The sequence below is a fragment of the Brevibacterium sp. FAM 27836 genome, assembly GCF_051351055.1.
Classification (GTDB): domain Bacteria; phylum Actinomycetota; class Actinomycetes; order Actinomycetales; family Brevibacteriaceae; genus Brevibacterium.
In genome coordinates, this window is record NZ_CP195711.1 from 1829600 (window position 1) to 1887270 (window position 57671).

The window sequence follows — 57671 nt, forward strand, 5'->3', positions numbered from 1 at the left end:
GGAGAACCGAAGTTGCCCTGGCCGGCAACGAGCGGGTAGCGCATCGTCCACGGCTGCACGAGGCGGACCATGGCATCGTAGATCGCCGTGTCACCGTGCGGGTGGTACTGACCCATGACGTCGCCGACGACACGGGAGCACTTGGAGAAGTTGCGGTCGGGGCGGTAGCCGCCGTCGAACATCGCGTAGAGCACACGACGGTGGACCGGTTTGAGTCCGTCGCGGACGTCGGGCAGGGCACGACCGACGATCACGCTCATTGCATAATCGAGGTACGACCTCTGCATCTCGAGGTTGAGATCGACCTGCTCGACCCGGTTGATTTCTGTTCCGATATCGTTCTCGTCAGCCAATGTGGGTTCTTCCCTTGTGTCTTAACCGTATGCGACGGCAGTAGGTGAGTTCGTCAGAGTCTGTCTCCGCCGTCTCCGGCGGTGCTGATCAGATGTCGAGGAAGCGGACGTCCTTCGCGTTCTCCTGGATGAAGCGGCGGCGGGAGTCGACGTCATCGCCCATGAGGACCGTGAAGATCTCATCGGCGACGATCGCATCGTCGAGGGAGACCTGCTTGAGCAGACGATGGTCCGGATCCATCGTCGTCTCCCACAGCTCCTCATAGTTCATCTCGCCCAGACCCTTGTAGCGCTGGATGGCGAGGTCCTTGGGCAGTCGCTTGCCTTCGGCCCGTCCGGTCTCGAGCAGACCGTCGCGCTCTTTGTCCGTGTACGCGAACTGGTGAGGCGCGTTCGACCACTTGAGCCGGTAGAGCGGCGGGGTGGCCAGATACACGTAGCCGTGTTCGATGAGAGGCTTCATGTACCGGAAGATCAGGGTCAGCAGCAGGGTCGTGATGTGCTGACCGTCGACATCGGCGTCGGCCATGAGGACGATCTTGTGGTAGCGCAGCTTGTCGAGGTCGAATTCCTCACCGATGCCGGTGCCGAAGGCGGTGATCATCGCCTGGACCTCGTTGTTGCCCAGGGCCCGGTCGAGGCGGGCCTTCTCGACGTTGAGGATCTTACCGCGCAGCGGCAGGATCGCCTGCGTATTCGGGTTGCGTCCCTGGGTCGCGGAGCCGCCGGCGGAGTCACCCTCGACGATGAAGACTTCGGAGATCGTCGGGTCCTTCGACTGGCAGTCCTTGAGCTTGCCGGGCATGCCCGAGGACTCGAGGAGTCCCTTGCGTCGGGTGGCCTCACGGGCCTTGCGGGCGGCGAGACGAGCCTGCGAGGCCTGCAGCGCCTTGCGCACGACATCCTTGCCCTGAGCCGGATTCGACTCGAACCAGTGCCCGAGCTCATCGCGGACCACCCGCTGGACGAAGCCCTTGATCTCGGAGTTGCCCAACTTCGTCTTCGTCTGTCCCTCGAACTGCGGATCGGCGAGCTTGACGGAGATGACGGCGGTCAGCCCCTCGCGGATGTCGTCGCCGGTGAGGTTGGGATCCTTCTCGCGGATCAGCTTCTGCTCCCGGGCGTAGTTGTTGACCAGGGAGGTCAGTGCGGTGCGGAAGCCCTCTTCGTGGGTGCCGCCCTCATGGGTGTTGATGACATTGGCGTAGGTGTGGACGGATTCGTTGTAGGCCGTCGTCCACTGCATCGCGATCTCGAGCGAGAGGGTCTGTTCGCCCTCCTCGGCTTCGAAGACGATGACATCGGGGTTGACGAGGTCGACCTTCTTCGACGAGTTGAGGTACTGGACGTAGTCGAGCAGACCGTGCTCGTAGTTGTACGTCACCGAGCGCGGCTTCCACTCGTCGGCCTCGTCTTCGTCGATCTGGACATCCGAGTCGTCGACCTCGTTGTGGCGCTCATCGGTGAGGCTGATCTTCAGCCCCTTGTTGAGGAAGGCCATCTGCTGGAACCGCGCGCGCAGATACTCATAGGAGAAGTCCGTGGTCTCGAAGATCGAGGCATCCGGCCAGAAGGTCACGGTCGTCCCGGTCTCCTCCGTCTCCTCACCGCGCCGCAGCTCACCGGTGGGCACACCGCGGACGAAGTCCATCGACCACGTGTAGCCATCGCGCTTGACCTCGACGGCCAGGCGTTCGGAGAGGGCGTTGACGACCGTCGATCCCACACCGTGGAGACCGCCGGCCACGGCGTAGCCGCCTCCGCCGAACTTGCCGCCGGCGTGGAGGACCGTGAGGATCACCTCGACGGTGGGCTTGTTCTCCGTGGGGTGCATCGCCACCGGCATTCCGCGCCCGTCGTCGGTGACCTGGACGCCGCCGTCAGCGAGGATCGTCACCTCGATATGGTCGCAGTAGCCGGCCATCGCCTCGTCGACCGAGTTGTCGACGATCTCCTGAACGAGGTGGTGGAGACCACGTTCCGAGGTCGAACCGATGTACATGCCGGGTCGTTTCCGGACTGCCTCGAGACCCTCGAGTACCGTGATGTCGCCGGCATCATAATGAGGCTGATCCTCGGTCGTCATGTGACTCCTTGTTCGGATGGTCGCTATCAGCTCCCCATTCTACCGCGCTGTGGGCTGAAATGCCCGTAAGCGGCCTGAGAAGGCGGATTTCCCGAATTTTCGGACCGCAGATGTACCCCCGGACACCTACGGGACCGGCTGTGGCCGTTTAAGGCCCTCTGAGTTCTTCCCAGAAACTGAGCGCCGGCACCGAGTTCCGACGGTCCCGCACAGGAGATCGCCCCGCACAGGAGATCGCCGAGGCGGCTGCGTCCTTTCACCCGAATGTGTCCCGCGGGCCGCGGCCGGCCACCGACCGCCGACCCCGTTTGAAGCTGCGTCCCTGCGGACCCTTGATCTCGATCTCCGTGATCGTGGCCGAACCCAGCCCCTCTTCGAGGCGGCGCAGGATCGTCGGTTTGAGCACGCGCAGCTGAGTCGCCCACGTCGTCGAGTCAGCGGCGATGACGAGCAGCGGCGGTGAGAAGTCGACAGGAGTCGCATGTTGGGCCACCTGCTGGCCGACGAGATCGGGCCACCGCCCCAGGACCTTGCCGATGTCGAGGGAAGAGGACCAGCCGCGGTCGGAGATCAGGGAACCGAGCACGGACGACACCGACTTCGGGTCGCGTCCGTCCTTGCCCGATCCCGAGTACACGACTTCCCCGCGCAGGCGGGATCGGCGCCGGCTGCGGACGAACTTCGCTTCTGTGACCTCCATGCGGCGAACCCGATCGAGCGCTTCGAGGGCAGCGACAGGAGTGGAGAAGTCCCGGACGATTCCGCTCATGAGGCGCTCCGGGTCGAGCTCTCGCTCTCTGCCTGGTGCTCACTCGCCGGCGGATTCGCACTCGCCGGCCCGTCGGCGCCGGCGAACAGTCCGGCCTGGTCGATCCGGGTACCTTCGAGTCCTTCGGGCAGATCCGAATCGACGGCGGCGGTGATGAAGACCTGTTCGGCGGCCGTGACTCGCGAGGCCAGGCGGTTGCGCCGGCCCGTGTCGAGCTCGGCAAAGACGTCGTCGAGGACGAGGATCGGCTGTTCGGCGGCGGAGCCGGCATCGGCAGAGAGCAGGTCCCATCCGGCCAGCTGCATGGCCAGGGCCAGCGACCAGGTCTCCCCGTGAGAGGCGTAGCCCTTCGCCGGATGCGAACCGATGCGCAGCGAGAGGTCGTCACGTCCCGGGCCGTGCAGCGTGAGTCCGCGTTCGATCTCCGTGGTGCGGCGCCGGTCGAGTGCCTCCAGCAGCAGCTCTCTGCACTCGGCGGCGGAGCCGGCCTGAGAATAGTCGATGCGCGAATCGTAGGAGATGTGCGCACCTTGGCGTTCGAGCCGCGCGTCGGCGGCGATGTAGGCGAAGTTCTCCTGCAGAGGGGCCACGATGTCGGACAGGATCCGCTGCCGGCCGAAGATGAGCTCGGACGCGGAATCGGCGTAGGCCATGTTCCAGATGTCCAGAGTCGCCTCGAGGCCGGGATCACGATCTTCGCGCAGTCGCTTCAACAGCGCATTGCGCTGTTTGAGAGCGCGTTCGAAGTCCGTGATGATCGAGGCGAAACGCGGATTGCGCGCCACGACGAGGGTGTCGATCCATGAGCGACGCTCCGCCGGTTCGCCGCGGACCAGGCTGAGGTCCTCGGGGGCGAAGATGACACAGGAGACGAGGCCGAGGATGTCCTTGAGCTTGACCGCGTTCCGATTGACCCGGGCTCGGTTGGCCCCTTTGGCCTGAATGGTGACTTCGACGGTGGCATGCCGCTGTTCCCGTCTGACCAGTGCCGAGACCGTCGCGGCCGGGCGGTCCTCGTGCACCAGTGGGGCGTCGAAGGCCACTCGGTGGGAGCGCTGATGGGCGAGGTACCCGATCGCCTCGACGATATTGGTCTTGCCTGTCCCGTTGTCCGCCACGAAAGTGGTGACTCCGGGAGAGAACTCGAGGTCGAGTTCCGGATACGACCGAAAGTCACGCAGGGAGAGTCGGGATATCCACATTCAGATCCGCGTGGGCATGAGCAGGTAGCGATACGACTCGTCGGCGGGGCCGTCGAGTTCCTTCTGCCCGGAGATGATGACCGGCTTCATCGGCTGGGTGAAGGAGAAGTTCACATAGGGGCTCTCGACCGCTGCGAGCCCCTCGGCGATGTAGTGCGGGTTGAAGCCGACCGTGATCTCCTCGCCCTGGAGAGTCGCTTCGACGGCTTCCGAGGCCTGCGCGTCGTCACCGGTGCCGGCATGGAGGGTGAGCATTCCGTCGGTGACTTCGAATCGCAGCGGGGTGTTGCGCTCAGCCACGAGAGAGACACGACGGACGGCTTCGCGCAGCACAGCGGTCTCGACGATGGCGTGGATCGGCACCGAGTCCGGGAACAGTGACCGGACCTTCGGGTATTCGCCCTCGACGAGCAGTGATGTCGTGACTCGCCCGGCCGAGGTGAACGAGATGAGGTCCTTGCCCGCATCGGTGCTCAGACCGATGGTGACATCGCCGCCGAGGGATTTCGAGACATCGGATAGTGTGCGCCCGCGCAGCAGTGCCACGGCGGAGACATCGGGGCGACCGGGGTGCCAGGTGAACTCGCGGACAGCCAGACGGTACCGGTCGGTGGCGAGCAGAGTGACCTTCTCGCCCTCGATCTCAACGCGGACGCTGGTGAGGATCGGCAGGGTGTCGTCCTTCGAGGTCGCGATCGTGACCTGGGAGACGGCGTTCTGGAACTCGCCTGCGGACACGGTTCCGGAGTCTTCGGGAACCTGCGGCAGTGCCGGGTATTCGGCCACGGGCATGGTCATCAGCGAGAAGCGCGAGGAGCCGCAGGTGACGTCGACCTTCGCATCGATCTGTTCGAGGGTGACCTCTTGATTCGGCAGAGCCTTGGAGATGTCGGCGAGCAGTCGTCCGGATACGAGCACGGTTCCGGCGGAGGCGACATCGGCGGCGATCTCGACACGGGAGGAGACTTCGTAGTCGAAGACGGCCAGACGGACGGTGCCACCGGCTTCGGCAGTGATGAGGATGCCTGTGAGGACCGGAGCGGAAGGACGGTTGGGCAGAGTCTTGGTCGCCCAGGTCACCGCGTCGGCGAGTACATCGCGATTGACTTTGAACTTCAAGGGGGATGCTTCCGCGTTCACTTTACTCCTTCGGGGTGGCCACCCGACCTGCTCAGGGCATCTGGCACAAGACTCTGGGTTGCACGGCACAGGCTCGATACTGCTCGGAAAACTTTACACAGCCTATCGGATGAATGACCACCTCAGCAGAGGCGATCAGGAGGGCTGCAGCGAAAGTGCACGTGGGAGTGCCGAAAAGGGCTCAGAAGAGGGTGAATCTCGGATCCGAGAACTGGCTGAGATCCTGTGTTCGAATATTCTCCGGCTCGTCATCCCGTTGAACCCGAGCTCCGGAGCTCGGTGCTCACCGAGCGAAGCAGTCGGTGGCGGTCGCCCTCTTAAGAGTTGAATTCACTTGGTAGAAGTATCAGCACCTGTGGAGACTGTGGACAAGTGCTGCTTACCCCCGAGTAGTCAAGGGAACGAGCCGCTTATGGACCTGTGGATGCCTTGTGCACCGCGACGAGGGCGTCGGTGGGCGCTTGGGTAAACACAAGCATGTAGTTCACATCTTTCCACTCAGGCAGCTGGTCTGTCCACCGGTCTGTCCCCAGCTGTGAGCAATTGTCCCCAGGGTTATCCACAGATGTGCATACCGCGTTCTATAGGCGGTGCTGTTGTTTAATGCGGTTTGTGAGTTCAGTGACCTGCGTGTAGACGGCTCGTCTTTCGGCCATCTGAGTTCGAATCTTCTTGTTCGCGTGCATAACGGTGGTGTGGTCGCGTCCGCCGAAGGCCTGACCGATCTTCGGCAGGGACAGATCGGTGAGCTCCCGGCACAGGTACATCGCGATCTGTCGGGCCGTGGTCAGGGTGCGGGAACGCGAAGTGCCGCACAGGTCGTCGAGCGTGAGGCTGAAGTAGGCAGCGGTCTGACCCATGATGTCGGCGGCAGTCACCGCAGGAGTGTCGTCCTGGGTGATGAAGTCCTTGAGGACGGTCGCGGCCAGGGAGACATCGATCTGCTGGTCGTTGAGGTTCGCGAACGCGGTGACGCGGATGAGTGCCCCTTCGAGTTCGCGGATGTTCGAGGACACACGGGAGGCGATGTATTCGAGGACATCGTCGGGGACATCGAGGTGTTCGGCGGCGGCTTTGCGCCGTAGAATCGCGAACCGGGTCTCCATATCCGGCGGCTGCACGTCGGTGAGCAGGCCCCATTCGAAGCGGGAGCGCAGCCGCTCCTCGAACCCTTTGAGCATCTTCGGCGGCTGGTCGGAGGTGATGACGACCTGCTTGGCCTCATTGTGCAGAGCATTGAAGGTATGGAAGAACTCTTCGACCGTCGCATCCTTGCCCTGCAGGAACTGGATGTCGTCGATCATGAGGATGTCGACTTCGCGATACCGACGCTGGAAGGCCGGGCGCAGCGCGTTCGAGGTCTTCGACGAACCGATCGTGTTGATGAAGTCGTTGACGAACTCTTCGCTCGAGACGTACTTGACGCGGATCTCAGGGAAGAGCTGAGTCGCGTAGTAGCCGATCGCGTGGAGCAGGTGGGTCTTGCCGAGTCCCGAATCCCCATAGATGAACAGAGGATTGTAGGCCTTGGCAGGAGCTTCGGCGACGGCGAAGGCCGCAGCATGGGCGAAGCGGTTCGAAGCACCGATGACGAAGGTGTCGAAGGTGTACTTCGGGTTGAGCTGGGCGACGCCGGGAGCATCGACGGGCGGGACCATGGGGGCGGCGGTCGCCTCGGCGATCTTGAGTTCGCGCTCGGTCATCCCCTGCGTCGACCGTGCCTGGTGTGTCTGCGGCATCTGCGGTGCGGCAGGTGCCTGGTGGCCGGTCGGGTGACCGAAATCCTGCCCGGCGGGTGCCGGCGCCAGGGAGGGGGCAGCCTCGGTGCGCGGTGATTCCGGATTCGGCTGCTGAGCCTCGGGCATCGGCCGCTGGTCCTGGACCGGGGCGGGAGCTCCCGTCGCCGAGGTGGAGGTGACCGGATCGATGGGAACCTGAGGTCCCGGGGTCGGTTCCCCGATGAGATCTTCGAAGCGGATCGGCACGTCGAGTTCGGGATCGACGACGAAGCCGAAAGTCACGTCGAAGCCGAGAACCTTGGAGAACTCCCTGGTCAGAGGACCGAGAAGTCGAGTCTCGATGGTGCGGCGGGTGTGTTCGTCGCGCACGGCGAGGAGAACGAGCGCATTGTCCACGAGGGCTTTGGGCACAGCGAGGGAGAGGAATCCCTTCTGATGCGCCGTGAGTTCCGGGTCCTGATCCAGGGTTGAGACCACCGTGCGCCAGCGGCTGATGAGCTCATTCTTGGAGTTCGACACCGTCAATCTTCCTCAACTTTCAAAATATTCGTTCTCGGCGTGATCCACACCTGTGCATGACTTCCACATAGTTTTCCACAGATTGTGGACTCGTGCTGGCTCAGGCCAGTGAATCTCCACACTCGTGGATAAGCTTGTGGAAAACTACATGGGTGTGACTTGTGGACGAGGTCGGATGGCGCGGATGTGAACCGTGATGAATTTTCGCCGAGCGTGATGTGAAACATGGGAGCCGCGTTTGACCGTCTGGTTGCGGCCTCGCTAAGATGGAGTGTCCTGTGTACCGGGCTTCATCCGATTATCCTGATCATCTTTTGGCTCTTATGCACAGGAGTGCTCGGCGGTCGAGACTCTCACCGCCGTTTTTTGTGAGAACGCACCGGCGTTCACCCGCAACCTAGAATCGGAGACTGAAGTGAGCAAGCGTACATTCCAGCCCAATAACCGTAAGCGCGCCAAGAAGCACGGCTTCCGTCTGCGCATGCGTACCCGTGCAGGCCGTTCGATCCTGGCCGCACGTCGTCGCAAGGGACGTTCCGAACTTTCGGCCTGAGTGTGCTTGACGCGGCGCACCGGATCCGCAGCGGCGAGGACTTCAGACGAGTCTTCAGAGCCGGTGTCCGGGTGCGCTCAGAGCATCTCATGGCGCACTGCCTGAGAGGCACCGATGATACCCACGCTCCTCGCGTGGGTTTCATCGTATCCAAGGCCGTCGGCAACGCCGTGGTGCGCAACCGCACGAAGCGGCGTCTGCGCGAGATCATGCGCCCGCGTCTGGGCGAACTGAGAGCCGGAGAGCTGTTCGTGCTCCGGGCGCTGCCGCACGCGGCCGACGCGGAGTTCTCGGTCCTCGAGGCCGAGGTCGATCAGCTGTTGGCCAAGGCACAGAAGAAGCTGGAACATCGTGGACGCCGAGCATGATCTGAAACATGTCTCCGAGGTGCCCGGCCGTCCGTCCGGCTTCTGGCCGACGGTGGGGTGGATCGTCCGGATCGGGCCGCGCATGCCGTTCGTCTGGTTCATCCGGGCCTATCGGATCGTGGTCTCACCTCTGTACGGCCAAGTATGCCGCTACTATCCCAGCTGTTCCATGTACGGCCTCGAGGCCTTCGAGATACACGGAGTTCTCAAGGGACTGGTGTTAACTGGATGGCGCATACTGCGATGCAACCCGTGGTCCCACGGCGGAGTCGACCACGTGCCGGGTTCGGCGCGGGAGGCCAGATCGAAGACCATTCACGGCGGCGAGGCCCGCAGCTGAAGAACACAGACCACATAGGTCCCCGCAAACACGCGGATCGGCGGACTGGCTCGGGGCGCGTCGAGCGTGTCGCGCCAACCGATGAACAATGGCAAAATGAACGATCGTGACGAATCGTTGTAACGAGGAGAACTGAATGGGATGGATCGACAACCTGCTCTACCCGCTGCAGTGGGTAGTGGCATGGATCCTTGCGATCTTTCATGAGATCTTTACTGCTGTCGGCCTGCCCGCAGACAACGGCTGGACCTGGGTGCTGTCGATCGCCGGACTGACCGTGGTCATCCGCGCTCTGCTCATCCCTCTCTTCGTCTACCAGATCAAGTCGCAGCGCAAGATGCAGCTCCTGCAGCCGGAGATCCAGCGCCTCCAGGCGAAGTACAAGGGCAAGAAGGACCAGTACTCGCGTCAGGCCATGGCCGAAGAGCAGATGGCGCTGTTCCGCGACAACAAGACCAGCCCATGGGCGTCATGTCTGCCGCTTCTCGTGCAGATGCCGATCTTCTTCTCGCTCTTCCGCGTCATCCGCAACATGCCGCAGGTCGCGAACGGGTCGATGGACGCTATCGGCGGTTTCACACGGGATCTCGCGGTTCAGGCCGAGAGCTCCTCGGTCTTCGGCATTCACCTCTCCGCTGTGTTCACCGATCCGGGAGTCTCGGTCAAGCTCCTCACCGGTGTCCTCATCGTCATCATGGCCGGCACGATGTTCATCACGCAGAAGCAGATGATGGCGAAGAACATGTCGGAGTCCGCTATGGCGAACCCGATGATGCAGTCGCAGAAGATGCTTCTCTACGTCATGCCGCTGGTCTTCGGCTTCGGCGGTATCTACTTCCCGCTCGGTGTTCTCATCTACTGGCTGGTCTCGAACTCCTGGACGATGGCCCAGCAGCACATGGTCATCCGCAATATGCCCGCACCCGGTTCGAAAGCCGAGAAGGAGATGCTTGAGCGCAAGGCTCGCAAGGGCAAGACTGTGAAGCAGGAAGAGATCCAGGGCCAGACCGCCACCGAGGAGGCCGCGAAGAAGAGTGGCCAACGGCAGCAGCCCGTGAGCAAGAACCGCAAGAAGAACAAGAAGCGCTGAGGACACGAACATGACCGAAGAGAAGATCGACGAGACCTCCGAGCAGACAGCTGAGGAGACCTCGACCAAGCCGAGCCGTGCCGAGCTCCTCGAAGAAGAGGGTGAGATCGCCGCGGACTACCTCGAAGAGCTTCTGGATCTTGCCGATATCGACGGAGATATCGATATCGATGTCGCCGACGGTCGTGCACAGCTGTCGATCGTCTGCGAGGACGACGAGGATTCGAACCTGAAGACCCTCGTGGGCAAGGAAGGGCGCACCCTCGGAGCTCTGCAGGAGCTGTCCCGACTGACCGTGCAGACGCAGACCGGTCAGCGGTCTTGGCTGATGCTCGACATCGACGGCTACCGCAACAGCAGGCGCGATGAGCTCATCAAGAAGGCGAATCGTGCCTTCGACGAGGTCAAGGACGGCGGCGAGGAGTTCGCCTTCAAACCGATGAACAGCTTCGAACGCAAGATCATTCACGACCAGGCGGCACGTGCCGGTCTGGTGTCGGAATCCGAGGGCGAAGGCGACGGTCGTCATGTCGTCGTCCGGCTCGCCGATGACTGATCTGCCTGAGACCGGCAGCGAACTGCCCGAGATCGAAACGCCGCCTGTCGGCACCGAGGAGTACTTCGGTGCGGCATTCCCCGCGGCTCAGCGCTACGTCGAACATCTGGCGACCACCGGCATCGAATGGGGTCTCATCGGACCCCGTGAGGTCGACCGACTGTGGACTCGTCACATCCTCAACTGCGCCGTCGTCGCCGAATACGTCGGTGAGAGCGACGTCGTCGGTGATGTCGGCAGCGGAGCCGGCCTGCCCGGGATCCCGATTGCACTGCTGCGTCCCGACGCGAAGATCGTCCTCATCGAACCGATGGAACGACGCGTCGAATGGCTGAGCATGGTCGTCGATGATCTGGGTCTGGAGAATGTCCGGATCGTCCGCGCCCGTGTCGAGGAGCTCGTGGACGAGGAGATGTTCACCGTCGTCACAGCACGAGCGGTCAAGGCGATGACGACTCTCATCGAATGGACGCGTGAAGTGATCAGCCCTGGAGGCCGTATCCTGGCGCTCAAGGGAGCCTCGGTCGAGGACGAGCTGGTCAAAGCGAAGAAACTGATCAAGCGATATCGGCTCTCGCAGCCGAAGATCCACGTCGTCGATGGCGGCGGCATTCTCGAGGTCCCGAGTCGTGTCGTCGAGATCGTGAAGAAATAGTACGAAGTAGAGTTGGTCTAGGCTGGATGAGAGCCTTGTGAAACCGATGGATGATGGAGTGCGCCCTATGCCGATCATGGATGAGTCGTCTCCCATTGGTGCCGCGATTGCACGGGACAACCGGCGTGCGGATCGACTGTCGCAGACAACCTTTCCACGGCCGGATGACACCCGCATCTTCACGATCGCGAACCAGAAGGGCGGGGTCGGGAAGACCACGACGGCGGTGAACATCGCAGCGGCGCTGGCCAACCAGGGCCTCAACGTCCTGCTCATCGACATCGATCCGCAGGGCAATGCGAGTACGGCTCTGGGAATCGATCATTATTCCGAGGTCACGAGCATCTACGACGTACTCATCGACGATGTCCCGATGCGTCAGGCCGTGGCTCAGTGCCCGGATTTCGACACACTCACATGCGTGCCTGCCACCATCGATCTCGCCGGAGCCGAGATCGAGTTGGTCTCATTGGTCGCTCGCGAGCAGCGACTGCAGCGGTCTCTGGGCATCTATCTCAGCGAAGAGGAAGCCGCCGGGAACCGGGTCGATTACGTCATCATCGATTGCCCGCCGAGCCTCGGTCTGCTCACTGTCAACGCCTTTGTTGCCGCTCGCGAGGTTCTCATCCCGATTCAGTGCGAATACTACGCACTCGAGGGCCTGAGCCAGCTGCTGAAGAACATCCAGCTCATCCAGAAGCACCTCAATCCGGCGTTGGCGATCTCAACGATTCTGCTCACGATGTATGACGGGCGGACGAACCTCAGTGCACAGGTCGCCGAGGATGTCCGCACTCACTTCCCGGAACAGGTTCTCGGTACGGCGATTCCGCGTTCAGTGCGGATCTCGGAGGCTCCGAGCTACGGGCAGACCGTGATCTCATATGATCCACATTCGAGCGGTGCACTCTCGTACCGAGAGGCCGCAGAAGAAATCGCGAATCGAGGAGTAAGTCGTGGCTGAACGCAAGAAGAGGGGCCTGGGACGCGGCCTCGGAGCACTGATCCCCGACGCGAACTCCAGTGATCGTCCAGTCGATGTCTTCTTCTCCGGCGGGAATGGCGAAGACGGCAAGAGTGAGGGTGAACACAAGACCTCCCGGACCGCTCGTACCGATCCTGCTGCTTCGATGCAGTCCTCACGCCGTCGCAAACCCAAGGCCGGATCTGCAGTGAAGACGGAGAACGAAGCGAAGTCGTCGGACTCGGACTCGTCGAAGTCGTCGACAGCGAAGACAGCGAAATCATCGACCGCGAGTACCTCTCCGAAGACGGCAGCGAAGACGACCACGAAGACGGCAGCGAAGACGACGGCGTCCAAGAGTGCTGGTGCGACTGGCTCATCGTCGAAAACAGCTGCAGGTAAGACGTCCAGTGGAAAGCCAGCGCGCTCGAGCTCGACGACGAAGTCGACCGGCGGCACGAAATCGACGAAGACCGCTGCGGGGGCGACCAAGTCGGCATCCGGTACTCGAAGTACGACGTCGCCTTCCACAACCGCTGCTGCGTCTTCCAACGCCGTTTCCGGGTCTTCCAACGCCGCTTCTGTACCAAAGACAACTACTGCAGCGGACAAGGATGATACTCCAGCGGGGAAGGCCAATACTGCCGCAGACAAGTCCACAGCGTCGTCAAAGAAGGACGTGGGCTCCAAAACCGTCGAGCCTCAGAAGACCGCAGGTTCCCCAGCCTCCGATCAATCGACTCAGATTGCTGAATCATCCCCGAATGCCGTCGCGGATACCCAGGCAGAGAATCCGGATTCTGTCTCTTCAACCGCTGAGTCATCATCGGACGTCCGTGAAACGCATCCCGGTGTCTACACATCATCCGGCTATGACCCGGCCGACAGCAAGGCTGATCAGGACGAAGGCAACGAAGACACCGATAACGTATCAACTACAACAGTAGTGGATACTGCTGATAGTGACGCCTCGGGCGATGAGGTCGCGGCTTCTTCCGACGCAGCGAGTGCAGACGACGAGTCTTCAACCTCAGAAGACTCCGCTGCCGCCGGTGATGAAGAAGCAGATCCGCACGATGGCGTCGAATCGATCCCGGACACGGAGTTCGGTGAGATCGACGTCGACCTCATCGATGCGAACCCCCGTCAGCCCCGAACGGTCTTCGATGAGGATCTCCTGGCCGAGCTGGTTCACAGTATTCGGGAGATCGGAGTCCTGCAGCCGGTTGTCGTCCGGCAGAAGCCCAGTGATCGGTCGCGCTTCGAACTCATCATGGGTGAGCGTCGTCTGCGAGCGACGAAGGACGCTGGGCTCCCGACGATTCCTGCGATCATTCGATATGTCGAAGACACGGATTTACTCCGAGACGCACTTCTCGAGAACCTGCATCGGGCGGAACTGAATCCGCTGGAAGAAGCGGCCGCCTATGGTCAGCTGCTCGAAGACTTCGGATGCACGCAGGAAGAACTGTCCGAACGCATCGGTCGTTCCCGTCCACAGATCTCGAATACTCTGCGTCTGCTGCGTCTTCCGCCGCTTGTTCAGCGCCGGGTTGCGGCGGGCGTGATTTCGGCCGGCCACGCGAGAGCGATCCTGGGACTGCGCGAACCCGAACATATGGAAGTTCTTGCGCAGCGCATTGTCGCGGAGGGACTGTCCGTGCGTGCATCGGAAGAAGCTGTTGTGTTGCTCAACCGCGGTGACTCGGTGAATGTTTCACGTGCAACGACGAAGGTGTCTCCGGAATTCATCGCGGTTGCCGAACGACTCGGCGATCGCTTGGATACGAAGGTGAACATCTCCGTCGGTAAGCGTAAGGGAAAACTGAGCGTAGAGTTCGCTAACCAAGAGGATCTCGATCGCATTCTTGGCCTGTTGGGAATTTCTGGCGAAGAAGACGGCTGAACTCCAGAGGTGAAAAGAGTCAACGCCCGGCGGGTGTCACCGCCGGGCGTTGTGCTATCCACACTGAGACTTGGGTTTTAATGTCCAGCGGTTCGCTTCATGAATGAATGATTCTGCGGCCAAAAGGCTGATTGCCCTTGCTGAGCTCGGCAGCTTCGAATACGGATTGATGCTCGAGCCATTTTTGTAGCTCCAGGCTCCTGTGCCCCTTGGAGGTTGACCGCATCTACCGGTGGCTTTCCGGTCCTCACCGGAGAATATAGTTCTTCCTTTGGCGCTGTGAGATGCTTGCTCCCCGGGTTGCCTACCCGCCCCGGTGTAATAGCAACTTCGCAAAGGTTAACGCGAAGTGCAGTCGCAAGGGTATCTCCTGTGGCTCGTTTGGGGCCGTTCCACGTGAAACAAACGCTGGTGTCGATATACCATGGCGGCCCGGATCTGTTTCTCTCGGTTACCATGATGTTCAGTCGACTACTCCGCGACCGGAACGTATGTTTTGGTCTATCCGGTTTGAATCGGCACAGCTGGGTAGCTTCGAAAGTTTGGAATACGTCCGTGGAATGTTTGGTTAGGCGTTGGCCTGGGTCCGACGTTGGACTGGAACGTCACAGCTCCGATGTTCCACGTGAAATTATCAGGGCCACAGCCATACCTGTGCGACCAATCGGTGGCTTTGTCATAGGCATACTGGACCGGTGGTTTTTGAAATAGACGTGCTCGATGTATGGCGTTCATGTTTCACGTGAAACGGTGGTGGGCGTTATTTCTCCGCCCAATGGAGCTACCATCTTCTAACGAACGCTGTTTTCAAATCGGCCGCGAGATCAGTTCGTGATTGGTCACATTCGCTGTGTATTGGTCCGACGCTCTGCTAGACGTTCCATTGTGACTGCAACAAGGAGACAGCAGCCGGACGATCGCAGACTCTGTTTCACGTGGAACGTATCAATTAGGAATGCCTGTTGCCTAAGAAGATGGTCATTAGCGCTGATACCGACACAGTACTCAATCTAAGCAATGGTGTGTCGCCGATATCGATAGGTCACGTTTCACGTGAAACTAGGGCGTCGCCCACAGTGCGATCTGGTGGGTCAAGGCAATTGTGGCCAACGCATGTATTCGTGAACCTGTATCTACGAGGATTTCGGTGCATTCGCATTTACCGGTACCGTCATGCATTTTCGAAGAACTACTGTCACGTCCCTCTAGCACCAGCACTACCAGGGTAGGTCTGTACTCGCATCGCTTGCTTCAGTACGTGTACTGGCGTATCGGAAGATCGGGGACGATCAAACGGACACGACAGTTTCACGTGGAACGGCTCGAAGGGCGCGCTTTCTAAATCGACCTCGTACCCTATGCGTTGAACTCGTTCTGCGCGATACCACGGTCCAGACGCTGTTAGTCTTGTGGATTGAACAGTCTCATGGCTGGGTGTAGGAAGTTGTCTGTGACAGATGATGTACTCGTTGAGGTCATGCCAGAAGGTGGCGTTAATGGGAGGGCGGGCTGGATGTGTGATCGGCCAATACGGGGGTTCGCAGATTCGTCCACCTTTACGCAACCTTTTTTGGCGCATCGGCATTCGTGTGATTGACGAGTTCTTTTGCGCCTGCTGTTGTCGTAGGTGTTTCACGTGAAACAAGGCGATAAGGCCGAGCTATTGTGAATTGCCGGCCTTGCCTTGATTCGACGGTCAGGCGTGCCTGGACCACAGTCCCCTCTATATCTGGTTGTCGTGTTGTGCTTCCGACGGACTGATGACTGAAGTCGTGAGGAATGCAGCTTCACCGTCGCCCCGATTGATGATGGCGTGCGAATGAGGTCACCGGTGTGTTAAGTCAAAGGCCCGGCTGGTGAGGGCCGGGGATCGTAAAAGTGATTAGGTCCTATTGGAAGAAGCGAACCGATGATCGGCGTTACGACACCATAGTGGGTTCATGGTTGACTTTCGGGCGAGGCTCCATTCGCTGAGCCGCCTTCGTCGTGCTGGCCCGCATCAGGTGTTTCACGTGGAACGGTTAGTTCGATCGTTCGTCGAGCGAATGGCTCCAAAGAGGAGGTGCGTGTTGTCCCTTGCGGCACCGGGGAGATAGTACATCGGTGTCTTGTGACGGCGCCTCCGCTCTTGTTGATCCATTTCCATCCATTGGAAGAAATGCTGCTGAATCATCGGTAGTTCCAAATATCGCCAATACCGCCCATATTGTTGGGTGTAGCTGCGGTTCCGAGGAGGGCCGTGACTGCGACATGGCATGACTGAGGGGGCCCAAAGATGTCTTTGACAAGACCGACTCTTCCCAGATGCGTCCTTGATGCATCACATGCGCCGCCCGCCACTATTGGATCCGGCCAAACTGATGGCAGACACGATTGTGTATCCCGACTACTGAACTCGCATGCTCCGTCCGTGGCGGGCCGGACCTTAAGTAATGTTCATCTTGGGGTAACTGCCGAAGCCCGTTCTCGAGCTTTGCGTGGTCCTATTTAACGATTGGTGCGTTGTTGTGTTTCACGTGAAACAGCGCGGGCGAAAGAAACGGCGTTGGATTGATTGCCGCTGTGCCCTCTCTCCGGGCCCCCGAGAATTTGAAGAATTGTGTGAGCCAGGAGCGGCTGCAGAGCGATGTTTCATGTGAAACGCGGAGCGGCCGGTCGTGGCTTACTGCGGCCGGTCACTGCCTGCAGTTGAGCATTGAGGTCAGCTGAGTGCTTTGATCGCTTCGAGGCTGAGGGTGCCAGTCTGAGGATCGTTGTCTTCTCTTATATAGAGGCGCTGCAACCCGGCTGCGATACCATCCGCGATCGAATCGCGAACATATGGATCTTGGAGGCTCTCGAGATCGTCGGCGTTGGTGAGGTACCCGGTGACGACATGGACCTTCGGAGTCTTGAGTCGCTTGAGTGAATACCAAGTTCGCGCATGAGTCCGGCAGTCGAGCATTCCGGTGCGCGCGACGACCTCCCCCTGGATGAGCTCCGCAAGCTTCTGCCCAGTGGGTGAGTTCAGATCGCTCTGTCGTTCGTGTCCGAAGTAGAAGGTGGCGATTCCATTGGCATCTTTTGACTTGCTGACATCTGCGGTGACAGTGATGACAGCGGATGCGCCAAGCGCATCAGCCCGATTGACCTCGACGGTATCGCCTTCGAGAAGAAGTGCGCCCGCGCCGATGGCCTCAAGCCGTCCGACAAGGCGAGTTGCAATATCGAGAGTGATCTGACGCTCGAGTGCGGACTGCTCTTCCGACATCGGCAGACTCTCGAAATCTACAACTGTAGTTGCAGCCTCGACGACGAACGTCCGTCCGACCAGTGAGGTGCCGGATGCCGCCACTCGCGCACGCTCCTGGAGAGCAAAGAGATTTCCCGTGTCCTGGTTTCGGTTGATGGCATTGAGCCCGCGCAGTGTCTGTGGCCCGGTCACGCCATCGACCTTGGTTCCGAGACTCATCTGCAGTTCCTTGACGGCCGCCTCGGTTCGGGCAGCGTACTCGGCATCGATTCTGCCAGGGTAGAAGCCCAAACCGGCGAGTCTTGTCTGCAGGACGACGACATCATCGCCTGTGAGCACTCTGACGGGGTCAAAGCGAAGCACTCGGTCGCCCAGCTGGTATCTGGCCTGTTCGAGCTCCGAAAACGTCTCAGGGCCCAACACACCGTCGCACAGGATTCCGCGGTCCTGCTGGAATTGTCGCACTGCCAGTTCGAAGGGGCGGTCGAAATCGGCCGATTCGGTATCACCGATGTTGAGTCCCAGGCGCGCCATCTGGCTTTTGATATTCGGCAACATCTCAGAAATGTCACCGCGCGTATAGCGCGGTTGGTTCGTGTTCGTCAATGCGTTGCCAATCTTCTGTGGAGCGGTTGCGGGGTCGGGTTCAATGGTGCAGATACGCCTAAGGCGCCTGTTGATAGTACAACAGGCGCCTTAGAACTCGATCAGATGAATTCGGAGAGCTCATCCTCGAGAGCAGGCTTCGGACGGGCACCGATGATGGTCTTGGCGACTTCACCGTCCTTGAAGACGTACAGAGCGGGGATCGAAGTGATTCCGTAGGTGCTCGCCGTCTCGAGATTCTCATCGGTGTTGACCTTGACCACGTTGAGCTTCTCTCCGTGCTCTTCTGCGATCTGGTCGACGATGGGGCTGACCATGCGGCACGGACCGCACCAAGGTGCCCAGAAATCGACGAGCACAGGCTTGTCGGACTTCAGTACGGTCTCTTCGAATGTTGCATCAGTGACTTCTGTCGACATGGTTGACCTTCCTTCACAACGAGTTTCACTATCGAGAACAGTGGTGCTGGCGGATTCATTCCCGCCTTGGGCCCGGTGCCGCTCCTGAGCGGGATGCAGCTTGATCAGGAAGCGACGGCGGCCTCAGCCGAAACTGGCACCGCAGCGGCGTCAAGATCAGCGAGGTAGTGCTCTGCGTCGAGTGCCGCTGAGCAGCCTGAGCCGGCCGCAGTGATGGCCTGACGGTAGACGGAGTCGATGACGTCGCCGGCGGCGAAGACGCCTTCGACCGATGTCTTGGACGTGCGGCCTTCGACACTGAGATAGCCATCGGGGCGCATGTCGAGCTGGTCGGCGAAGAGACTGGTGCGCGGGTCGGAGCCGATGGCCACGAACATGCCGGTCACCGGAAGCTCGGAAGTCTCACCGGTGACAGTATTGCGAATCGACAGACCCGTGAGGGAATCCTCGCCGTGGACCTCGGCGACTTCGCTGTCGAGAAGGAACTCGAGCTTCTCATCTGCCTGTGCGCGATCTTGCATCGCCTGCGAAGCACGCAGTTCCTGGCGACGGTGGACCAGCGTGACCTTCGAAGCGAAGCGAGTGAGGAACGTGGCCTCCTCCAGGGCGGAGTCCCCTCCACCGATGACGGCGATATGCTGATCGCGGAAGAAGAAGCCGTCGCAGGTGGCACACCAGCTGACGCCGTGTCCCGACAGCTGCTTCTCATTGGGCAGTCCCAGTTCACGGTAGGCCGAGCCGGTCGAGAGGATCACGGCTTTGGCCGTGTAGCGAGCACCAAGGGCGGTCTCGATCTCATGGGCTCCGGGGTTGAGCTTGAGGGTCTCGACATCGTCGTAGATGACCTCGGCACCGAATTTCTCAGCCTGCTCGCGCATGCTCTCCATGAGCTCGGGCCCCTGCACACCGGCGGGGAAACCGGGGAAGTTCTCCACATCGGTGGTGTTCATGAGCTCGCCGCCCGCTGTCACCGAACCTGCGATGACGACCGGCGAGAGGTTGGCGCGAGCCGCATAGACGGCGGCGGTGTAGCCGGCCGGACCCGACCCGATGATCACCAGTTGAGTATCAGTCATGTGAAAAGATCCCTGCTTCTGTTTGCTGTGCCCGACCCGTTATGGCGTGTCGTGCGGAGTGACTATCGTTTCTATAACCGTACGGTGCCGTGGACTATTCCGCACCTGCTGCCGCAGCTGCCTCGCCGCCCGCGGCACCAGCTGCGGAGAGACCATGTCTGTCAGGAGAACTGCACGGAGCTGATCGTGGCCTTGAAACCGCCGTCTGTCTGCGGCAGATCGGTCACCCACAGAATCAGCTTGTCGGTGGTGACCTTCTCATCGAACTTGACGGTGACTCCGCCATCGGCGTCGAAGACACCTTCGCCGATGACCTTCGCGTCCGCCGGATCGTCTCCGTCGCGGATCTCGAACTTACCGCCGGAGCTGCCTGACTTGACCTTGACCTTGCTGACGGTCGACTCGTCTTCGAACTCGAAGAGCAGACCGACTCCCGATTTGAGGTTGCCGAAGCTCGCCGAGTTGTAGCGGTCCGTGTTCCACGAACCCTCGGTGTTCGGAATGACGTTCTCGGTCTCACTGTCATGTTCCGAACCGTCACCCTCGGGATCGAGTGATTCGACCGACTCGATCTTCGGCGGATCAGCCTTCGGAGTCTCCTTCTTGGCCTTCTTCGTCGGTTCCTCGCTCGGAGCGGAGGACTCAGCCACCGGAGCAGATTCGTCATCACCGGAATTGAAGTTGATGACGACGATGCCGATGATGATCGCCGCGACGACGGCGAGACCGAGCACCAACCACAGGAACGGCTTCCGGGTGGCTGCGAGATCGCGATCCTCCGAAGCAGAACCGCCGCCGCTGCCACCGGTCGCTGCACCGGCGGACCCTGCCCCGGCCCCTCCAGCCCCGGTCGTTCCCGCGACTGCGGCCCCTCCTGCGACTGCAGCTCCACCTGCGACTGCAGCTCCGGCCGCGGCCGACTTGGTCGAAGGCGTCTTCGACGATGTCGGCTTCGGTGCGGCGGCCGCAGCGGTGGAATCGCTGTGCTGCTGACGCGGCCGTCCTGCCGCCTTGCGTTCGGCCGGGCGAACGGACGCCGAATCCGCGGTCGGCGATTTCTCGGTCGGCGGGGCCGCCTCGGTGCTGTGATCGTCATCGGTGTCCGGGGACAGCCGACGTATCTCCTTCGGCGGTGCCGCGGCATTGGCTTCCTGCTGCCGCGCGGCCGAGCTCGCTTCGAAAGCGGCAAGACGGCGGCGCGCCTCCTCTTCCTTCGCCTTCGCGATGCGACGTTCCCGCTCGTATTCGCGGCGCTGATGTTCGCGCTGCTGCTCATCGGTTTCGAACATGCCGCCGAGGAACCAGGACCCGTCGTCCTCTTCTTCGTCGTTGTCCATGATCACGCGCGTGTCGTTCTCATCGTCCTCGTCTTCGGGGACGATCTCGAGAGCCTGAGTGTCTGGGTCGGGATCGTCCTCCCGGCTCATGATCGGGGTTGTGAGGTTCTCATCGTATTCGTGAGCGGCGTATTCGGAGTATTCGGAATAGGTCTGCTCCGGCTCCCACTCCTCCCAGTCCTGGGCAGCGCTGTCGAGCTGCTCCTTGGCGATGGGGAAACTCGAGGCCTCCCTCATCTGCATCCGATCCGCGTAGCGTCCCGTAGTGCGTCCGACGACGCCCGCGGCCAGACCACGAGTGCCGGGACGAGTGATGCCCACGCGCACAAGAGCGGCCTGTACCTGATCCTCGCTGGCGCTGGCCGCACCCTCGGGGCCGGGGCCGATGGTCTTCGACCGGGGCGCAGGCAGGCTGGTCGCCTCATCGAAGCTGCGCGGCGAGGTCTCGAACAGCGTCTCGTTCTCAGCTACGGGCGCGCGGTTGACGTAGCGCAGCAGCTCCGGATCCCAGGAGTCGATGTAGCCGAGGATCTCGGCGACCGACCCGGGGCCGGGATCCGAACCGGTGATGATTCCACTGACGAAGTCGTCGAGCTCATCGGAGACATCGGGGTTGAGTGCCTTGACCCGCGCGATGCGCGCATTCTCCTTCTCCGCAGCAGGCAGGCCGTCGAAGGCTTCTTCGCCGGGCCAGTAACCGGTCAGAGCCGCGTAGAAGAGCTGGACGAGGGCCAGCGCGTCCCGACGCGAGGCCTTCGTCGGCGTGTAGTCCGTCTGCTCGACGAGCCCGGTGTCCAGCGCCAATGCCGCATCGATGCCGATGCCGGCGATGATCACCGCACCCTTCGAGGTCAATCCCACGACGCTCGGGCGCAGGAACATGTGGAACAGTCCCCGCCTGGCCGCCGTCACGAGTGCGGTGCCGATCTCGCCGATGAGTGCGCAGGCGGCGTCGACGGGCAGCGGCGACCGCGGGAGGATCTGATTGAACGGCGTCACCGCGATGCGTTTGATGACGATGTAGTCCAGGCCGTTCGAATGCCCGACATCGAGCGTCGGTGCGATGCGCGGGTCACCGAGGATCGACACGCGCCGAGCCGCCTCGAGGACATCGTTGGACCCGTCGGCATCGGCGACGAGGATGAGCACGGGCTCATCGAGGATCGCGTCGAGGCCCGTGCACACGGCACCGACCTCGGGCTTATCGGGAAGCCAACGTCGGTCCACAGTCGATACGACATAGCGACCGGCCACCACCATGCCGGGTTCGATATCGATCAGGACGACCACCTCCGGTGGGGATTCAAGGGCTCAGGCTGCTCTTCTTAGTTTTCCAGCTACCACGTCAATAATCGAATGCAACTCTCTGACTCTGAGCAAATAACAAGCTCCGATGAAGAAAAGGAGCATGACGGTGCCGACGAGGGCGGTCGTGGCGATCGCCGGCAGGCGACCGGCCAGCGCGAAGTCCGGGAAGAAGTACAGCAGTCCGAAACCGGCACCTCCGGCGATGATCGCAGCGAGCAGGAACTTCACGTGCGAGGTGAGGATCTCGCGCAGATCGATCGCACCGAGGCGCTTCTTCAGGACTGCAAACGAGATGACCATCGCGAACAGGTAGCCCAGACTCATGATGAGACCGATGATCGCCACCGTCACCGACTTCGGGAAGATCGAAGCCGAGAGCACCGCCAGGGACTGGAAGACGATCTGCGGCAGCTGGATGAGGAACGGGGTCTTCGCATCCCCGTAGGCGTAGAACACGCGCTGTGCCAGATAGTTCGCGCTGAAGGGAACGAGCCCGAAGACCATCGTGATGATGACCAACCCGATGGCCATGGCCTGCTCGCGACCAGGACCGGCGATGATCATCGCCACCGGCGAGGCGAGGACGACGAGGGCGGCGAGAGCGAAGGTATTGACCATCCCGACCATCCGCACACCCATCGAGAAGTCGCCGACGACCGCCTCGGTGTCGTTTTCGGCGGCGTCCTTGGCCAAAGAGGTGAACAGGGCCGTGGCCAGGGATACTGCGATGAGCGAGTGCGGGAGCATGAACACGAGGTACGCATTCGTATAGGCCGTGTTCGAAGCGTTTCCGTCTCCCGGCACCGAGGATCCGGCGGCGACTCGGGAGATGATGAGGAACCCGATCTGACCGACGAGCATCGCCGCGAACGTCCAGAAGGCGACCTTGCCGGCCGCTCCGAGTCCGACCCCGCGGAAGCCGAAGGTCGGTTTGTACTTGAAGCCGATGCGTTTGAGTGGCCAGAGGAGGATGAGCGCCTGAGCTGCCACGCCGAGGGTGGCGGTGCCGGCGATGAGGGCGATCTTGTCCGGAGTCCAGGTATCCAGTCCGTGCGGGGAGGCGTTGTTCGTTCCAAAGACGATGATGAAGACCGCGAGGCCGGCGATCGCCACGATGTTGTTGAGCGCGGGCGCCCACATATACGGGCCGAACGAGGACTTCGCATTGAGGACTTGGCCCAGCAGCGTATAGAGGCCGTAGAAGAACAGCTGCGGCAGGCACCAGTACGCGAAGGCCGTGGCCAGCGCCAGCTGTTCGTGACTCCACCCGGAGGAATAGAGCCAGACGAGCAGCGGGGCCGCGACGGTCGCGATGATGGTCACTGCGCCGAGGATGAGGAAGGACAGGGTCAGCAGCCGGTTCGTGAAGTCCTTGCCGCCGTCCTTCTGTTTCGAGGCACGCACGATCTGCGGGACGAGCACGGCATTGACCACACCGCCGGCCAGCAGCATGTACAGGGTGTTGGGCACCTTGTTCGCGACGTCGAAGGCGTCGGCCTGGACGAAGGTCACACCGATCGCGGTGGCCAGCATCGAGGCCTTGGCGAAGCCGAGCACCCGCGAAGTCAGGGTGCCTGCGGTCATGATTGCCGAGGACCGTGCCAGGGATGAGAAGCTGGACAAGCGCTACCTCTTTTCGGGGTCGTCGGTCTGGGCGCGGGCCATCGCGTCGGCCAGCTGCTGCTCGGGGATCTTCGGACGCCCGCGCGAGATCGTCTTGATCAAGCCGATCACGAACACCGCGGCCAGGGCCAATCCGGCCACGGCCGTGCCGATGTTCTCCCAATCGGCGCGGACCCGCACAAGCAGCGACTCATCCCTGGGCAGGACGGCCCCATCGTCGGTGACCATCTCGATCGTGGTCGGCACATCGGCATTGGCCAGGCCTTCGACGGGGACGTCGACACGCATCGTCTCCGCAGCCGGAACCTGCACGGTCTCCGTCTCCTGGGTCCGCAGCTGCGGGGTGGAGGATTTCATTCGGATCCGCAGAGTCGCCTCGGCGGGGGAATCATTGACGATCGTGACGGGAATCGTCGTCTTCACGCCGGTGACGAGGAGGACGGACGATCCCTTGCGCAGGTGCAGGCTGTCCATGAGCTTCCGGCTCTGGTCCCGGGCCTTATCCGCGCAGTCGTTCGCCTTCGGATCCAGGGTCCACGCCGCCGAGGTGCAGCTGAGCAGTTCCCGATCCAAGCGGATGTCCGCGCTCTTCCGGTCGCTGAAGACGCTGTTGAAACCCGTCTGGTTCGATCGGGTCTGGGCCAGGGACGTCACCGTGGATTTGCGGATGTGCGCAGCGTCGGAATCGGTGCGGAGCAGCCCGCGGGCCTCCGACGGCGAGTCGAGGAGTTCGTCGGCCCCGGTCGGGGCGATCCACGGCGCGGAGGTGAGTGCCTCGACCGTCTTCTCCCACCCCGCCGAGGCGGCCGTGCGCGGCAAGGGCACCAGGAGGTTGCGCGCGCGATAGGGGGCTTCGGATTGGATCGCGGCCGATTCGGCGACGAGCTCGGACAGCGCCGAGGCGGGATGTTCGGAAGTGATCGCGGCGGTGCCCATGTCCGTGAGGTTCGAATCGGTGATCAGTGTATCGATCGTCGATTCCCCATCGTCGGTGATCGTCGTCTGCGAATGAGCATCGTCGTGGATACCGGTGATCGACGGCTGCTGCTCATCACTGAGGATCGCCGTGGAGTTGCCCGACTTCTTCAGCGCCCGCAGTCCGCTCTTCGTCGCGCTGCCGGCCACGGGCCAGGCGATGTCCGTGCGTGCTTCGGGGAAGACATCCTTGACGATCGCGCGCTGCTTCTGTGCGAAGGAGCCGAGCCGGTCGATCTTGCTGCCGTGGAGTGAGTGGAGATCGGGATCGCCGAAGGGCAGGGCGACGACCGTGTGCTTCTGTGCCTTGGAGACGAAGTCCTCGTACCAGGCGTCGAGGCGTTTGCGGCGCTCCTCTTCGGCTTTGAGTTCGGCGTCACTGGCCCCGGTGCCGTCGTTCTCAGCGACTCCGACCGGTGGGGTCTGGGTCTGCTCACCGTCCTCGTCGCCGGGCTCCTCGGTCTGCTCCGAGTCCTCGCCGTCGGCGGGAGGAGGTTCGGCGATCGCGGCTTCGAAGGAGGTGATGACTCTCGGGTCGACGGCGAGTGCGAGTTCCTTGTGGTCGAGCAGCTTCATGATCGTCGACAGCGAACCGCCGTCTGCGATGGCCTTGTCGAGCTGCTCGGCGGGGATGAGTCCGCCCTCGGAATGTCCGGGCAGAGTGACCGGGGCGAGCAGGCTGAGCTTCGTCTGGTCGAACTTCGGCGTCGGATACCACGTCGTGAAGCCGAGCGCGGAGGCGCGCAGTCCGGTGCCGTCGCCGAGCTGAACGGCGAGACCGCGCGGACCCCAGGAACTCACGGGCGAGGACTTGCTCAGGCCCAGGTCGTCGGCCTCGACAGTGAAGGTGAACTCGGCGGAGGTGCCGGGATCGACGGTGTCCTCGATCGGCGTGTCGAGGGTGATCCCCGAGTCGCTGTCCGCCTCGGGGCTCTTGTCCTTCTCTGCCTTCTTCCGGGCTTTCGGTCCATCGTGTTCGAGGTCGGCGACGGTGCGGTGCTCAGACCCTCCCCGCTTCCAGGCGCTGAGCCGGGACTCCGAATCGAGCTTGCGGGTCGACATCTGCAGACTCAGGGTCGGCTTCTCGATCGCCTTGTCGGTGGGATTCGCGACGATTCCGCGGACCGTGAGCGTGCCCTTCTCATCGACCCAGGGTGTGACCTCGTCGAGGGTGATCGTGGGCTTGTCCGCCTGTGTATCGGACGTCTGCGCCTCCGTGGTGCCCTGAGTATCGGCTGCTGCCGGGGATGCGGACAGAAGCGGAAGCGCGAAAACCGGCCCTGCGAGCAGCATGAGCGTGCTCAGCAGGGCGGTGACGAATCGCAGGCGGCGGATGGGAATGGGTTTCACTGCTCCAGTCGGGACACCATCGGTCGGGCGGCGGCGACGATGCGGCGCTCATTGGCGAAGGAGAGTCGCGAACGCAGGTCGTTGAAGGGCACCCACGCGGCATCGATCGCTTCTTGGTCAGGATCATTATCCACTGTCAGGGTCCCCGATCGTGCACGGAGGAGGAAATGGTGGACGAGTTTGTGGATCCGGATCCCGGTCACGGTGAACCAGTAGTCGACGGTGCCCAGCGGGCAGATGATCTGTCCCGCGATCCCGGTCTCCTCCTCCACCTCACGGCGGGCCGCCTCGGCGGGAGTCTCCGTGCCTTCGAGATGGCCTTTGGGCAGGCACCATTCGATCCGGCCGGCCCGGTTGATGCGCGCGATGACGGCCACGGTCAGCTTCGGATGAGAGAAGTCGACGACGATGCCACCGGCGGAGATCTCCTCCACCGTGGTGCGGCGGGACGCCCTGGGTCCCGGCTTGGGCATCGGTGTGGTCATTCTCCTACCTTAGTAGGCGAATCTTGGAAGTTCCGTGTCACCGGCTCCCGGTAGGCTTATGGGGATCGGAACTTCCGCCTGTGGCCGGGCGGCATGTCTGAGCCGGCAAGAGCAGAAATCTGGAAGAGAAGGAGCTCGGTGGACCCGCAGACCGCGCACGCCCGACTGCACGACAAGCTCGATGAGCTCGAACACATCCTCGGCCCGCTGGGTCAGAGGTTCTCCGCGGCCGGTTTCGAACTCGCCCTCGTCGGCGGGTCCGTCCGTGACGCGCTGCTCGGCCGTCCGATGCCCGACCTCGACTTCACGACCGATGCGCACCCCGATGACATCCTCGGGCTCATCGCCGACTGGGTCGACACGCACTGGGACATCGGTCGGGAATTCGGCACCATCGGAGCCGTGAAGTCCGGTGTGCAGATCGAGATCACGACCTACCGCGCCGAAGCCTATGAGTCCGATTCGCGCAAACCGACCGTGCGCTTCGGCACGGACCTCGACGCCGACCTCGTCCGCCGCGACTTCACCATCGGGGCGATGGCGATCCGCCTGCCGTCGAAGACCTTCGTCGATCCGCACCAGGGCTTCGACGATCTCATCGCCGGGCGCATCCGCACCCCCGGCGCGCCCGCGGACTCCTTCTCCGATGATCCGCTGCGGATGATGCGCGCGGCGCGATTCACCTCTCAGCTCGGGCTCGACCCCGTTTCCGAGGTGGAGCAGGCGATGACCGAGATGGCCGAACGCATCGACATCATCTCCGCCGAACGCATCCAGGTCGAACTCGTCAAACTCATGACCGGCATCGATCCGGCCGCCGGCATCGACCTGCTTGTGCGCACCGGCCTCGCCGACCACGTCCTGCCCGAGGTGGCGGGACTGCAGCTCGAGACCGACGAGCACCACCGGCACAAGGACGTCTACCAGCATTCGCTGACCGTGCTGCGTCAGGCCATCGAACTCGAAGAACGCTATGCCGCGGCCCAGGCGGAAGCCGGCATGGCCGATGATGATCCGCAGCGTCTCAGAGTCCCGGACTTCGTCGTCCGCTTCGCCGCGCTCATGCACGATGTCGGCAAACCGGCCACCCGCCGTTTCCAGCCCGGAGGCGCCGTGACCTTCTACCACCATGATGCGGTGGGAGCGAAGCTCACGGCCAAACGGATGAAGGCGCTGCGCTTCGACAAGGACACGACGAAGGCGGTCGGCCGCCTCGTCGAGCTGCATCTGAGGTTCTACGGCTACGGGGATGCCGGCTGGACGGATTCGGCGGTGCGCCGCTACGTCACCGACGCCGGTCCCATGCTCTCCCGTCTGCACATCCTCACCCGTGCCGACGTCACCACCCGCAACAAGCGCAAAGCCGACCGGCTGGCGTTCGCCTATGACGATCTCGAGGAGCGCATCGACGTCCTCGCCAAGCAGGAGGAACTCGCGTCGATCCGTCCCGACCTCGACGGCCGGCAGATCATGGAGATCCTCGACATCGAACCATCGCCGCTGGTGGGCCGCGCGTACAAGCATCTGCTCGAGCTGCGGATGGAGCACGGACCACTCGGGCCCGAGCGCGCCGAGGCGGAGCTGCGCACATGGTGGGAAGACCACGGTCAGTGACCGACTCCTGCTGATCCGCCTGCGCCGAGTTCTCGACCGACCCCGCTGATCTGCGGACTGATCTGTGCTGATAGCTTCGGAATCGTCTAGATTTGTGCTTGGCGTCACAGACTGTGGCGTGGGCGATAGTGTGAGGAGAGAGCAATGACGGTGACCGACGAGTTCAGAGCAGCCCGAGATCAGCTGATCGAGCTCCGCAGCGACTACGACGCTGCCCGCGAGAAGTTCGAATGGCCGCGTTTCACACACTTCAACTTCGCCCTCGACTGGTTCGACAAGGTCGCGGAGAACAATGACAACCCGGCCCTGTGGATCGTCGAACAGGACGGAACCGAGGGCAAGTGGAGCTTCGCGGAGCTCTCGGCCCGGTCGAACCAGGTGGCCAACCACTTCCGCCGCGCCGGCATCAAGCGTGGTGACCATGTCATGGTCATGCTCAACAACCAGGTCGAACTGTGGGAGACGATGCTCGCCGGCATCAAGCTCGGCGCCGTGCTGCTGCCCGCGACGACGCAGCTGGGGCCCATCGACCTGACCGATCGCGTCGAACGCGGCAAGGCCGAGTTCGTCGTCGCCGGCACCGAGGATGCCGCGAAGTTCGATGATGTCGAATCCGAAGTCGTGCGCATCGTCGTCGGCGGTGAGCCCACCCGCCAGCAGGACTACAGCTACTCCGATGCCGATGAGGAGAGCACCGATTTCGACCCGCAGGGCAGCTCACGAGCTGATGACCTGCTGCTGCTCTACTTCACCTCGGGCACGACATCGAAGGCGAAGATGGTCGCTCACTCGCACGTCTCCTACCCCGTCGGCCACCTCTCGACCATGTACTGGATGGGACTGACCCCGGGCGACGTCCACCTCAACGTCGCCTCGCCCGGTTGGGCCAAGCACGCGTGGTCGAACATCTTCACTCCGTGGATCGCCGAGGCCTGCGTCTTCCTCTACAACTACTCGCGCTTCGACGCGAACGCGCTGATGGAGACCATGGACCGGGTCGGTGTGACGAGCTTCTGCGCCCCTCCGACAGTGTGGCGGATGCTCATCCAGGCCGACCTCAAGCATCTGAAGAATCCTCCGACGAAGGCCCTGGGCGCCGGCGAGCCGCTCAACCCCGAGGTCATCGACCGCGTCAAGAGCGACTGGGGCGTGCTCATCCGCGACGGCTTCGGCCAGACCGAATCGACCCTGCAGATCGGCAACCCGCCGGATCAGGAGCTCAAGTACGGTTCGATGGGCAAGGCCCTGCCCGGCTTCGACGTCGTGCTCGTCGACCCGGCCACCGGCGAAGAAGGAGACGAGGGCGAGATCTGCCTGCGTCTCGACCCGCGTCCCATCGGCCTGACCAGCGGCTACTGGAGCAACGAGGAGAAGACGGCCGAAGCCTTCTCCGGCGGTGTCTACCACACCGGTGACGTGGCCGAACGCGATGAGAACGGGTTCATCACCTACGTCGGCCGTGCCGATGACGTGTTCAAGGCCAGCGACTATCGACTCTCTCCGTTCGAACTCGAGAGCGTGCTCATCGAACACGAAGCCGTCGCCGAGGCGGCCGTCGTGCCCTCGCCGGACCCGCTGCGCCTGGCCGTGCCGAAGGCCTATGTCGTCGTCTCCGACAAGTTCGAGGCCAACGCCGAGACCGCACGGTCGATCCTCGCCTACTGCCGTGAGAATCTGGCACCGTACAAGCGCATCCGCCGTCTCGAGTTCGCCGAACTGCCGAAGACGATCTCCGGCAAGATCCGACGCGTCGAGCTGCGGGCGCGCGAGGACCAGCTCCACCCGTTCAGCGGCGAACCCGCCGTCGAGGGCAGCGAATACGCGGATACGGACTTCGACCTCAAGAGCTGACTCCGGTCGGTCGCGCCCCTGGCCCCCGGCTGCCTCGGTGGTGCAAACGCGCCGTTCAACAGGGAGTCAGGTTTTCGATGGTTCCTCGCATCGAAAACCTGACTCCCTGTTGAATGTGAGCAAACACGCACATGTCATGGTTGAAAATCATGCCGTGAAGTAAAATACCTGGTGAGATGCTCTGCGCCGGGTTACTCGGTGGACTGTACGGTAACCTCTCGCGATCGGAGGGTACGAGGCTCAGCACTTTTTCACCCTCTACTAAAGAAGGCGTGCCAGACTGAGGGGCGTCTTTGACCTTTTTCGGACCTCGTCGCCACGCATCGCGGCAGGCTGACTGACCTGGAGGACCTTGGGTGGCTAAGGGACAACACAGAGCCAAGAACATCGGCAGGAATACGAAGAATTTGCTCAACTACCCGCGAGCGGGTGTGAGCGGCTGGACTCGTTTCCTGCCGAGCATTCGCGTACTCGTCGTCGGCGGGCTCAGCCTCGTCATCGCGCTGTGCGTGCTCTTCGCTGTCGGATATGCGGCGACGGACATCCCGGAGCCGAACCTCGAGGCAACCGGTCAGACCTCGACGATCTACTACAGCGACGGCAAGACCCCCATCGGCCAGTACAAGGTCGAAGACCGCAAGTCCGTGGAGTTCGACGAGATCTCCGAGCCGATGCAGAAGGCCGCGATCGCCGCTGAGGACACCTCGTTCTACGAGAACCGCGGCATCTCGATCAAGGGTCTGTCCCGAGCCGTGGTCGGTGTGGCGACGAACAAATACGCGGGTGGCGGTTCGACGATCACCCAGCAGTACGTGAAGAACTTCTACCTCACGAACGAGCATTCCTTTGATCGCAAGATCAAGGAGATGTTCATCTCGCTCAAGATCGACCAGCAGCAGTCGAAGGACGAGATCCTCACGAACTACCTCAACACCATCTACCTGGGCAGGCGCTCCTACGGCGTCGAGGTGGCTGCACAGAACTACTTCGACAAATCGGCGAAGGACCTCGACGTCAGTGAGTCCGCTCTCTTGGCCGCGATGATTCAGCGTCCCGGTGCCGCCGACCCCTCGGATAATCCCGAGGCCTACGAGGACCGCTTCGACTATGTGGTCAAGAACATGGTCGACGAAGGCTTCATCACCGAAGAGCAGGCCGCGAAGGTCAAGATGCCGAAGGTGGAGAAGCAGAACAAGGAGTCCTCGCTGTCCGGCCAGAAGGGCTACATGTGGGACTTCGTCCGCCGCGAGGCACTGCGGAAGCTCGACATCGATGAAGCCCAGCTCGACCGTGGCGGCTACAACATCGTCACGACCTTCGACAAGGATCGGATGAAGGCAGCCGAGCAGGCCATCAAGACACTGCCGCAGCAGCAGCCGGAGGGTATGCAGACGGGTCTCGTCTCGATTGATCCGGACAACGGCGGAATCGAGGCCTTCTACGGCGGCAAGAACTACCTCGATCAGGCGTTCAACGCCTCGACGCAGAGCCATGTGCAGGCGGGTTCGACGTTCAAACCATTCGCCCTCGTGGCAGGTCTGGAGAACGGCGTTCGGCTGACCGATACCTACCCGGGCTCCAGCCCCACGTCGATCGACAACAATGGCAAGCCGTGGCTGGTGAACAACTTCGGCAATACGAGCTACGGTCCCGTGAGCCTGCTCAAGGCGACCCAGTCCTCGATCAACACCGCCTACGCCGCACTCAACGTCCAGATCGGAACCGACAAGACGATCGATGCCGCTACCCGAGCTGGAGTCAGTCCTGCCTGCACTAAAAAGGAACTGAAAGAGGGCAATACCGGTGGGTGCACGCTCGACATGAATGCGGCGAATCCGTCTACCGTGCTCGGCACCCCGAGCGTCAAGCCTCTCGACATGGCTTCGGCTTATGCGACCTTCGCAGCCAATGGCGTTCACCACGAGACCCACTCGATCAAGACGATCCACCAGGGTGCCGAGGACAAGGAAGTGTACAAGGCCGAGACCAAGGGCAAGCGGGTCTTCGACAAGGCTGTTGGTGCTGAGACCTCATACGCTCTGAGCCAGGTCGTCAATGGCGGATCAGGCAGCTACGCCCAGAACCTCGGACGCCCGGCAGCGGGCAAGACCGGTACGACGACAGGGAATACCGCGGCTTGGTTCTCCGGGTACACTCCGAACCTTGCGACTTCGGTCGTCCTCTACCGTGAAGTCGACGGCAAGCAGGAATCGATCGGTGCCTACGGCGGACGCGGTGAGGTCACCGGTGGTTCGTTCCCCGTGCAGGTCTGGACCGACTACATGCAGCAGGCCCTCCAGGGTGAGAAGGTCGAACAGTTCCCGGCGCGCGGTGAACTGCCTGACAAGCCGAAGCCGAAGAACACCAACGCTCCCGCGGCTCCGAAACCCAAGCCCGCACCGAAGGCTCCGTCGGACAACAGCGACGGAGACAAGAGCAAGGAGACCAAGGCTCCGATCGAGACACCGAAGGACGACGAGGACAAGGACAAGAACAAGGACTCGGATTCCAAGGACGACGAAAAGGGCAAGGAAGAAGGCTCCAAGGACGCCGATGGTAAGGATGGCTCGAAGGACGGAGAGAATTCCGACGGCAAGGACGGCTCGAAGGACGACGGCAAGTCCGACTCAGGCAACGGAGATGACGAGGATTCCGGGGGCGGAGGAGAGGACAAGGACAAGGAGCCCAAACCTCCGAAGCTTCCGGTTCCCAAGCCTTCTGACAATGGATAGGACAAGTAACCTCTAGCCATGCCCTCGAAGCCCAGTACCCGGATCGCCGAGCCTCTGCTCGGCGGTCCGGTCGGCATTCACCTCGGTGTCGCCGGTCGCCGGTTCCGCAGCGCCCAGGCGTACGCCTTCGCAGCAGTCCTCGGTGTCACCACTTTCCTCGCCCTGGCACTGCAGGGTCCGTGTCTGAACTCGGGATACGAACAGCCGGCCGCCTCGGCGAGGATGTGCGCGGGACCCCTCTCAACGGCCTTCGCCGGTGACGTCAATCCCGAAGTGCTCGGCCGCTCGCACGGTGGTGCGGGAGCATTGGCCCCACTCGAGGCCCGCCTGGTCGACCTGCTCCACCTGGTCACGAACGACGTCTCACTGTTCATGGTCGTCGTGCTCCTGCTCAACACCGCCGGGATCGCGGCCCTCGGTGCGGGACTGCTCGTCCTCGCCCGCGAACGCGCCTGGCTGATCGCGGTCTTCGCCTCCCCGCTCATTCTCTTCACCCTCGGCTCCACACTCGACCCGCTCGCCCTAGCCCTGAGCATTTGGGCGATGGTCCTCTTCACAGGCTCTCCGCCGCTGCCTCCGCGCGGCTGGCCGGCCGGCGTGCTGCTGGGCATCGCCGCATTCATCAACCCGCTCGCTCTGCTCGTCCTCCTCGCCCTCGCCGCGGCCGGGCCGCACCCGGCACGGGGACTTCAGCCACGGGACCCGCGGATGATGCTCGCCGCGGCCATGATCACCTCGGCGCTTCTGCTCGTCATCGACCGCACGGCCGTCGACCGGGTCATCCACTGGTACTCCGATGCCGTCGACGGCGGCTCCTTCGCCTCGATCCTGCTCATGGCCGACCTCGGCGACACCGCACTGTGGGCCCCACTGTGGATCATCGCCAGCGGCGGAGTGATCCTCGCCGTGGCCACCGCTCTCCACATGGTGCGACGCACCGGCCTCGACCCGGCCGTGTCCGCGTGCCTGCTCATCGGAGGCTGCCTGCTTCTGGCACCGGGCCTCATGCCCTGGGACAGCCTGTGGCTGCTGCCGTTCGTCGCCCTGTCCATCCGCCGCTGGTGGGTGCTCATCGTCTGGACCCTCGCCGAGGTGGTCTTCGCCGTCGGCATCCGACTCGGCGATGTCTCCGGCTACGAACTCGACGAGGGCCTCGATCCCGCCTTCGTCGCGCTCTTCGCCCTGCTGCGACTCCTCGCCCTCGTCCTCGTCGTCATCATGGCCGGGGAGAACCTCTACCGGCGACGGATCCGCGGCCGCACGGCGACGGCGGGGCCGCCTCGGCGAGGGGAGGAACCTCGACACCCGCCCACGCCCGATGCCGACGCAGGGTACGGGGACCATCAGGACGCAGGCCGTAAGGAAGACCACGCGGACGGACATGACAGCTCGCCGATGCGTCGACTAGACTAGCGAGGTCTGTTCCCATTTCGTGACCAGCACGGAAGCGGGACGGACATGCATATACCCTCCTGCCATGGACCGACCATGGCCGCAAAGACCAGAGGAGGTGGGTGACATATGCGTAAGTACGAGCTCATGCTCATTCTTGACAACGACCTCGAAGAGCGGACGCTGGCTGACACCGTGAACAACCTGATCAAGGTTGTCCCGGCTGAGAACGGCACCGTCGACAACGTGGACATCTGGGGACGTCGTCGCTTCGCGTACGAGATCCAGAAGAAGTCCGAGGGCTACTACGTCGTGGTGGATTTCCACGCCGAGCCTGCAACGACCAAGGAACTCGATCGTCAGCTCGGACTCAACGAGTCCGTTCTGCGCACGAAGATCCTCCGCCCGGACGCCAAGTAAGGCATCTAAGCTACCTCGCTTCAAGGAGCATTCAATGGCAGGCGAAACAGTCATCACGGTCGTCGGGAACCTGACCAGCGATCCCGAACTGCGCTTCACACCCAATGGTGCTGCAGTCGCAAACTTCACCGTGGCCTCGACGCCGCGTATCTTCGACCGTCAGGCCAACGAGTTCAAGGACGGGGAAACCCTGTTCCTGCGCTGCTCGGTATGGCGTGAAATGGGAGAGAACGTCGCCGAATCCCTGCAGCGTGGTACACGGGTCGTCGTTCAGGGCCGTTTGAAATCCCGGTCCTTCGAAACCAAGGAAGGCGAGAAGCGCACCGTCATGGAGCTGGATGTCGACGAAGTCGGCCCCAGCCTGCGACGCGCCACCGCCCAGGTGACGAAGAACACCCCCGGCGGCGGAGGATTCTCCGGCGGCGGCAACTTCGGCGGAGGCCAGGGCGGAGGCGGCCAGCAGGGCGGCTTCGGCAACCAGCAGTCCTCCGGATGGGGCAACAACCCCCAGCAGGGCGGCCCTCAGGGCAGCCAGCAGGGTGGTCAGCGCCAGGGCGGCTACGGCCAGGGCAACAACGCACCGGGCAACGATCCGTGGGCATCATCGAACCCGCAGAGCGGAAACGGCGGCTGGGGCAACCCGGGCGCCGACGAACCCCCGTTCTGATCCACGTCTGAAGACATTTCGTTAACAGGAGATACTCATGGCCAAGCCAGAGATCCGGAAGCCTATCAAGAAGAAGGCTAATCCGCTCAAGAAGGGCGAAGCGGCGACCATCCACTACAAGGACACCGCTACGCTCCGTAAGTTCATTTCCGACCGCGGCAAGATCCGTGCACGTCGCGTCACCGGTGTGACCGTGCAGGAACAGCGCGTCATCGCAAAGGCTGTCAAGAACGCCCGCGAGATGGCACTTCTGCCCTACTCGAGCTCAGCTCGCTGATCGGAGGGAAAGAAATATGCCTAACCGCAAAGTGATTCTGAACCAGGAAGTCGACGGCCTCGGTGCCGCCGGCGATGTCGTCGAGGTTCGTGCCGGATACGCACGCAACCTGCTGCTGCCCCGTGGCTGGGCTTCGGCCTGGAGCGCCGGCGCCGAGAAGCACATCGAGTCCGTCCGCAAGGCCCGTCAGGCCAAGCAGATCGCCGACCACGATGAGGCTGTCAAGGTCAAGGGCGAACTCGAGTCGTCCACGGCTCGCATCGACATGAAGGCCGGCAAGAACGGTCGCCTCTTCGGCGCCGTCACCCCGGCTCTCGTGGCCGAAGCGCTGCAGACGGCAATCGGGCACGACTTCGATCGTCGCCAGGTCGCTCTGACCGAGCACGTCAAGACCCCGGGCAGCTACAACGCTGTCGTGCGCGTCAACGACGAGATCACCGCGAAGATCAAGTTCGAGGTCATCGGCAAGGCCTGATCGGCCCCATCCGTTAATCCGGACGTGGTGAGAGGGTCGTGCCGGTCCGTACCGACCGGCACGACCCTCCCCACACCACCGCCGAGGCGGCACCTATGTTCAGGTGCCGCCTCGGCGCGTCTGTCAGGGTTTGCGGCGTCCGCTGGAGCGTGCGGCGTCGGTTGGACCAGATCGGCCCTTCAGGCATCGGCCGGATAGGTGACGCGTGCATCCTCATCGAGCACCGCCCCCGCACTCAGCTTGGCCGCATCGATATGGTCATGGCCGAGCACGTGGGCGACCTTGAGCCCACGGCCGAGCAGCTGATCGGCGATGATCCTCCGGTGGCAGCGCCACCACACGGCTTCTGAGCACATGAGCGCACATCGTACGTCCTCACCCCAGTCGACGAGGGTGTCGAGGTCCGTACGGAACTCCTCGGACAGGCAGTGATCGGCGTAGTTGTGGAAGCTGCGGTTCTGCCACCAGGCGTTGGTCTCGAAGGGAACCGTGCGGCTGACGGGTCGGCGCCCGGTCAGCCCCTCGAGGCGACGCAGCTCGATGCCGTGGTCGGCGAGGTCGGTTTCAAGGGTGTCGGCGTTGAACCAGGGATTCTTCTTCGAACCGGGCAGTTTGCGGACGTCGACGACCGCCTCGGTGCCGGTGTGGGTGAGCAGTTCGATGAACTCGTTGAGTGAACGGTTCGAATGCCCGATGGTGAGAAACTCGGATTCCCTTGCCGCGGGAGTCGGGTCGGTCATCGCTTGTCGATGCGGTGAAGTGCGCTGCCCTTGTGCGCGGCGATGTGGTCGGTCTTATCGCTGCGGATCTCGTACTGAGGTTCGTCCGGCGATGCCCGGCGGTTGTGCCCCTTGTACTCGAAATCCGAGGTGTGGACCTTGGTGATCGTACCGGAGACCTCGCCCGCTTCCGAGTTCCATCCCACGTGATCACCGACGTTGAATTCGGATCCCATGCTGCCTCCTCGACCTCGATGGCTGTGTTCCCATCCAAACACGAAGGTCGACCGAAGGGAACCAGGTGTCTCGGGATCCTCGCTTCCGGCCGACGGGCCGGTGTGCAACAGTGGAAGGGTGGCCCGCCGATCACCGGCATGAGCGAACGGAGAGTCCATGAACAGGCTGTTCATCAGCGCTGGCAACCGATTGGTCGCCTCGATCGTCCTCGGTCTCGTCGTCGGCGTCGTCATCGCGCTGGTTGAAGCCGCCGCATTCGCGACACTCGTCGGGATCACCGTTGTCACCACGACCTTCGTCATCCTGGGCACGGTAGTGCTGTGGCCCATGGACGCCGAGGCGACTCAAGCGAATGCGAAGCGCGAGGACTTCCGACCCATCATCGACGAGGTCGTCGTCACCGTCGCCCAGCTGCTGGGCATCGGCGGCATCGTCGGTCTGCTCATCATGGGAGGATCCGATGCCGGACCCCTGCCGGCAGCGATCGCCCTCCTCGGTGTGTTCATGTCCTGGGCCGGCCTGCAGCTGCTCTACTCCGCCCGGTACGCCTTCTTATACTTCGACGGTGACGAGCCGGCGGGCATCGACTTCAACACGGATGTCCCGCCGAGATATCAGGACTTCCTCTACTTCGGGTTCTCCGTGGGCATGTCCCTCGGAGTGCCCGATACGAGTGTGTCGACCACCGAGATCCGGGCCGTGGTGCTGCGCCACAGCCTCCTGTCCTACATCTTCAACGCCGTCATCCTCGCCACGGCGATCAACCTCGTCGTGGGAGTGTTCATCGACTGAGTCCGCGGGAGGCGTCGGGGAGCTCAGTCGGTGCTGAGATCGGCGATGAGGGAGTCGATGAAGGACTCGCAGGCGGCGATCTGCTCGAGTTCGATGAACTCATCGGGAGCGTGCGCCTGGGCGATGTCTCCGGGCCCGCAGACGACGGTCGGGATGCCCGCGTTCGAGAACAGCCCCGCCTCGGTGCCGTAGGTGACCTTGTCATCGGTGGCGATGCCGCCCCAGTTCGCGGCGAGGTCGACGATGTCGGCATCGGCGGGGGTCTCGCAGCCGGGGGCACCGGCTTCGATGGTGAAGTCGACGCCGGCGGTGTCGTTCTCGGCCGACATCTGGCGACCCAGGCGCTCGGCTTCGGCGCGGAAACGGGCAATGAGCTCTTCCCGATCGACCGAGCCCAGCGATCTGAACTCGAACTGCACGCTCGCCTCGGCGGGGATCGTATTGACGGCGATGCCGCCGCTGAACGTGTTCGCCGTGACCGAGGTGAACGGTACGACATAGGCCTCGTCGAAGGGTCCCTCGGTGCGGAATTCGGCGGCGACCGCGTGGACGAAGGCGACGAACTCGGAGGCGTAGGCGATGGCGTTGACGCCTTCGGGAGTGAGCGAAGAGTGAGCGGCCACACCGTGGAAGTCGACGCGGAAGACGTTCATCGACTTGTGACCGCGGATGACGCGCATGCTCGTGGGTTCGCCGACGACGCAGCCGCGAGGTGCCAGCTGCGCCTCGGTGATCGCTTCGACGAGGGACACCGCACCGACGCATCCGATCTCTTCGTCATAGGAGAAGGCGAGGTGGATGGGTTCGCGCAGCTTCGCGGCCGCCAGGGACTCGAGGCGGGAGAGGATGACGCCGACGAAGGACTTCATGTCCGCACTGCCGCGGGCATAGTACTTTCCATCGCGGATCTCGGGGGCGAATGGGTCCGATGACCAGTCCTGGCCGTCGACGGGGACGACATCGGTGTGACCGGAGAGGACGACCCCGCCGGTCTTCGTGCCGTCGGCGGCGGGGATGGTGGCGAGCAGGTTGGCCTTCGTGCCCTCGGGATTCGGGATCCGCAGGAAGGTGATGCCGGCGGCTTCGAGGCGGGCTTCGACGTGTTCGATGAGCGGGAGGTTCGAGTCCCGGCTCGTCGTGTCGAAAGTGATGAGATCGGTGATCTCGGAGATGGTGGCCTCGGCGGGCTGAGCTGGCACGACTGCTCCTGACGGTCGGATGCTGATGGTGTCGATCCGGTCGTCTCGCTGAGTCTGTGGCGCAGAGCCCGTGCGGCCCCCGGCGCAGGACAGCGGTGACCAGACCCCTCTCACTCTACGGGTCTGGCTTCGCCACCGCGCCACCGGCCCCGTGCCAGGACGCGGAGCACCCCGGCCCGGCAGCGTCACAACCTCCCGGCAGCGTCACAACCTCCCGGCAGCCGCATAACGCCTCGGCAGCCGCACAATCTCTCGCCAGCCCCACAACGCCTCGGCAGCCGCACAGCCTCCCGTTGCACCGGTGCGTTGTGGCGGTAAGAGTCCGGCGTGGCGGGAACGGTGAGGGATGCTCAGCCCCTGGCCGGGGTGTGTCGGGCGTGCGAGCGGGAGATCTTCAGACCCCAGCGAGGATCAGTAGGGCTTCATTTCGTGCTTCGAGCCCGTCGTCAGGGATTTCGGCCGACAGCTCTTCGCGCATGACCGCTCGCTTCACCGGATCCATCGTCAGCTGAGCCGAGTAGGTGAACAGCATCGAGAGCCAATTGTGCCTCGAATACCAGAGGTCTTCGACGAAAACGGATTCGTGCGGCGTGAAACCGGAGGCGCGCAGCTGTGTGAGGGCCGGATGCTCGACAGCTTCGAAGTTGCCCGCGGTCTCTGCCGTGCCCGGATCCGCTGGCGTGCTCGGGTCCGCAGCAGTCCTCGGATTCGGTGCAGCACCCAGACTCGCGGTCGTGCCCTCGGCGTGGAAACGAGCGGAGATCGCATCGAGCCGGTCGCGGAACTCACCCTTCGGTTCGATATCGTTCCAGGCCAGGGCCAGTTTTCCCGCGGGTTCGAGCAAGGTGCGGATTCGCGGCAGAGCAGCAATCGGGTCCACCCAGTGGAAGGATTGTCCGAAGCTGATGAGGTCGAACATGCGGCCGTGTGCCTCCCACTCCTCGAACGTCGAGATCTCCACTTCGAGGCCCTTGGACCTGGCGACCTGTGCCATCGCAGTGTCCGGTTCGACCGCGAGGATCTCAGCCCCTGCGTCCCTGAGCTGAGAGGCGAGGATGCCGGTGCCCGAACCGACGTCGAGGATGCGCGGGTCGCCCGTGCGAGACTCGGCGGTCGTCCTGGCCGCCTGCATGATCTCCGTGATGAGTGGGGCAGGATACTTCGGCCGGTAGGCGTCGTAGTCTCGGGCCACCTCGCCGAAGGATTCCGCCCGCTCACGATCCTCGAAATACTCCATCCACCGAGCCTAGCGTTCATCGGCGGCTCGGAGCCGCCTCGGCGAGTTGGAGATTCTGATCAGATACTGATCGACTCTGGCTCGGGGAACTCCGCGAAGCTCAGCTCGTCATCGGTCGGGGCCAACTCGAGATAGCTGGGAATGTCGTCGTCGATGAAGAGCAGGAGCATCGCCCCGGATACACCGGCAGTGAGGACGATGCGATCCGACCAGTCCCCGTCGCCGCCCTGGTCGTTGCGCTTGTCATCGTCGGTGCGATGTCTGGGGCGCATGCCGATGCTCGGGCAGATGCCGCAACCACATTCACTCGTCACCAGGACCTCGCCGAGGCTGTTCTCCCAGGTCCGTCTCTGTTCGGCCGTGATCGGCACCGGTGGGTCCCAGGCGTCTCGCTGCTGAGAAGTGAAGTTCGCGTAGTCCGATTCGTCGGGAGAGGTCGTGGCACAACGGATGATGAACAGCGCGACACTGTGTTCTCGGGCGGTCAAGGGGCGGGCCATGGTGGCACTTTAACCCGATTGACGGCGCGCGGGGAGCTCTTCTCCTACAGGCAGGGGCTCAACCACCCGGCGCAACGGGGCGCTATGTCGGTAACGGGGCGTTGTGCGGTCAACGGGGCGTTATGTGGCCGGCGCTCGGACTCCCCGCCGAATTCCCAGGTGCGAATCCGCCTGCGGATGCGGGTTGAGGGCCGTGGCTTCGCTAAAGTCGTTGAGCAGGGGGTAACGATGTCGATCGAGAAGACACCATCCGTTCCGCGCTTCGGTGCGGCAGGTGGAACCGGCGGGCCGGCCGAGCTCACGGCCGAAGACCAGGAGCGCGCTCGCGGGCTGAAGAAGATGCGCACACTCGCGCTCTCGCTGCTCATCCTGGCCACGCTCATCTTCCTGTCCACTCACCTCTTCACCGACAACACCGGTGTCTGGGGTTTCGTCTCCCGCGCCTCGGAAGCCGCGATGATCGGCGCGATCGCCGACTGGTTCGCCGTCACCGCGCTCTTCCGCCACCCCCTCGGCCTGCCGATCCCGCACACCGCGATCATCCCGCGCAAGAAGGACACCCTGGGCGCGAGCCTGTCCGCGTTCGTCGCCGCGAACTTCCTCCACGCCGAGGCGGTGTCGACGAAGATCCGATCCGCCGAGGTCTCCCACCGGGTCGGAGAATGGCTGGCCAAACCGGGCAACCGTGACATCGTCGTCGACCGTGCCGCAGGCGGGCTCGAGTACGTGCTCGCGCGCATCGACGATGACTCGATCGCGGCACTGACCAGGAACGTCATCATTCCCAGGCTCGTGGCGACCCGCAAGACACCGGTGCTGGCACAGCTGCTGCGCCAGATCGTGCTCGACGGAGCCCACCACAAACTCGTCGACCTCATCATCGCCGAGGCGTACACCTGGCTGCGCGACAATCCGCAGGTCATCGACGAGATCGTTCACAACCGGGCACCGTCCTGGGTACCCGATTTCGTCAACGAACAGCTGGCGAACCGGCTCCAGCGTGAGGTGCTCGGCTGGGTCGCCAACGTCCGCGACGACGAATACCACAAAGCCCGGCAGGCCCTCGACGCCTGGCTCGTCGACCTCTCCGACGACCTCGACTCCGAGACCTCGCTGTCACAGCGAGCCGAGGTCATCATCAACGACCTGCTCAGCCAGGACGGGGTCATCGAATCGGTGCTCGAGATCTGGACCTCGCTCAAGGCGCTGCTGCGCGAGGCGATCATCGACAGTGACGGTGAAGTGCGCGCCCGCATCTGGCAGCTCATCGGTGAATTCGCCGACCGGCTGCAGTCCGACTCGGATTTCTCCCGCCGGATCGACGATCGGATCGCGACCACGGCCGGCGACCTCGCCGAGAGCTTCGGCCCCGAAATCGCCAGCGTCATCTCCGACACCATCGAACGGTGGGACGCGAAGGAAGCCGCCGAACGCATCGAACTCTACGTCGGCCGCGACCTCCAGTACATCCGCATCAACGGCACCGTCATCGGCGCCCTCGTCGGCCTCCTCATCCACACCGTCATCGTGCTGCTGCCGGGGTGAGCTCAGAACAGGGCGGGTTCTGACGGCGACTTGGACAGAGCTGTCCGATGAACTCAGGGACGCGCGGTTGCCGAGTGCGGCATTGCTGACCCCGTACGTGCTCGGCGTCAAGCGCCGTCGGCCTGGTGGACGAGCTGGATGAGATTGCCGACCGTGTCGTCGAGGACGGCCGTGGTGATCGGACCCATCGTGGCGGGCTCCTGAATGAACGTCACTCCGAGGCTCTTCAGGCGTTCGTACTCGGCCTGGACGTCGTCGACAGCGAACTGATTCATCGGGATCCCATCGGCCACGAGCGCCTCGGTGAAGGGTGCCACCGCGGGGTGCGAATTGGGTTCGAGGACGATCTCGACCCCATCCGGCTCCTCCGGAGAGACCACGGTCAGCCATCGGGGACCGCCCATGTCGATGTCGTGTTTGAGCACGAAGCCGAGCTTGTCGGTGTAGAAGTCCAAGGCCTTCTGCTGATCGGTGACGAAGATGGATGTCCAGTTGATCTTCATGATGGCTCCCCGGTGGCAAGGCTTGCGTCTGCTCAGACGATGACGTGGTGTGAGGAGATTATCAAGTCCCGAACCCGACTTCGGCTTTCCTTCAACAGAAGTTGGGTTTTCCCCTCTCCACCTGTGGGATGACTTCATGGCCGACACAGTGCCCGGGAGAGAGCATAGAGACATGACTTCTTCACAGACCCCTGCACAGCATCTTCCCTCCATCATCACTGCCGGCGGCGTCACCAAGCACTTCAATCAGACCTATGCGCTCGCCGGCGTCGACCTCACGATCGGACTCGGCGAATCCCTGGCGATCATGGGGCCCTCCGGTTCGGGCAAGACCACCCTCCTCCACTGTCTGGCCGGCATCATCCATCCCGATGACGGTCGCATCCGCCTCTCGCCGACCGACCGCAGCGCGGCCGCGGACATCACCTCGCTCAAGGAGTCCGGTCGCACGGCCCTGCGCCGCGAAGTCTTCGGCTTCGTCTTCCAGCAGGGACTGCTCCTGCCCGAGCTCACCGCCCTGGACAATGTCGCGCTCGCCGCCATGCTCGCCGGAATGAACCGCTCGGATGCCACCATGCATGCACGGGCCTGGCTCGATCGCCTCGGCCTGGCCGAACACGTCAACAAACGCATCGGACAGCTCTCCGGCGGGCAGGCCCAACGAGTGGCGATCGCCCGCGCCCAGGTCACCCAGCCTGTCGTCACGTTCGCCGACGAACCGACCGGCGCCCTCGACTCGCGCACCTCCGCCGAGGTGCTCACCGAGCTGCTCGACTCCACGACGGGTCGGGGATCCACCCTCGTCGTCGTCACCCACGATGAGAACGTCGCCGCCCGCTGCTCCCGCATCGTCAGGCTCGCCGACGGTCGCATCGTCGCCGACTCCGCACTACAGGGCACCACCCACCAGGCCCCGGCCCACCAGCCCCGAGTCCAGAACCACGGATGAGGGCACCGATGAATCTCCTTCCCATCCTCCTGTCCCGACAGTCCCTGACCTCGACGACGGCGAAGCTCGTGGGCATCGCCTTCTTCTCCTGCTCGACGATCTTCCTCACCGTCGCCGCCGGTGCCTGGGCGTTCACCGACCGCCCCGAAGTCACCGGCTACTCTGAGGTCGCCGAGCTCTACCAACTCCTCGCGGTCTTCGCCACTGTCTTCCTCATCGTTCCCGCGGTCAGCCTCGGAGTCGCCTCGGCGAAACTCAGCGCACGTCGCCAGGACGAGCGCCTCTCGACGCTGTCACTGCTCGGCGCGAAACGCAGCACGATCCGCCTCATCGCCGTCGCCGAACCCTTCATCCCCGCCGCCATCGGCATCGTCTTGGGCATTGGTGGCTACTTGCTGCTCGCCTGGCCGCTGAGCCTCGTGACCTTCACCGGCCAGCCCCTGGGATACCAGTCTCTGCTCATGCCGGTCTGGCTGCTCGCCGCCGTCGTGATCGGTCTCGTCCTCGTCTGCCTGCTGGCCTCACTGCTCGGCCTGCGCAAGATCACCGTCTCCCCGCTGGGAGTGCGCACCCGATCCCTCGAGCGGAAGTTCCCGCTGCTCCGGGTCATCACCGCCATCGTGCTCGTCCTCGTCGTGGCCACAGCCGTCTTCGTCTCCACCCAAGTCGAAATGGCGGTCACGGCCACCATCATCTCGAGCATTGCGACAATCGGTCTTGCCCTCCTGCTCATCAGCGTCATCGGGGTGCTGTGCATCCGCATCCACGCGGGGATCACGGCGAAGATCGCACGCGGTCCCGCCTCGGTGATGGCGGCCGGAATGATCGCCGACGCCCCCGGACAGTACTGGCAGCGGGTCGCCGGGCTGGCGATGATCACCTTCATCGCCGTCGTCGGCGGGGCGGGCACCGCGATGATGCGCAGCGGTCAGGGCGACCTCACCGCGGAGGAGCGCGCCGTCATGGGCCCGTACCAGTACCTCGGCGACGACATCTTCACCGGCCTCCTCCTCACCCTGGCCATCGCCTTCGCCCTCGTCATCGTCTCCGCCACGATCAATCAGGCCGCAGACATCCTCGACCGGGCCGGCACCTACCGCGAGCTCCACGCCGCCGGGATGCCGCAGGCGATGATGCACCGGGTGACCGTGAACGCGGTGATGTCCCCGATCCTCCTCGTCACCGTCGTCTCCCTGCTCCTCGGAGGACTGCTCGCCGGTCTCATGGCCTCGGCCGGCGACCTCGGCGATCCCTTCACCATCGGCGTCGTCACCATCGTCCTCGTCGCCGGAGTGGCGATGGTGTGGTTGGGTCTGCAGTTCACACGCCCCCTCGTCCGCCGAGTCACCGAGGCGGAGCCCGAGAACCGGACCCCCGCCGAGGCGGCCGCGCAGGCTTCCCCGACACTGACCCGGGCCTGAGAGGAGATCCCTTGTCCACTTCATTTCGCACCGTTTCCCTCGTGCTCGGGCGTCGGTCGCTGACCTCGCCGACTTCCGTGCTCGTGGCAGCAGCCTTCTTCGCCTGCGCCACACTGTTCCTCACGGTGGCGGCGGGTGCCTGGATGTTCTTCCAGATCCCACCGAACCCGGACCCCGCCGAAGCGGGATTCGACATCATGTACAAGACCCTGGCCGCGTTGGCCACGGCACTGCTGATCATCCCCGCGGCGACTTTGGCCTCGGCTTCGGCCACCCTGTCGGCCCGCCGCCAGGACGAACGTCTGTCGACGATGTCGCTGCTCGGAGCCGAACGCAGACAGATCACGGCACTTGCCGTGGCCGAACCTCTCATTCCCGCCCTGGTCGGGATCGTTCTCGGCGTGGTCGGCTACCTGGGCCTGGCGCTGCCGGTCAGCTTCATCCACTTCATGGGCCGGCCCATCGGGTACGACAACATGCTCATGCCGGCCTGGCTCGTCCTCACAGTGGTGGCCGGACTCGTCCTCGTCTGTGCGGGTTCGGCGCTCATCGGGCTGCGGAAGGTCGCGGTCTCCCCGCTGGGTGTGCGGACGAAGAGCCTGGACCGGAAGTTCCCCGTGGGCCGGGTCGTGGTCACGGTGCTGGCAATCTGTCTGCTGCCGGTCGTGTACGCACTGACCCAGAGCGGCGGCCTCGGCGTAGGAGTCATTCTGGCCGCAGTGGTCGGCTTCTTCGCGCTCGGTCTCATCGTCGTCGACCTCGTCGGCGGACTTCTCGTCCGCTGGTTCGCTCACCTCAGCGGCAACCGCGCGGCCACCCCTGAACGTCTCATCGCCGCCCGTCTCGTCTCCGACGAGCCGAAGAGGTTCTGGCGTCGGGTCTCGGGACTGGCGATGGCCGCCTTCACCGCGGCCGTGTGCGGGTCCGGCGTGGCCCTCATGCAGCTCGGACTCGACACCGCCGATGACCCGCAGTCAGGGATGAGAGAGAGCGATATCCACCTCTTCCACGACCTCTTCACCGGAGTGCTGCTCGTCATGGGCATCGCGATCGTGCTCATCGCCGTCTCGGCGGTGATCAACCAGGTCGCTGACATCCACGACAGGGCCGACACCTTCTCCGACCTCTTCGCCGCAGGCGTCGACCCCCAGCTCATCCACCGCGCACTCGTGCGGGCCGTCATGGCACCGGCGATCTGGGTGTCGCTGCTGGCCGGAGGGCTCGGTCTGCTGCTCGTGCTGCCCCTGGCCGGGGCGGCGCTCGTATTCAAACCGGTCACGTTCCTCACGATCCTGCTGACCGTCGTCGTCGGCATCGTCATCATCCGTGCCGGACTGCAGCTGACGAAGCCGATCCTGCACTCCGTGGCCACGGCCGGGCGGGCTCGGGACTGAGAAGTCCGCACCGTCACCGAGGCGGCTCGCCGGGTCACGGTGGGCCGCCTCGGTGAGGGTGTCCGTCGGAGCCGGCGGACACGATCATGTCCGTGCCGGGACCTACCATGGTCGGTGTCCGGTCGCAGCGGTGGCCGGGTACAGTTGGAGCGCACCACATGGGGTGGGCGAAGACGAGGCTGTGAGGAAGAGGAACACGATTGAGCAACGACCAGGGCTATGACGGTCTGAGGACCCCGCCGCAGGACGTCGAGGCCGAGCAGAGTGTGCTCGGTGCGATGCTTCTGTCGAAGGACGCCATCGCCGACTGCGTCGAGACGATGAAGGGCGACGACTTCTACAAGCCCGCTCACGAAACCATCTACGAGGCGGTCCTCGACCTCTACTCCCGCGGCGAACCCGCGGACTCGGTGACAGTGGCGAACCACCTGACGAAGACCGGCGACCTCGCCCGCGTCGGCGGTGCCGCCTATCTGCACACTCTCATCTCCTCCGTTCCGACCGCGGCCAACGCCGGCTACTATGCCGCGATCGTCAGCGAACAGGCCGTGCTGCGCCGCCTCGTGGAGGCCGGCACCCGCATTGTGCAGATGGGCTATGACGCCGAAGGCGACACCGACGACGTCGTGAACTCCGCACAGGCGGAGATCTACAAGGTCACCGAACGTCATACCACCGAGGACTACGTCATCCTCTCCGACATCCTCGGCGAGGTGGCTCAGGAGATCGAGCGCAACGGCAACACCGACGGGCAGACCGCGGGCGTGCCCACCGGCTTCGTCGAATTCGACAACCTCACCAACGGTCTGCACCCGGGCACGATGATCGTCATCGCCGCCCGCCCCGGCGTCGGCAAATCGACGTTGGCGCTCGACTTCATCCGCTCTTCCGCGATCCACAACGATCAGGCCGCTGTGTTCTTCTCACTCGAGATGGGAAAGAACGAACTCGTCATGCGTCTGCTCTCCGCAGAGTCGGAGATTCCGCTGCAGAACCTGCGTCGTGGCGAGCTCAGCCCACACGACTGGACGACCCTGGCCGCGACCGAAGCCCGCATCAACAGTGCCCCGCTGTTCGTCGACGATTCGCCGAACATGGCGCTGACCGAGATCCGCGCGAAATGTCGCCGCCTCAAACAGCAGCACGATCTCAAGATGGTCTGTGTCGACTACCTGCAGCTGATGTCCTCGGGCAAGCGCGTCGAATCCCGTCAGCAGGAGGTCTCGGAGTTCTCCCGGTCGCTGAAGCTGTTGGCCAAGGAGCTCGAGGTTCCTGTCATCGCGCTGTCTCAGCTCAACCGCGGCAGCGAACAGCGCACCGATAAGCGGCCGATGATCTCGGACCTGCGTGAGTCCGGTTCGATCGAGCAGGATGCGGACCTCGTGCTGCTCATCCACCGTGAGGACATGTACGACAAGGAACACGAACGTGCCGGTGAGGCCGACATCATCGTCGCCAAGCACCGTGCCGGTCCGACGATGGACATCCCTGTGGCGTTCCAGGGCGCGAAGTCCCGGTTCGTCAACATGCCGCAGTGATGAGCGGTGCCCGGATGGACAGCGCCGGAAGGAAAGGAATGGCGGCGTGAGGGACCGACGTCGGAATCGGGGCAGCCGGAACCCGCTGAGCATCGTCATCGTCGGCGCCGTCTTCCTCATCGGCACCGGGGCGGTCTTCGCGCTCGGGTACCTGATTCCGTCCGCGCAGCTGCTGACCATCGTCCTCGGGGTCCTCGTCTTCGTCGGAGTCACTTTGGCGATGCGCATGATCATGGGCAGCGCATGGGCATATTGGTACACCGGTCCGGTCGTCGCAATCGCCCTCATCGGCACGGTGATGCTCGCCGAGGATGTGGCCCTGTCACAGTCGGGCGAAGTCACCAAGGTGGTCGTCGTCGACCACAAGGTCGAGGTGAAGACCCGGCACGACTCGAGTTCGTCCCGGTCTCGGAAGGCCTACACGCACACCTACACCCTCGAGCGCACCGACGGCAGTCCGGTCGCCGAGCCGCTCATCTACCGCGGCAAGGACGGCTTCGATGATTTCGACGAGGGCGATACGATCACGGTCCTCATCGACCCCGAGGGGACGGCACCGACCCAACCGGTCGACGACGTCGACTTGGGCAGCGATATCGGCGTCATCGTCACCGGACTGGTCGCCTCGGGGATCGTGTTCTTCATCTGCGGAATCGTCGTGCTGCTGAGATGGACGCGCTCGCCAGCGCCGCAGATCGTCCGCTGAGGACACGGCACGAGGTGATCGTCTGTGCCTACTATGGCAGGTATGGACACCACCCCCAATGACCTGCTCGTGCTGCTGGCCGTCTCCCGCACGGCGAAGTTCACGACAGCGGCACACCACCTGGGGCTGACCCATTCGACGGTCTCCCGACGCATCGCGGCGTTGGAGAAATCCCTCGGCGGCCGTGTCCTGGCCCGCGCTGACAGTGGGTGGGAGCTCACTGAGCTCGGAGAGCGGGCCGTGGTCGTCGCCGAGCAGATGGAGGCGGCAGTGCACAGCCTCGGCGAACAGGGACAGGTGCCGGATCCGGTGGCAGGAGTGGTGCGGATGACCGCCACCGACGGCTTCAGCGCCTACGTGGCCTCTCCCGCGGTGGCCAGGCTCCGACGCCGACATCCGGGTCTGAGCGTTGAGATCGTCACCGTCACTCGCCAAGCCCTGCAGCAGAGGTCGGGGCTCGACATCGAAGTCGTCGTCGGCGAACCGCGCGTGCACCGGGCGGAGGCGGTGAAGCTCGGCGACTACGAACTCGGACTGTACGCCGCACGCGACTATCTGGCCGCCCACAGCACTCCCACCTCGGTGGACGAACTGAGCGAACACCGACTCGTCTACTTCGTCGACTCCATGCTCCAGGTCGACGATCTGGACGCACCGACGCGGCTCTTCCCCTCAATGAAAGATGCCCTGACTTCGACAAACGTCTTCGTCCACGTCGAAGCCACCCGAGCGGGTGCCGGGGTCGGATTCCTGCCGTGCTTCATGGCCGATCGCCATCCGGACCTCGTGCGCCTCTTCCCCGACACGGTGGCCGAACGTCTGCCCTACTGGATGGTGCTGCGCCCCGACTCGCTGCGCAGACCCGCCATCGCCGCGGTCGTGCAGGCCCTGCGCGACCAGACCGTCGCTCACCAAGAGGCGCTCTTGGGTCGGGGCCGAAAGACCGGTGACACGAGGAAGTGAGTCCGGCTCGGGCAGGTGCACACCGGAACGACCCTCTAGGCTGGGTGGGTGACCGAGGAAGGGAATTCGATGAGACGCACCATGCAGGTCAGCGGCAGCATTGTCATCCGTGCAGAGGCCGACGCCATCTGGGCGCAGGTGGCCGATCCGACGCAGATGCCCCGGTGGAGTCCGGAGAACACCGGTGCCAGCACCCGCGCGGATGCACGCCCGTTGTCGGTGGGCGAGGTCTTCGAAGGCACCAACCGGCGGGGCCGCGCGAGGTGGGTGACCGAGAGTGTTGTCATCGATTCCGTGCCGGGCCGGCGGTTCGCGTTCACCGTGCGCAAGATCGGCCCCCGTTCGCCGTCTCTCGAAGGCAGCAATGCCACGTGGTCCTATGACTTCGAGGACCTCGGCGGAGCGACGCGAGTCACCGAGACCTGGAACGATGATCGCACCGGCTGGCCGGATTGGGTGGCCGCGGTCTTCGATCGTGTGGTCACGCGCGGGCAGTCCTTCTCGGACTTCCAGCGCATCAACATCTACCGCACGCTCACCGCGATGAAGGACGAATTCGAACAGGGAAGCTGATCGGTCCCGCACAGCACCGAGGCCCTGCCCGCAGACGGCGACTGGGAATGGGTGGAACGCATCCTGCCGTCGTCGCGCGGCGAATCACTGGTTCTGCGGCGGGAGGGCGGAGACGAGCGGATGATCCTTGTCGATCACGCCCATGCCGGCAGCCCCGCCCGGGGAGCCGATGTCGTCGAAGAACTCGACATTGGCCTTGTAGTAGCTCGACCACTCCTCGGGCACGTCATCTTCGTAGAAGATCGCCTCCACCGGGCAGACCGGCTCACAGGCTCCGCAGTCGATGCATTCGTCCGGATGGATATAGAGCATCCGTTCGCCTTCGTAGATGCAGTCCACCGGGCACTCATCCACACAGGCACGGTCCTTCACGTCCACACAGGGTTGAGCGATCACATATGTCATACCGGCCACGTTAGGCCCTGCGACTGAACTTCGGCTCAATGCGAAGCGTGCTCTGCCCAGGCGGAGTTGCTCTGGTTCTCGTCAGCGGTTCGTCGGTTCCAGCAGCCCCAGGCCAGCCAGATCCCGGCGCAGGGACTGTGCGTCGGTGAAGACGAGACCGATGAATCCGAGCTTCCGTGCGGCTTCGATGTTCGACGGCAGGTCATCGACGAAGACGGTCCGGCTCGGGTCGAGGTCGAACCGCTCGGTGAGCACGTGGAAGATCGCCGGATCGGGCTTGATGAGCTTTTCGCGCCCGGAGACGACGACGTCTTCGAGCTCGTTGATGGCCGGTGCCGCTGCAGGGGCATGGTGGAAGGTCTCGGCCGCCCAGTTCGAGAGGCCGAGCAGTCTGGTCCCTGAGTCCTTGAGCTCGGCGACGACCTCGGCCATGCCCTCGACCGGACCGGTCAGGGACTTCTCGAAGCGCTCGTAGTAGAGGGAGATGATCTCGCCGTGGCGAGGGTCCGTCGCAGCGGCCCGCGCGACGATCTCGGCGACCGGAACGCCGGCGTCGGAGGCGGAGTTGAGGGCGGAGAAATCCGCTTCGGCGGCGAAGTCGCGCCATTCTTCGGCGCTCATCCGGTCAGCGAGCGGACCCGACTGGTCCCATCCGATGAGGACGTTGCCGAGATCGAAGACCACGGTCGTCGGAATGGAGGAGTCGGGCTGAGACATGAGGGCACCACCTGTGTGATCGGATTCGCTGAGTCACAACCCACGCTACCGGGTGCGGCGAGTCTCGGTGCCGAAGACGGCGGTGAGGCTGCTTCCGGAGGCCGGGGATGAACCGGCAGGAGGGGCCTCGGCGGGTGGCCGGGCGACTGCATCAGTCATCGGCCGCGACCGTGCTCCCGGCTGCGCATGATCGCCAGAATCAGGGCGATGACGAGGAAGATCAGCGACAGTCCCCAGAAGAGGGCGGCGAAGCTGCTCAGCGGCGGAATATGCGTCGCGACGTGGCATGCGATGACGAGGAGCAGCAGGGCGATGATCCAGCTCAGCCGACGTCCTCTTCTCATCATGCCTCCGCCCCATCGTGTGCCTGAGCACTCCTGTGATCGTTGCCACGACTGTAGAAGTCGCAACAGTTATATGTCAACGTTCCTTGGCCTATGGTGGGCGCTGGACCGACGGCGCAGCAGCCGAGAGCTCGGTTCCGCACGGACAGACCATGAATTGCATGGACCGGATATGAAGAGCACGGACCGGGCGTGAATAGAGCGAAGCACCGAGGCAGCTGACTGCTTCGGTGCTTCGCTGGTGGAAACCATCCGACTGCGGCTGGTGACCGTTGAGACGATCACGATGGTGCCGAAAGCGGAGGGTCTCCGATGAATCTCAGAAGTCTCGAGAGAGACCTGTGATGTCTCTGATGAGACTCACAGTGAGTCTCAGAGGCCGCGGACGCGAGTCGCCTGCAGGCCCTTGGAGCCCATCTCAGAGTCGAACTCGACGTTCTGACCCTCGGTGAGCTCACGGTAGCCGGAGGCCTCGATCGCGGAGAAGTGGGTGAACACGTCAGCCGATCCGTCGTCAGGCTGGATGAATCCGAAACCCTTTTCCGCGTTGAACCATTTCACGGTACCTGTTGCCATAATCTTTGTATCCTTATTTTTAGCTGATGACCGCTGATGCGGTCGTGATGGTCGGACCCGTGACCGGGTCCGGCTGTTCACACCTGCAGAGCCTGGAGCTGATCGACAGTGCCGAGCAGCCGTTGGTCTGATGGTGTGACTTCTCGTTGGACGAACCGAGTGTCGTACGCGGATCCAACGAAAAACTGTGGTGAAACCGAAGCTCCGGAATTCGTGCTGATGTGAAAAATCCTTGTCTCAGGCGAAGAAGCGGAAAGCTCGGTGACGATAACGCACTCGAAGGTGCTGGATTGAAGTCGATGTACGACTGGACTGAAAAGTGAAGAGAAAGTATGAGAAGCGCGGATGGTAGACACGCGCTGATTCGGCGACTGCAGGGCGCGGAGCGAATCTACCTACGCTCGCAACGCCACACGTTCCGCACAGTGTCGTACAGGAACAAATCCATTCTAACAGAGTCTGGACGGCTTGAATGACGGATTGCACTGAGAACCTGTGTTTAGGATTGTATGCAATCTGAAACAGAGTGAAATGAAGGAGTGCAGGTTTGCCGGAGATCGGACCGCGGCGTCAGCGTCGTCTCGCCATGAAGTACCGACGCCGCCGCACCATCGTGGCCCTGATCGCGGTCATGGTCATCGCAGTTCCGGTGACGATCGTGGCGGTCGTTCACAACCTCAGTTCCAATATCAGCTCCTCGCCCCTGCGTGCCGGAGAGGAGAGTGCCGTGCCCGAGAAGCTCACGGACGAGACGAATGTGCTCATCCTCGGTTCGGACACGCGAGATCTCGACTCCGGGAACGCCGAGGACGACGGCAGCACCGGCGAGGGCATGGGTGTCGAGGACGGCGGGGACGGAGCCGCCTCTTCGGGATACGGCACGGCCGAAGGCGCTCGCAGCGATGCGATGATCCTCGCCCACATCTCGGCCGACAGCTCCCGCATCGATGCCGTTCAGATCCCGCGAGACACGATCATGGACATCCCCGCCTGCACCGACACCGGCTTCGGAGCTTCGAGCGCCGTCCACGGAATGATCAATTCCGCCCTCAACTCCGGTCCCGCCTGCTCGGTCTCCGCTGCGGAAGCCCTGACCGGCGTGCGCATCGATCACTTCATCGAGGTGAATTTCGACGGTTTCGCGACGATCGTCGATGCCCTCGACGGGATCACCGTCGATCTCGACGAACCGCTCAAGGACTCCAAGGCCCAGCTCGACCTGCCTGCCGGTCACCAGACCATCGACGGCAGCGATGCCCTCGCGCTGGCTCGCACCCGCCATGCCGTCGGCGACGGCAGCGACATCTCCCGCATGGGCAATCAGCAGATGGTGATGGAATCGATCATCGACCGGGCCAAGAGCGCGCAGGTCCTGTCACGTCCCGATCGCCTCTACAGCTTCCTCGACGCCGTCACCTCTTCGCTGAGCGTCGACGAAGAACTCGACTCGGTTTCGGCATTGGGTTCCTTGGCCTCGACGGTCTCCTCGGTGCCCGAGGACGCGATCACCTTCGTGATCATGCCCTGGACGAAGGCTCCTGAGGACCCCAACCGGGTCGTCATCGCCCCCGAGGCGGATGCTGTCTTCACCGCCATCGCCGAGGACGAACCGATTGCGGACTTCGCCCTGGACTGAGTTCGTGACAACACAGAGTGCGCGGAGCATGCTGTCCAGGAGAAATGCCAACCCCGTCCAGACATCATTCATCCTCGGCTCCTAGACTGACCCGCATGTCTACGATCGAAATCACTCAGGACAACTTCGAATCGACCATCAACGACAACGAGATCATCCTTCTCGACTTCTGGGCCGATTGGTGCGGCCCGTGCAAGCAGTTCGCTCCGGTCTTCGAACAGGCCGCAGAGGCCAACCCCGACATCGCCTTCGGCAAGATCGACACCGAAGCCCAGCAGCAGCTGGCCGGCCTCTTCGCGATCTCCTCGATCCCGACGCTCGTCGCCTTCCGCCAGGGAATCGTCGTCTTCGCTCAGCCGGGTGCGCTCGCCGCACCGCAGCTCGAGCAGGTCATCACCGCCGTCAAGGGCCTCGATATGGACGAAGTCCGCGCCGAACTGGCCAAGCAGGACGCTGCCGCCTCGACCGAGGCCGCGGACGACGGCCCCGATTCCATCCCCGCCGATCCGGGCGTCGACCAGTGACCGATTCCATCGCTGTCCCGGATTCCGTGGCGGCCTGGGAAGAGCGCTACTCCGGATCTGACGACCCCGTGTGGTCGGGCAGCCCGAACGAAGCCCTCGTCGCCCTCGTCGGTGACATGGCGCCCGGCCGCGCCCTCGACGTCGGCTGCGGAGAGGGTGCCGATGTCGTCTGGCTGTCCGAACACGGCTGGGCCGCCACCGGAATCGATCTGTCGACCACGGCCATCGACCGTGCCCGCAGGGCCGCCGACGACCGCGGAGCGAAGGCCGACTTCGCCGTCGCCGACATCTCCACCTGGGCACCGAAGGCCGCATCAGCGGAAGACGCCGATCGCCGAGGCGGCTTCGACCTCGTCACCGGGTTCTTCCTCCACACCCGGTTGCCCGACACCCGGGAAGAGCTGCTCGCCCGGGTCGCCGAACACGTGGCACCGGGCGGTGCCCTGCTGCTCGTCTCCCATGCCACGATGCCGCCGTGGGCGGCAGAACACAATGAGAAGCTCGACCACGGGATGGACCACCACCACGAACCGGTGAGCCCGAACGGAGACTTCGCTCTGCTCATCGGTGCCAGCCCCGATCGCTGGGAGATCGAACTCGCCGAGACCCGGACCCGACAGGTGACCTCACCGGACGGCGAACCCGCCGAACTCGATGACGCCATCCTGCTTGCTCGCCGGGTCTGAGCCGGACCCTTCCCGGGGCCTGAACCCAAGCTCTTTCCGCCTGAGCCGAACGGTCGTCACCGATCGCTCGACTCAGGCGGTCTCACCTTGCAGGACGCGGTGATTCCACTGCGGCTCGCCTGATGCATTTTCCGCATGTGAGGGTCTATGGTTGAGCCATGGCTCGGTTCAGCTTCCTCGAGTGGCCGGTACTCCGGCAATTCCGCACCTCGGACAAGACGGGACGCGGAGAATCTGTCGTGTCCCAGAAGACCCGAGACACCACCCCGCGCACGGCTACGGCCGATAAGGTCGTCCAGTCCGTGTGCCCCTACTGCGCCGTCGGCTGCGGACAGAAGATCTTCGTCAAGGATGACAAGGTCGTGCAGATCGAAGGCGACCCGGATTCGCCGATCTCGCGTGGACGTCTCTGCCCGAAGGGAGCCGCCAGCGAACAGCTGGTCAATGCCAACGGACGCGTCACCGACGTCCTCTACCGCGCTCCGCGTGCCAAGGACTGGCAGAAGCTCGATCTGAATACGGCGCTCGACATGGTCGCCGACCGCTTCATCGAAGCCCGCCGCAACCATTGGGAGGACGTCGACGACAAGGGACACCCCCTGCGTCGCACGATGGGCATCGCCAGCCTCGGCGGGGCGACCATCGACAACGAGGAGAACTACCTCGCGAAGAAGCTCTACACGGCGGCGGGCGCGATACAGATCGAGAACCAGGCGCGCATTTGACACTCCGCCACGGTTCCCAGTCTGGGAACCTCGTTCGGGCGAGGCGGCGCCACACAACCCGTCCAGGATATGGCGAATGCGGACTGCATCATCATCCAGGGATCCAATATGGCCGAGTGCCACCCCGTGGGCTTCCAATGGGTGACCGAGGCCAAGGCCCGTGGTGCCCGCATCATCCACGTCGATCCTCGTTTCACCCGCACCACTGCGATCGCGGATAAGCACGTCCCGATCCGGGCGGGCTCGGACATCGTGCTCCTCGGTGCGCTCATCAACCGTGTGCTCAGCGACGGTGCGTACTTCGATGAGTACGTCCGTGCGTACACCAATGCGACGAATCTCATCAGCGAGAACTATCAGGACACAGAAGACCTGGACGGACTCTTCTCCGGGTTCGACCCCGAGACGAACTCCTACGACAATTCGACCTGGTCGTACCAGACCGATGAGTCGGGGGCGCCCGTCACCGATGAGACCCTGAGCGACCCGCGCACGGTCTTCCAGATCCTCAAACGCCACTACTCGCGCTACACGCCTGAGATGGTGGCCGAGAACTGCGGCATCAAACCGGCAGACTTCGAATACCTCGTCGAGTCGGTGACTCGGAATTCGGGGCGCGAACGCACCACGTGCTTCGCCTACGCCGTGGGCTGGACCCAGCATTCGCTGGGCGCCCAGTTCATCCGCACCGCCTCGATCCTCCAGCTGCTGCTGGGCAACATGGGTCGTCCCGGCGGCGGCATCATGGCCCTGCGCGGACACGCCACGATCCAGGGTTCGACCGATATTCCGACCCTGTTCAACCTGCTGCCCGGCTACCTGCCGATGCCCAGCGCCGGAGTCCATGAGACCTTCGACGACTACGTCAAGGCGGTGGGCACTCCGGAGACCCACAAGGGCTTCTGGGCGAACGGACGCAGCTACGCCACCAACCTGCTCAAGGCGTGGTGGGGCGATGCCGCCACGCCGGAGAACGACTTCGCCTACGACTACCTGCCGAAGATCAACGGTGCCCACGGCACGTATCAGACGCAGGTCCGCATGCTCAACGACGGTGTCGACGGGTACTTCCTGCTCGGCCAGAACCCGGCCGTCGGCTCGGCCAACGGGCGGATGCAGCGCATGGCGATGAGCCACCTCAAGTGGATGGTCGTCCGCGACTTCCGTCTCATCGAATCCGCCACCTGGTGGAAGGACGGCCCCGAGATCGCCAGCGGTGAGCTCAAGACCGAAGATATCGAAACCGAGATGTTCTTCATGCCCGCGGCCAACCACACGGAGAAGGCCGGCACCTTCACCCAGACGCAGCGCCTCGTGCAGTGGCGGCACAAGGCCGTCAACCCACCCGGCGATGCGCAGAGCGAACTCGACTTCTTCTTCGAACTCGGCAAACGGGTGCGCGAGAAGCTGGGGGACTCCGACGATCCTCGTGATCGTCCGCTCCTCGACATGACCTGGGACTACCCGGTCGATGAGGAGGGTGAGGTCGACGCCGAATCCGTGCTGGCCGAGATCAACGGCTACTACGTCGGCGGTGACAAGGACGGACAGCCGCTCGATAACTTCAATCAGATGACCGACGACGGCACCACCGCGGGCGGCTGCTGGATCTACGCGGGAATCTATTCAGGCGGCGAGAACATGGCCGCCCGACGCAAGCCCCGAGCCGAGCAGGACGAGACCGCCGCCGAATGGGCCTGGGC

Annotated in this window: 52 protein-coding genes and 1 pseudogene (2 of these 53 running past the window's edge); 29 read left to right on the top strand and 24 right to left on the bottom strand. The window is 63.4% G+C overall.

What is annotated here, in order from left to right:
* The 6 genes from gyrA to dnaA form a co-directional block, all read right to left on the bottom strand.
* Nucleotides 1-353, bottom strand: partial view of a DNA gyrase subunit A gene (gyrA, locus tag ACSE4D_RS08280; RefSeq protein WP_135537699.1) — the start only. It extends 2209 nt beyond the left edge of the window; 353 of the gene's 2562 nt are visible here — the first part of the coding sequence; its start codon is at nucleotides 351-353; its stop codon lies beyond the left edge, outside the window.
* Between the two features lie 88 nt (nucleotides 354-441).
* Nucleotides 442-2439 carry a DNA topoisomerase (ATP-hydrolyzing) subunit B gene (gene gyrB, locus ACSE4D_RS08285; protein ID WP_436327046.1) on the bottom strand — a complete coding sequence of 666 codons (1998 nt, stop codon included), beginning with the start codon at nucleotides 2437-2439 and terminating at the stop codon, nucleotides 442-444.
* Between the two features lie 256 nt (nucleotides 2440-2695).
* Nucleotides 2696-3208 (bottom strand): DUF721 domain-containing protein, encoded by a 513-nt coding sequence (locus ACSE4D_RS08290; protein WP_135537701.1) that lies wholly within the window; start codon nucleotides 3206-3208, stop codon nucleotides 2696-2698.
* Nucleotides 3205-4410 carry a DNA replication/repair protein RecF gene (recF, locus tag ACSE4D_RS08295; protein ID WP_135537702.1) on the bottom strand — a complete coding sequence of 402 codons (1206 nt, stop codon included), beginning with the start codon at nucleotides 4408-4410 and terminating at the stop codon, nucleotides 3205-3207. The genes ACSE4D_RS08290 and recF overlap by 4 nt, the downstream gene beginning before the upstream one ends.
* The gene (gene dnaN, locus ACSE4D_RS08300) at nucleotides 4411-5550 is read right to left on the bottom strand and encodes a DNA polymerase III subunit beta (protein WP_205683292.1); all 1140 of its coding nucleotides are present in this window, start codon (nucleotides 5548-5550) and stop codon (nucleotides 4411-4413) included. It abuts the gene before it with no gap.
* Between the two features lie 581 nt (nucleotides 5551-6131).
* Complete coding sequence (gene dnaA, locus ACSE4D_RS08305; protein ID WP_436327047.1) at nucleotides 6132-7808, bottom strand: chromosomal replication initiator protein DnaA; 1677 nt, start codon at nucleotides 7806-7808, stop codon at nucleotides 6132-6134.
* A 415-nt stretch (nucleotides 7809-8223) separates the two neighbouring features.
* Between dnaA and rpmH the strand changes: the two genes are divergently transcribed.
* The 7 genes from rpmH (at nucleotide 8224) to ACSE4D_RS08340 (ending at nucleotide 12334) form a co-directional block, all read left to right on the top strand.
* Nucleotides 8224-8361: a 50S ribosomal protein L34 gene (gene rpmH / locus ACSE4D_RS08310; protein ID WP_135537704.1), complete on the top strand. Its 138-nt coding sequence runs from the start codon at nucleotides 8224-8226 to the stop codon at nucleotides 8359-8361.
* A gap of 2 nt (nucleotides 8362-8363) precedes the next feature.
* Nucleotides 8364-8729: a ribonuclease P protein component gene (gene rnpA, locus ACSE4D_RS08315; RefSeq protein WP_436327048.1), complete on the top strand. Its 366-nt coding sequence runs from the start codon at nucleotides 8364-8366 to the stop codon at nucleotides 8727-8729.
* The gene (gene yidD / locus ACSE4D_RS08320; protein ID WP_426936898.1) at nucleotides 8713-9069 is read left to right on the top strand and encodes a membrane protein insertion efficiency factor YidD; all 357 of its coding nucleotides are present in this window, start codon (nucleotides 8713-8715) and stop codon (nucleotides 9067-9069) included. Before rnpA ends, yidD begins: the two co-directional genes overlap by 17 nt.
* 136 nt (nucleotides 9070-9205) lie before the next feature.
* On the top strand, nucleotides 9206-10159 hold the full coding sequence (gene yidC / locus ACSE4D_RS08325; RefSeq protein ID WP_436327049.1) for a membrane protein insertase YidC: 954 nt from the start codon (nucleotides 9206-9208) through the stop codon (nucleotides 10157-10159).
* A gap of 10 nt (nucleotides 10160-10169) precedes the next feature.
* Complete coding sequence (locus ACSE4D_RS08330) at nucleotides 10170-10715, top strand: protein jag (protein ID WP_135537707.1); 546 nt, start codon at nucleotides 10170-10172, stop codon at nucleotides 10713-10715.
* Nucleotides 10708-11370, top strand: coding sequence for a 16S rRNA (guanine(527)-N(7))-methyltransferase RsmG (gene rsmG, locus ACSE4D_RS08335; RefSeq protein ID WP_436327050.1), 663 nt, complete (start codon nucleotides 10708-10710; stop codon nucleotides 11368-11370). Before ACSE4D_RS08330 ends, rsmG begins: the two co-directional genes overlap by 8 nt.
* A 67-nt stretch (nucleotides 11371-11437) precedes the next feature.
* Entirely contained in the window at nucleotides 11438-12334 is an 897-nt protein-coding gene (locus ACSE4D_RS08340; protein WP_135537709.1) for a ParA family protein, read from the top strand.
* Here the strand turns inward: ACSE4D_RS08340 and ACSE4D_RS08345 are convergent.
* Nucleotides 12251-12946 (bottom strand): hypothetical protein, encoded by a 696-nt coding sequence (locus ACSE4D_RS08345; RefSeq protein WP_436327051.1) that lies wholly within the window; start codon nucleotides 12944-12946, stop codon nucleotides 12251-12253. The genes ACSE4D_RS08340 and ACSE4D_RS08345 overlap by 84 nt on opposite strands.
* Before the next feature lie 67 nt (nucleotides 12947-13013).
* Here ACSE4D_RS08345 and ACSE4D_RS08350 point away from each other — a divergent pair, with 67 nt between their 5' ends.
* Entirely contained in the window at nucleotides 13014-14240 is a 1227-nt protein-coding gene (locus ACSE4D_RS08350) for a ParB/RepB/Spo0J family partition protein (RefSeq protein ID WP_436327052.1), read from the top strand.
* 2701 nt (nucleotides 14241-16941) lie between these two features.
* Here ACSE4D_RS08350 and ACSE4D_RS08355 read toward each other — a convergent pair.
* The 7 genes from ACSE4D_RS08355 to ACSE4D_RS08385 all read right to left on the bottom strand — a co-directional run bounded on the left by ACSE4D_RS08355 (nucleotide 16942) and on the right by ACSE4D_RS08385 (nucleotide 26651).
* The gene (locus ACSE4D_RS08355) at nucleotides 16942-18078 is read right to left on the bottom strand and encodes a peptidoglycan-binding protein (RefSeq protein WP_436327053.1); all 1137 of its coding nucleotides are present in this window, start codon (nucleotides 18076-18078) and stop codon (nucleotides 16942-16944) included.
* Nucleotides 18079-18179: 101 nt separating this feature from the next.
* Nucleotides 18180-18497 carry a thioredoxin gene (gene trxA, locus ACSE4D_RS08360; protein WP_135537710.1) on the bottom strand — a complete coding sequence of 106 codons (318 nt, stop codon included), beginning with the start codon at nucleotides 18495-18497 and terminating at the stop codon, nucleotides 18180-18182.
* Between the two features lie 104 nt (nucleotides 18498-18601).
* Nucleotides 18602-19573, bottom strand: a complete 972-nt coding sequence (trxB, locus tag ACSE4D_RS08365) for a thioredoxin-disulfide reductase (RefSeq protein ID WP_436327054.1) — start codon at nucleotides 19571-19573, stop codon at nucleotides 18602-18604.
* 161 nt (nucleotides 19574-19734) lie between these two features.
* The gene (locus ACSE4D_RS08370; protein WP_425119092.1) at nucleotides 19735-22200 is read right to left on the bottom strand and encodes a virulence factor MviN; all 2466 of its coding nucleotides are present in this window, start codon (nucleotides 22198-22200) and stop codon (nucleotides 19735-19737) included.
* 21 nt (nucleotides 22201-22221) lie between these two features.
* A complete protein-coding gene (murJ, locus tag ACSE4D_RS08375; protein ID WP_436327055.1) occupies nucleotides 22222-23841 on the bottom strand; it encodes a murein biosynthesis integral membrane protein MurJ in 1620 nt (539 codons plus the stop codon).
* A gap of 3 nt (nucleotides 23842-23844) precedes the next feature.
* A complete protein-coding gene (locus ACSE4D_RS08380; RefSeq protein ID WP_436327056.1) occupies nucleotides 23845-26166 on the bottom strand; it encodes a DUF6049 family protein in 2322 nt (773 codons plus the stop codon).
* Nucleotides 26163-26651 (bottom strand): NUDIX domain-containing protein, encoded by a 489-nt coding sequence (locus ACSE4D_RS08385; RefSeq protein ID WP_135537714.1) that lies wholly within the window; start codon nucleotides 26649-26651, stop codon nucleotides 26163-26165. Before ACSE4D_RS08385 ends, ACSE4D_RS08380 begins: the two co-directional genes overlap by 4 nt.
* 138 nt (nucleotides 26652-26789) lie before the next feature.
* On the opposite strand from ACSE4D_RS08385, the gene ACSE4D_RS08390 reads away from it, so the two are divergent.
* The 8 genes from ACSE4D_RS08390 (at nucleotide 26790) to rplI (ending at nucleotide 36079) form a co-directional block, all read left to right on the top strand.
* Nucleotides 26790-28265 carry a CCA tRNA nucleotidyltransferase gene (locus ACSE4D_RS08390; RefSeq protein WP_426936905.1) on the top strand — a complete coding sequence of 492 codons (1476 nt, stop codon included), beginning with the start codon at nucleotides 26790-26792 and terminating at the stop codon, nucleotides 28263-28265.
* A gap of 144 nt (nucleotides 28266-28409) precedes the next feature.
* Nucleotides 28410-30116, top strand: a complete 1707-nt coding sequence (locus ACSE4D_RS08395; protein WP_426936906.1) for an AMP-binding protein — start codon at nucleotides 28410-28412, stop codon at nucleotides 30114-30116.
* Nucleotides 30117-30472: 356 nt separating this feature from the next.
* Complete coding sequence (locus ACSE4D_RS08400) at nucleotides 30473-32848, top strand: transglycosylase domain-containing protein (protein WP_436327057.1); 2376 nt, start codon at nucleotides 30473-30475, stop codon at nucleotides 32846-32848.
* 18 nt (nucleotides 32849-32866) lie between these two features.
* On the top strand, nucleotides 32867-34261 hold the full coding sequence (locus ACSE4D_RS08405) for a hypothetical protein (RefSeq protein ID WP_436327058.1): 1395 nt from the start codon (nucleotides 32867-32869) through the stop codon (nucleotides 34259-34261).
* 108 nt (nucleotides 34262-34369) lie between these two features.
* The gene (gene rpsF / locus ACSE4D_RS08410; RefSeq protein ID WP_025779601.1) at nucleotides 34370-34660 is read left to right on the top strand and encodes a 30S ribosomal protein S6; all 291 of its coding nucleotides are present in this window, start codon (nucleotides 34370-34372) and stop codon (nucleotides 34658-34660) included.
* 34 nt (nucleotides 34661-34694) lie between these two features.
* Nucleotides 34695-35327, top strand: coding sequence for a single-stranded DNA-binding protein (locus tag ACSE4D_RS08415; protein WP_135537717.1), 633 nt, complete (start codon nucleotides 34695-34697; stop codon nucleotides 35325-35327).
* A 37-nt stretch (nucleotides 35328-35364) separates the two neighbouring features.
* Nucleotides 35365-35604 (top strand): 30S ribosomal protein S18, encoded by a 240-nt coding sequence (gene rpsR / locus ACSE4D_RS08420; protein WP_135537718.1) that lies wholly within the window; start codon nucleotides 35365-35367, stop codon nucleotides 35602-35604.
* Nucleotides 35605-35620: 16 nt separating this feature from the next.
* On the top strand, nucleotides 35621-36079 hold the full coding sequence (rplI, locus tag ACSE4D_RS08425; protein WP_135537719.1) for a 50S ribosomal protein L9: 459 nt from the start codon (nucleotides 35621-35623) through the stop codon (nucleotides 36077-36079).
* 179 nt (nucleotides 36080-36258) lie between these two features.
* On the opposite strand, the gene ACSE4D_RS08430 is transcribed toward rplI, so the two are convergent.
* On the bottom strand, nucleotides 36259-36819 hold the full coding sequence (locus ACSE4D_RS08430) for a DUF488 domain-containing protein (protein ID WP_436327059.1): 561 nt from the start codon (nucleotides 36817-36819) through the stop codon (nucleotides 36259-36261).
* Nucleotides 36816-37034, bottom strand: coding sequence for a DUF2945 domain-containing protein (locus tag ACSE4D_RS08435; protein WP_135537721.1), 219 nt, complete (start codon nucleotides 37032-37034; stop codon nucleotides 36816-36818). Before ACSE4D_RS08435 ends, ACSE4D_RS08430 begins: the two co-directional genes overlap by 4 nt.
* 157 nt (nucleotides 37035-37191) lie before the next feature.
* Between ACSE4D_RS08435 and ACSE4D_RS08440 the strand changes: the two genes are divergently transcribed.
* Nucleotides 37192-37827 (top strand): DUF1345 domain-containing protein, encoded by a 636-nt coding sequence (locus ACSE4D_RS08440; protein WP_436327060.1) that lies wholly within the window; start codon nucleotides 37192-37194, stop codon nucleotides 37825-37827.
* Nucleotides 37828-37850: 23 nt separating this feature from the next.
* On the opposite strand, the gene argE is transcribed toward ACSE4D_RS08440, so the two are convergent.
* The 3 genes from argE to ACSE4D_RS08455 form a co-directional block, all read right to left on the bottom strand.
* Nucleotides 37851-39026: an acetylornithine deacetylase gene (argE, locus tag ACSE4D_RS08445; protein WP_436327061.1), complete on the bottom strand. Its 1176-nt coding sequence runs from the start codon at nucleotides 39024-39026 to the stop codon at nucleotides 37851-37853.
* Nucleotides 39027-39420: 394 nt separating this feature from the next.
* Complete coding sequence (locus ACSE4D_RS08450) at nucleotides 39421-40263, bottom strand: class I SAM-dependent DNA methyltransferase (protein ID WP_436327062.1); 843 nt, start codon at nucleotides 40261-40263, stop codon at nucleotides 39421-39423.
* Nucleotides 40264-40322: 59 nt separating this feature from the next.
* The gene (locus ACSE4D_RS08455) at nucleotides 40323-40763 is read right to left on the bottom strand and encodes a hypothetical protein (protein ID WP_436327063.1); all 441 of its coding nucleotides are present in this window, start codon (nucleotides 40761-40763) and stop codon (nucleotides 40323-40325) included.
* A gap of 228 nt (nucleotides 40764-40991) precedes the next feature.
* Between ACSE4D_RS08455 and ACSE4D_RS08460 the strand changes: the two genes are divergently transcribed.
* Entirely contained in the window at nucleotides 40992-42308 is a 1317-nt protein-coding gene (locus tag ACSE4D_RS08460) for a DUF445 domain-containing protein (RefSeq protein WP_135537726.1), read from the top strand.
* A 107-nt stretch (nucleotides 42309-42415) separates the two neighbouring features.
* Here ACSE4D_RS08460 and ACSE4D_RS08465 read toward each other — a convergent pair whose 3' ends face one another.
* Nucleotides 42416-42811 (bottom strand): VOC family protein, encoded by a 396-nt coding sequence (locus ACSE4D_RS08465; protein WP_436327064.1) that lies wholly within the window; start codon nucleotides 42809-42811, stop codon nucleotides 42416-42418.
* 172 nt (nucleotides 42812-42983) lie between these two features.
* On the opposite strand from ACSE4D_RS08465, the gene ACSE4D_RS08470 reads away from it, so the two are divergent.
* The 7 genes from ACSE4D_RS08470 to ACSE4D_RS08500 all read left to right on the top strand — a co-directional run bounded on the left by ACSE4D_RS08470 (nucleotide 42984) and on the right by ACSE4D_RS08500 (nucleotide 50355).
* Nucleotides 42984-43760: an ABC transporter ATP-binding protein gene (locus ACSE4D_RS08470; protein ID WP_436327065.1), complete on the top strand. Its 777-nt coding sequence runs from the start codon at nucleotides 42984-42986 to the stop codon at nucleotides 43758-43760.
* Nucleotides 43761-43768: 8 nt separating this feature from the next.
* Nucleotides 43769-45181 (top strand): FtsX-like permease family protein, encoded by a 1413-nt coding sequence (locus ACSE4D_RS08475; RefSeq protein ID WP_436327066.1) that lies wholly within the window; start codon nucleotides 43769-43771, stop codon nucleotides 45179-45181.
* A gap of 11 nt (nucleotides 45182-45192) precedes the next feature.
* Nucleotides 45193-46575, top strand: coding sequence for an FtsX-like permease family protein (locus tag ACSE4D_RS08480; RefSeq protein ID WP_436327067.1), 1383 nt, complete (start codon nucleotides 45193-45195; stop codon nucleotides 46573-46575).
* A gap of 200 nt (nucleotides 46576-46775) precedes the next feature.
* Nucleotides 46776-48113 carry a replicative DNA helicase gene (gene dnaB / locus ACSE4D_RS08485; protein ID WP_436327068.1) on the top strand — a complete coding sequence of 446 codons (1338 nt, stop codon included), beginning with the start codon at nucleotides 46776-46778 and terminating at the stop codon, nucleotides 48111-48113.
* Between the two features lie 46 nt (nucleotides 48114-48159).
* Complete coding sequence (locus ACSE4D_RS08490) at nucleotides 48160-48819, top strand: hypothetical protein (protein WP_436327069.1); 660 nt, start codon at nucleotides 48160-48162, stop codon at nucleotides 48817-48819.
* 42 nt (nucleotides 48820-48861) lie between these two features.
* Nucleotides 48862-49782, top strand: coding sequence for a LysR family transcriptional regulator (locus tag ACSE4D_RS08495; RefSeq protein ID WP_436327070.1), 921 nt, complete (start codon nucleotides 48862-48864; stop codon nucleotides 49780-49782).
* A 69-nt stretch (nucleotides 49783-49851) separates the two neighbouring features.
* On the top strand, nucleotides 49852-50355 hold the full coding sequence (locus ACSE4D_RS08500) for an SRPBCC family protein (protein WP_135537734.1): 504 nt from the start codon (nucleotides 49852-49854) through the stop codon (nucleotides 50353-50355).
* An 84-nt stretch (nucleotides 50356-50439) separates the two neighbouring features.
* Here ACSE4D_RS08500 and fdxA read toward each other — a convergent pair whose 3' ends face one another.
* The 4 genes from fdxA to ACSE4D_RS08520 form a co-directional block, all read right to left on the bottom strand.
* Nucleotides 50440-50760 (bottom strand): ferredoxin, encoded by a 321-nt coding sequence (fdxA, locus tag ACSE4D_RS08505; RefSeq protein ID WP_135537735.1) that lies wholly within the window; start codon nucleotides 50758-50760, stop codon nucleotides 50440-50442.
* 81 nt (nucleotides 50761-50841) lie between these two features.
* Nucleotides 50842-51477: an HAD family hydrolase gene (locus ACSE4D_RS08510; RefSeq protein WP_436327071.1), complete on the bottom strand. Its 636-nt coding sequence runs from the start codon at nucleotides 51475-51477 to the stop codon at nucleotides 50842-50844.
* A gap of 155 nt (nucleotides 51478-51632) precedes the next feature.
* Nucleotides 51633-51824 carry a hypothetical protein gene (locus tag ACSE4D_RS08515; protein ID WP_436327072.1) on the bottom strand — a complete coding sequence of 64 codons (192 nt, stop codon included), beginning with the start codon at nucleotides 51822-51824 and terminating at the stop codon, nucleotides 51633-51635.
* A 369-nt stretch (nucleotides 51825-52193) separates the two neighbouring features.
* A complete protein-coding gene (locus tag ACSE4D_RS08520) occupies nucleotides 52194-52397 on the bottom strand; it encodes a cold-shock protein (RefSeq protein ID WP_062240453.1) in 204 nt (67 codons plus the stop codon).
* Between the two features lie 547 nt (nucleotides 52398-52944).
* Between ACSE4D_RS08520 and ACSE4D_RS08525 the strand changes: the two genes are divergently transcribed.
* The 4 genes and pseudogenes from ACSE4D_RS08525 to fdnG form a co-directional block, all read left to right on the top strand.
* Entirely contained in the window at nucleotides 52945-54033 is a 1089-nt protein-coding gene (locus ACSE4D_RS08525) for an LCP family protein (RefSeq protein WP_436327073.1), read from the top strand.
* A 95-nt stretch (nucleotides 54034-54128) separates the two neighbouring features.
* Nucleotides 54129-54557, top strand: coding sequence for a thioredoxin (gene trxA / locus ACSE4D_RS08530; RefSeq protein WP_135537738.1), 429 nt, complete (start codon nucleotides 54129-54131; stop codon nucleotides 54555-54557).
* The gene (locus ACSE4D_RS08535) at nucleotides 54554-55243 is read left to right on the top strand and encodes a class I SAM-dependent methyltransferase (RefSeq protein ID WP_436327074.1); all 690 of its coding nucleotides are present in this window, start codon (nucleotides 54554-54556) and stop codon (nucleotides 55241-55243) included. Before trxA (ACSE4D_RS08530) ends, ACSE4D_RS08535 begins: the two co-directional genes overlap by 4 nt.
* Nucleotides 55244-55401: 158 nt before the next feature.
* Nucleotides 55402-57671 (top strand): annotated as a pseudogene (gene fdnG / locus ACSE4D_RS08540) (formate dehydrogenase-N subunit alpha); its annotated part runs 898 nt beyond the window's last position; the annotation flags it as partial.

Excerpts from the sequence above, each read along its gene's own strand:
- gyrB (WP_436327046.1), bottom strand. The coding sequence starts at position 2,439 with ATGACGACCGAGGATCAGCCTCATTATGATGCCGGCGACATCACGGTA.
- ACSE4D_RS08290 (WP_135537701.1), bottom strand. The coding sequence starts at position 3,208 with ATGAGCGGAATCGTCCGGGACTTCTCCACTCCTGTCGCTGCCCTCGAA.
- recF (WP_135537702.1), bottom strand. The coding sequence starts at position 4,410 with ATGTGGATATCCCGACTCTCCCTGCGTGACTTTCGGTCGTATCCGGAA.
- yidC (WP_436327049.1), top strand. The coding sequence starts at position 9,206 with ATGGGATGGATCGACAACCTGCTCTACCCGCTGCAGTGGGTAGTGGCA.
- ACSE4D_RS08330 (WP_135537707.1), top strand. The coding sequence starts at position 10,170 with ATGACCGAAGAGAAGATCGACGAGACCTCCGAGCAGACAGCTGAGGAG.
- rsmG (WP_436327050.1), top strand. The coding sequence starts at position 10,708 with ATGACTGATCTGCCTGAGACCGGCAGCGAACTGCCCGAGATCGAAACG.
- ACSE4D_RS08340 (WP_135537709.1), top strand. The coding sequence starts at position 11,438 with ATGCCGATCATGGATGAGTCGTCTCCCATTGGTGCCGCGATTGCACGG.
- trxA (WP_135537710.1), bottom strand. The coding sequence starts at position 18,497 with ATGTCGACAGAAGTCACTGATGCAACATTCGAAGAGACCGTACTGAAG.
- trxB (WP_436327054.1), bottom strand. The coding sequence starts at position 19,573 with ATGACTGATACTCAACTGGTGATCATCGGGTCGGGTCCGGCCGGCTAC.
- ACSE4D_RS08385 (WP_135537714.1), bottom strand. The coding sequence starts at position 26,651 with ATGACCACACCGATGCCCAAGCCGGGACCCAGGGCGTCCCGCCGCACC.
- ACSE4D_RS08395 (WP_426936906.1), top strand. The coding sequence starts at position 28,410 with ATGACGGTGACCGACGAGTTCAGAGCAGCCCGAGATCAGCTGATCGAG.
- ACSE4D_RS08405 (WP_436327058.1), top strand. The coding sequence starts at position 32,867 with ATGCCCTCGAAGCCCAGTACCCGGATCGCCGAGCCTCTGCTCGGCGGT.
- rpsF (WP_025779601.1), top strand. The coding sequence starts at position 34,370 with ATGCGTAAGTACGAGCTCATGCTCATTCTTGACAACGACCTCGAAGAG.
- ACSE4D_RS08415 (WP_135537717.1), top strand. The coding sequence starts at position 34,695 with ATGGCAGGCGAAACAGTCATCACGGTCGTCGGGAACCTGACCAGCGAT.
- rpsR (WP_135537718.1), top strand. The coding sequence starts at position 35,365 with ATGGCCAAGCCAGAGATCCGGAAGCCTATCAAGAAGAAGGCTAATCCG.
- rplI (WP_135537719.1), top strand. The coding sequence starts at position 35,621 with ATGCCTAACCGCAAAGTGATTCTGAACCAGGAAGTCGACGGCCTCGGT.
- ACSE4D_RS08430 (WP_436327059.1), bottom strand. The coding sequence starts at position 36,819 with ATGACCGACCCGACTCCCGCGGCAAGGGAATCCGAGTTTCTCACCATC.
- ACSE4D_RS08435 (WP_135537721.1), bottom strand. The coding sequence starts at position 37,034 with ATGGGATCCGAATTCAACGTCGGTGATCACGTGGGATGGAACTCGGAA.
- ACSE4D_RS08440 (WP_436327060.1), top strand. The coding sequence starts at position 37,192 with ATGAACAGGCTGTTCATCAGCGCTGGCAACCGATTGGTCGCCTCGATC.
- ACSE4D_RS08450 (WP_436327062.1), bottom strand. The coding sequence starts at position 40,263 with ATGGAGTATTTCGAGGATCGTGAGCGGGCGGAATCCTTCGGCGAGGTG.
- ACSE4D_RS08455 (WP_436327063.1), bottom strand. The coding sequence starts at position 40,763 with ATGGCCCGCCCCTTGACCGCCCGAGAACACAGTGTCGCGCTGTTCATC.
- ACSE4D_RS08460 (WP_135537726.1), top strand. The coding sequence starts at position 40,992 with ATGTCGATCGAGAAGACACCATCCGTTCCGCGCTTCGGTGCGGCAGGT.
- ACSE4D_RS08465 (WP_436327064.1), bottom strand. The coding sequence starts at position 42,811 with ATGAAGATCAACTGGACATCCATCTTCGTCACCGATCAGCAGAAGGCC.
- ACSE4D_RS08470 (WP_436327065.1), top strand. The coding sequence starts at position 42,984 with ATGACTTCTTCACAGACCCCTGCACAGCATCTTCCCTCCATCATCACT.
- ACSE4D_RS08475 (WP_436327066.1), top strand. The coding sequence starts at position 43,769 with ATGAATCTCCTTCCCATCCTCCTGTCCCGACAGTCCCTGACCTCGACG.
- ACSE4D_RS08495 (WP_436327070.1), top strand. The coding sequence starts at position 48,862 with ATGGACACCACCCCCAATGACCTGCTCGTGCTGCTGGCCGTCTCCCGC.
- ACSE4D_RS08500 (WP_135537734.1), top strand. The coding sequence starts at position 49,852 with ATGAGACGCACCATGCAGGTCAGCGGCAGCATTGTCATCCGTGCAGAG.
- fdxA (WP_135537735.1), bottom strand. The coding sequence starts at position 50,760 with ATGACATATGTGATCGCTCAACCCTGTGTGGACGTGAAGGACCGTGCC.
- ACSE4D_RS08510 (WP_436327071.1), bottom strand. The coding sequence starts at position 51,477 with ATGTCTCAGCCCGACTCCTCCATTCCGACGACCGTGGTCTTCGATCTC.
- ACSE4D_RS08515 (WP_436327072.1), bottom strand. The coding sequence starts at position 51,824 with ATGATGAGAAGAGGACGTCGGCTGAGCTGGATCATCGCCCTGCTGCTC.
- ACSE4D_RS08520 (WP_062240453.1), bottom strand. The coding sequence starts at position 52,397 with ATGGCAACAGGTACCGTGAAATGGTTCAACGCGGAAAAGGGTTTCGGA.
- trxA (WP_135537738.1), top strand. The coding sequence starts at position 54,129 with ATGTCTACGATCGAAATCACTCAGGACAACTTCGAATCGACCATCAAC.